Annotated in this window: 29 protein-coding genes; 24 read left to right on the top strand and 5 right to left on the bottom strand. The window is 41.4% G+C overall.

Annotated elements, in window-relative coordinates; translation table 11 throughout:
* Positions 1–675: 675 nt before the first annotated feature.
* Positions 676–1,716 carry a hypothetical protein gene (locus tag QNM18_RS01920; RefSeq protein WP_211013078.1) on the top strand — a complete coding sequence of 347 codons (1,041 nt, stop codon included), beginning with the start codon at positions 676–678 and terminating at the stop codon, positions 1,714–1,716.
* Positions 1,717–1,830: 114 nt separating this feature from the next.
* Positions 1,831–3,639, top strand: a complete 1,809-nt coding sequence (locus QNM18_RS01915) for a tetratricopeptide repeat-containing diguanylate cyclase (protein WP_211013079.1) — start codon at positions 1,831–1,833, stop codon at positions 3,637–3,639.
* 28 nt (positions 3,640–3,667) lie between these two features.
* On the opposite strand, the gene QNM18_RS01910 is transcribed toward QNM18_RS01915, so the two are convergent.
* Entirely contained in the window at positions 3,668–4,738 is a 1,071-nt protein-coding gene (locus QNM18_RS01910) for a DUF3083 family protein (protein ID WP_211013080.1), read from the bottom strand.
* Between the two features lie 215 nt (positions 4,739–4,953).
* Between QNM18_RS01910 and QNM18_RS01905 the strand changes: the two genes are divergently transcribed.
* The 12 genes from QNM18_RS01905 to QNM18_RS01850 all read left to right on the top strand — a co-directional run bounded on the left by QNM18_RS01905 (position 4,954) and on the right by QNM18_RS01850 (position 18,870).
* Complete coding sequence (locus QNM18_RS01905) at positions 4,954–6,195, top strand: hypothetical protein (RefSeq protein ID WP_284136152.1); 1,242 nt, start codon at positions 4,954–4,956, stop codon at positions 6,193–6,195.
* A 287-nt stretch (positions 6,196–6,482) separates the two neighbouring features.
* Positions 6,483–7,064 (top strand): RNA polymerase sigma factor, encoded by a 582-nt coding sequence (locus QNM18_RS01900; protein WP_284136151.1) that lies wholly within the window; start codon positions 6,483–6,485, stop codon positions 7,062–7,064.
* 367 nt (positions 7,065–7,431) lie between these two features.
* A complete protein-coding gene (locus QNM18_RS01895; RefSeq protein WP_211013082.1) occupies positions 7,432–7,947 on the top strand; it encodes a UpxY family transcription antiterminator in 516 nt (171 codons plus the stop codon).
* A complete protein-coding gene (locus QNM18_RS01890; protein ID WP_211013083.1) occupies positions 7,944–8,375 on the top strand; it encodes a glycoside hydrolase family protein in 432 nt (143 codons plus the stop codon). The genes QNM18_RS01895 and QNM18_RS01890 overlap by 4 nt, the downstream gene beginning before the upstream one ends.
* A gap of 5 nt (positions 8,376–8,380) precedes the next feature.
* A complete protein-coding gene (locus tag QNM18_RS01885) occupies positions 8,381–10,312 on the top strand; it encodes an ATP-binding protein (protein WP_284136150.1) in 1,932 nt (643 codons plus the stop codon).
* A 1-nt stretch (position 10,313) separates the two neighbouring features.
* Positions 10,314–10,949 carry a Pvc16 family protein gene (locus tag QNM18_RS01880; protein WP_211013085.1) on the top strand — a complete coding sequence of 212 codons (636 nt, stop codon included), beginning with the start codon at positions 10,314–10,316 and terminating at the stop codon, positions 10,947–10,949.
* 97 nt (positions 10,950–11,046) lie between these two features.
* On the top strand, positions 11,047–13,110 hold the full coding sequence (locus QNM18_RS01875) for a tail fiber domain-containing protein (RefSeq protein WP_284136149.1): 2,064 nt from the start codon (positions 11,047–11,049) through the stop codon (positions 13,108–13,110).
* A gap of 15 nt (positions 13,111–13,125) precedes the next feature.
* Positions 13,126–15,171 (top strand): Ig-like domain-containing protein, encoded by a 2,046-nt coding sequence (locus QNM18_RS01870; RefSeq protein WP_284136148.1) that lies wholly within the window; start codon positions 13,126–13,128, stop codon positions 15,169–15,171.
* A gap of 109 nt (positions 15,172–15,280) precedes the next feature.
* On the top strand, positions 15,281–15,706 hold the full coding sequence (locus QNM18_RS01865) for a hypothetical protein (RefSeq protein WP_284136147.1): 426 nt from the start codon (positions 15,281–15,283) through the stop codon (positions 15,704–15,706).
* Between the two features lie 54 nt (positions 15,707–15,760).
* Entirely contained in the window at positions 15,761–16,150 is a 390-nt protein-coding gene (locus QNM18_RS01860) for a hypothetical protein (RefSeq protein WP_211013089.1), read from the top strand.
* Positions 16,151–16,187: 37 nt separating this feature from the next.
* Entirely contained in the window at positions 16,188–16,583 is a 396-nt protein-coding gene (locus QNM18_RS01855) for a hypothetical protein (protein ID WP_284136146.1), read from the top strand.
* Between the two features lie 28 nt (positions 16,584–16,611).
* A complete protein-coding gene (locus QNM18_RS01850) occupies positions 16,612–18,870 on the top strand; it encodes a GNAT family N-acetyltransferase (RefSeq protein WP_284136145.1) in 2,259 nt (752 codons plus the stop codon).
* Positions 18,871–19,026: 156 nt separating this feature from the next.
* Here the strand turns inward: QNM18_RS01850 and QNM18_RS01845 are convergent, their stop codons facing one another.
* Positions 19,027–21,390 (bottom strand): TonB-dependent receptor plug domain-containing protein, encoded by a 2,364-nt coding sequence (locus QNM18_RS01845; RefSeq protein WP_284136144.1) that lies wholly within the window; start codon positions 21,388–21,390, stop codon positions 19,027–19,029.
* Positions 21,391–21,570: 180 nt separating this feature from the next.
* The gene (locus QNM18_RS01840; RefSeq protein WP_284136143.1) at positions 21,571–22,278 is read right to left on the bottom strand and encodes a substrate-binding periplasmic protein; all 708 of its coding nucleotides are present in this window, start codon (positions 22,276–22,278) and stop codon (positions 21,571–21,573) included.
* A gap of 616 nt (positions 22,279–22,894) precedes the next feature.
* On the opposite strand from QNM18_RS01840, the gene QNM18_RS01835 reads away from it, so the two are divergent.
* The 4 genes from QNM18_RS01835 to QNM18_RS01820 all read left to right on the top strand — a co-directional run bounded on the left by QNM18_RS01835 (position 22,895) and on the right by QNM18_RS01820 (position 32,640).
* Positions 22,895–25,705, top strand: a complete 2,811-nt coding sequence (locus QNM18_RS01835) for a hypothetical protein (protein ID WP_284136142.1) — start codon at positions 22,895–22,897, stop codon at positions 25,703–25,705.
* A 406-nt stretch (positions 25,706–26,111) separates the two neighbouring features.
* On the top strand, positions 26,112–28,703 hold the full coding sequence (locus QNM18_RS01830) for a hypothetical protein (protein ID WP_284136141.1): 2,592 nt from the start codon (positions 26,112–26,114) through the stop codon (positions 28,701–28,703).
* A gap of 12 nt (positions 28,704–28,715) precedes the next feature.
* Complete coding sequence (locus tag QNM18_RS01825) at positions 28,716–32,423, top strand: DUF637 domain-containing protein (protein ID WP_284136140.1); 3,708 nt, start codon at positions 28,716–28,718, stop codon at positions 32,421–32,423.
* 19 nt (positions 32,424–32,442) lie between these two features.
* Positions 32,443–32,640 carry a hypothetical protein gene (locus QNM18_RS01820; protein ID WP_239426583.1) on the top strand — a complete coding sequence of 66 codons (198 nt, stop codon included), beginning with the start codon at positions 32,443–32,445 and terminating at the stop codon, positions 32,638–32,640.
* Between the two features lie 632 nt (positions 32,641–33,272).
* On the opposite strand, the gene QNM18_RS01815 is transcribed toward QNM18_RS01820, so the two are convergent.
* Positions 33,273–34,253 carry a hypothetical protein gene (locus QNM18_RS01815; protein ID WP_284136139.1) on the bottom strand — a complete coding sequence of 327 codons (981 nt, stop codon included), beginning with the start codon at positions 34,251–34,253 and terminating at the stop codon, positions 33,273–33,275.
* 1,243 nt (positions 34,254–35,496) lie between these two features.
* Here QNM18_RS01815 and QNM18_RS01810 point away from each other — a divergent pair.
* The 6 genes from QNM18_RS01810 to QNM18_RS01785 all read left to right on the top strand — a co-directional run bounded on the left by QNM18_RS01810 (position 35,497) and on the right by QNM18_RS01785 (position 47,132).
* On the top strand, positions 35,497–38,088 hold the full coding sequence (locus tag QNM18_RS01810) for a hypothetical protein (RefSeq protein ID WP_284136138.1): 2,592 nt from the start codon (positions 35,497–35,499) through the stop codon (positions 38,086–38,088).
* A gap of 12 nt (positions 38,089–38,100) precedes the next feature.
* Positions 38,101–41,724: a DUF637 domain-containing protein gene (locus QNM18_RS01805; RefSeq protein ID WP_284136137.1), complete on the top strand. Its 3,624-nt coding sequence runs from the start codon at positions 38,101–38,103 to the stop codon at positions 41,722–41,724.
* Between the two features lie 2 nt (positions 41,725–41,726).
* On the top strand, positions 41,727–42,656 hold the full coding sequence (locus QNM18_RS01800) for a hypothetical protein (protein WP_284136136.1): 930 nt from the start codon (positions 41,727–41,729) through the stop codon (positions 42,654–42,656).
* A gap of 238 nt (positions 42,657–42,894) precedes the next feature.
* Complete coding sequence (locus tag QNM18_RS01795) at positions 42,895–43,956, top strand: hypothetical protein (protein WP_284136135.1); 1,062 nt, start codon at positions 42,895–42,897, stop codon at positions 43,954–43,956.
* A 269-nt stretch (positions 43,957–44,225) separates the two neighbouring features.
* Positions 44,226–45,293, top strand: a complete 1,068-nt coding sequence (locus QNM18_RS01790) for a hypothetical protein (RefSeq protein ID WP_284136134.1) — start codon at positions 44,226–44,228, stop codon at positions 45,291–45,293.
* Between the two features lie 531 nt (positions 45,294–45,824).
* Positions 45,825–47,132, top strand: a complete 1,308-nt coding sequence (locus QNM18_RS01785) for a hypothetical protein (protein ID WP_284136133.1) — start codon at positions 45,825–45,827, stop codon at positions 47,130–47,132.
* Between the two features lie 57 nt (positions 47,133–47,189).
* Here the strand turns inward: QNM18_RS01785 and QNM18_RS01780 are convergent, their stop codons facing one another.
* On the bottom strand, positions 47,190–47,978 hold the full coding sequence (locus QNM18_RS01780; protein ID WP_247687559.1) for a hypothetical protein: 789 nt from the start codon (positions 47,976–47,978) through the stop codon (positions 47,190–47,192).
* Positions 47,979–48,298 lie beyond the last annotated feature (320 nt).

The following is a 48,298-nucleotide window of genomic DNA, read 5'->3' as shown; positions in this document are numbered from 1 at the left end:
CAGGATCTATGTTTTTAAAGTGAACTTAGCAATGAAGGTGATGACCTCATCAACTGTCAAAACTACCCATTTCAACTTGCGCAAAGCAAATGAACTCACGTCGCACGCTGTCATCCTGAACTTGATTCATGATCTATGTTTTTAAAGTGAACTTGGCAATGAAGGTGATGACCTCATCAACTGTCAAAATTACCCATTTCACCTTGCGTAAAGAAAATGAACTCGCTTCGCTCGCCGTCATCCTGAACTTGATTCAGGATCTATGTTTTTAAAATGAACTTAGCATTGGAGGTGATGACCGCATCAACTCTCAAAACTACTCATTTCAACTTGCGCAAAGATAATGTTAGCGCCGCGAACTTTGCCATTTGATTTTTTCGCCCTGTTTGTTGGCATTATAGTAATACTCATGTGTTTGTATTTTCTCATGCTAAGAATGAAATACTATTTCTTTAATGACAATAATAGTTCGGCGTACACGTAGTTCATAGATAGACTGAAATTCTGCTCTCATTGCCAATTTTAGCGAACCTACTTCATCTCTTATTATTAGTTTTTGACTTTAATCTAACTACTTATTTATTTTTAATATTTATCTGTAATTGATTGTACTTGAAGTAATACCACAAACCCTGTTATAAACTTCTTTTCGGCATAATAGCAATAGGTAACACTATGTCCAAAAAGGACTTTGTTAGTCATTTACTTACAGAATGTGATGTCATGATCCGCTACGCATCAGGCGAGGGGAAAACCATGCCAAGCTATATTCCAAATACTGTTTATCAACTGCAAAATAAACAAGTTGTAAATGATGGAGATGGTCATAACTTGCTTTTAGAGCATGAGTTGTCAGCGCTGACTAAATGCCACAAAGAATTATCTTTACTTGTTTATCCAGCTAAACCGCTCACATTATCTATTATGGATAAAGAGTCGAGTTCAGTGAGCTGGCTGAGGTTTTTAGGCCCAGTAAAACTTGTTCGGCATATGTCCTTACTTGCACTATTTTTCTTAGTTTCAATCATTGGATTGTCAATTTCACCTGAAGTAAACCAAAAGACAGTTAACGAGGGGCTATTTAATTCTGAGGGCAAAGTATTATTGCTTAACCAACTATTTCTATTATGTTGTGCAGGACTTGGAGCTACATTCGCGTGCTTACATAAATCTCGCAGTTTTATTCGTATGTGCAACTACGATCCTAAGTTCGACTCGACATATTGGTCTATGGTGATAATGGGCTTTATGGCTGGCTTGATGATTGCCGAGTTAATCCCCACTCAGGAAATTACGCAAAATCACTCTTCAATAGGGGACTTTCATAAACCTTTAGCAGCATTGCTTGGAGGCTTTTCTGCAGATGTTATTTATAGCGTTCTTAGTCGTTTGGTGGAAGTAGTGAACCAATTGATGGGAAGTGCTGAGCAAAAAACTAAAGAGAAGGTTAAAAATACGCTGACGCAAGCAGAGTTGGCTGAACAACTACAACAACAAAATAAAGACATTCAAGACTCTATTTCTCAGAACCAAAAAATAAACCAACATCTGCTGTCGACGATTGCAGATGAGCTGACAGTCTCCCAAAAAAGCAAAGAGCAATTAGATTTGCCGTTGGAGTCAATGAAAAAATCTACTTCATTGAAGTCTGCGTCATCTACACAAGCAACTCGAAAGGTCACATTGAATAAAGCGGAGGCTGCAGTAGCTGAATAATACTCATAGCAATGTGCCCCGAGAGTGTAGACAAAACTAGAGCCTGTAATTTATTGTACATTCTAAAATAAAGGATTACATTTAAAACGAGTGTTACACAACAGGCTTGTCTATTTGCAATTATTTATCGTTTTCGCAGTTACCTTGCTTTGCTCGTTATCTGTATCCGCTTTTACAAAAAAGCAGTTGTTGGAGCATGAGTTGCAGGTGGTTCCATCACCTTCTCTTGTGCTGTCCGTGCAAAATCCACCTGCTGACATAGATAATGTATTCTGGTTAACCCTAAAGGCTCGGGCCGCTTTTTTTCGAGGGGATATCCAAGCTGCATCTTCGTATTTTGATGTTGTGAAATATAGTGTACAAGATGCGCCGTTACAGTTGTCTTCTGGTTATTGGTTTCTGTATCGGGCTTTTTTTTCTATAGAACAAGGTGATTTAGATAAAGCAAAGCAATATATTAACCAAGCTCGCTTGAGCTTCACTCACAATAAAGCGACCGATTTTCTTATACGCACCTATGCTATGGAAGCTGTAATTTCCGTCTGGCGCGAAGAGTACAGTTTCGCTCTAAAGTCGTTACAATCCGCACAAAGTTTTATGTCGAGGAGTAACTCAGAACTCGATAGTATTACAAAGCTGATGGTTTATGATGGTCTGACAGCCTATTATTCAACACTTAAGTTTTATGTTAAAGCGCTGGGATATGCGCATCAAGCGCAAGAGTTGGCGAGTAAACACAATAATATTTTGGACGGCTTACCGGTAAAGTACAACCTTTGCTTGACCTTACTTAGGGCACAGCTTATCGACAAAGCTGAGTTATGTTATCAGCAAATGCATGAATTATCAGAGCAACATAATTTACCAAGATATCAGTTTTGGTCTTTATCAGGGCTTGGCAAAATAGCCTTGTCAAAAAAAGATTTTGGCAAAGCCATTGCTAGCCTAAAAGCAGCTCAAGAATCCCAGCAAAATGCGATTATTAACCCTGCACATATTATCGTATTACATAACAATTTGGCTTATGCTTACTCTCAGGTTAAACAGTTTGATAGTGCACTCGCGCAAATCGTTCAATCTAAATCTGTACTGAAGTCATATCACAGCCCACTGAATAACCGTTATGCCCGTCAGACACTGAAAATTGAAGCTGATGTGTATCAATCGAAGCAAGACCTACCACAAACCATTTCCACATTACGGACCTATATTAAGCTACTTGAAGATAACACTGCGCAATCGCAAGAGAGGTTGGAGCTTAACGCAATAGTAGGGACCTCTGTTTTCGATAGAAAAGATCTGCAAATGCGAGCTTCACAGCAAAGTAGTGACTATAACTCGAGCTCATACCAGCGCAAGGATCAAGAGCTGACAAAGGCCTATATTATAATTGGCTTATTGATTACCATTTTATTAGTAGTAGTTGTGTACTATAGACATTCTAGAAGCAACTTAACCAAAGTGCTGCATTACAAAGATCTCAATACTGGCTTATACAATCGCCGCTATTTTATAGAGCAGTTTGAGCGTATTACCAATAATGGTCTCGATTACGCAATGGCACTTATTGAGTTCGATACAGACAATACCGGTGACTATGACAGGTCAATATGTAGCGAAAAAGAAGTGAAGTTTGCAGCGGAGCAGTTATCTATGCAATTTAGAGATGACGGTGACTTGGTTTGTAGAGTGAGTGAGCGCGAGTTTGTCATCTTGTGTCAGGGCATGAAAAAGCCAGTTTTACAAAAACGCTTATCTGTATTACAGCACTTTTTTACAGCACAAAAGCAGTTACATCCCATCAATTTTTCTGGTGCACTAATATGCTCAGAAGAAGGCGACTTTGGTAATATTTTTGCCGAATTGGAAAGTCGCCTTATTCATGTAAAACGCACAGCACATGGACAAGTCGTTGCCTTCTGAATACCTGCCCAATACTTTTTTTGTATTTTTAGTAGCTGTAGCTAATGTGTTGAAAAAAGCGCATAGTTACGTCTTGTTTTTCAGGGTTTATAGGTAACTGGGTAACAAAACGCCTTACCATGGTTTCAACATTATTCATAAATTTACCGTAACCAGCATCTTTATTATCACTATCGCTGGCAACGAGAACAAAATGCATTACGTCGCATAAGTGAGTGGCATCCCATATTGTGTGGGTTTGTCCATCGACTAAAGAAGTATCAAAACTGAGCTTTTGAAGCTCTCTGTTATGAGCTGATTTGTCAATTTGGCTATTACGTATAATCGGCATTCTTCCATCGGCGACAAAGCCGACATGCGACAATTGAAGTTGGCTGCATGTCGTTAACAGCATGTCTTCAATATGTCTGTAAAATGCGCCGTAATCGCCAGGACGTAACAAGTGCTGGTATTCGGTTTTAATGGCGCGAGTGATCGGGACAGAAAAGGTTACATAGGTGATTTCACTGTGTGTTTCGGGCAATGAACAATTGCGAGCTTGGTATCTTGGGTACAAGCTCCTCAATTTGTAACCATATGTCTCTCTGTGGCCCTTAATTTTGGAGAAAATGTCATAAGTTAGATGTTGGTGATCCCTGACTTTGAAGCTTATATTTTCTTCTTCATACTGGGTTTGAAGTGCGTCCAGTGCACGTTTAACTTTACTATGAAATGCTGCCGCATTTGCTCTTAGTTCATCACCGGTTGCTAAAAACAACAGTCGGATCTTTCTCGCTTGATGACCTTCATCACTATAAATCTTGTGCGCTTCATGATACTTAGGGTTGTAGAAAAATAGAATTTGTTTGTCTGTTTGCAAGCTATATGCTTCTTCATGGTAACGCACAACGGGTAGCTTATCGTTGACGATAAGCTGTACGTTGTATAGTTCATATTCATCACAAAGCGCAAACAGCTTTCTAGCGAGGCGCTGATATGCACTTTCAACGTCGTCGAAACGATCATAGAAAGCGCTTTCAGGCTTAAATTCCGCCAAGATATAGTGGTTATTTCGAGCATTAGTTGGAATATAGACGCGATGTAAATTCAATGATGCCATTTTTAGTCCTTAACGATACACCTAGTTTTAGCTCATATTATTGAATTTAAATGACGATTTTATTGCGCTGGAACAAAAGTTGTCACATTGTTACTAAGTCAAGTGTAACAAATATTAACGAACTGCATATATTTGTACCGTAAATTAGAATAGCTCATTGGACAAGTAAATAATTCTCGTTTAAAGTTTGTGTAGTCAATATAGGAACTTTTTGAATGAATTTAATGCCTTTAAGTGATCGGTCTCTCAATTTCATAGCATTAGCTGCTGCTAATAAAAATAATGCAAATTCATGCGATCTCGCCATTGTGGTAGGGCATTTTGACATTGATTTGCTGACAGAATGCGTCAATAAGATCGCAAGTACACATCCAATCATGCAAAGTCGTGTGGTTAAAAAGGGGTTTAGATACTACTGGCAATTTGATAACCGACTTTACCCTGAAAAGCAGTGTTTTGACTGGAGCGAGCAATATAGTGATGTTGAACAATGGCATGCGGCCCTCCGCCAGTTTGTCATTGATAACCCCATAGACCCTTTTGAAGGCTCTCCAGTCTCGTTTGTATGCGTTAAATTTAAAACATATAGTGCGCTGATGTTTCTATCGTCACATGCAGCGTCAGATGCACGAAGTGGCTATATTTTGTTTGAACAGCTGAATGCATTGCTGGCTAAACAGCCAATTCCAAATCAGGACAATAGCTTTTGTGAAGATCATTTACTGTTCAGTAGAGTGACATACAAAGCGATGTTTAAAGCCGGCGCCCGTCTGACATGCGAGTTATTCAAGGCGAAAAAAGAAATTCCTATCAAGGCCTCAGGACAGTGGCAGATTGACTATCATGATCTTGGCATTGAAGCTACCGAGTCTGTACTGGCATGGGCAAGAAAACATCGACTATCAGCAAACGTTGTATTGAACTATGTATTCAACCGCGTATTAAACAATGGAAAAAAATACACCATGATAGAAACTATGTCGTTACGCGCATTGTCCAGTCGAAACTTGTCGTCATCATATAACAATTTAATTCTGTCATTTGGCTCGGATATAGGCGGCGATAGCAATTGGATTCAAACATATCAGTCACGCTTAGAAGCGCTGAAATCTGGTGACCATGTGGTTCATCAAGCTGAGCAGCGTTTGCAGTCTTTTTCAATAAACTTGATGCCTAGGCGAGGGCTTAAGTTACTCGTAGATAGCTATAAAAGATTATTTCTTAATGGTAATGTGATCTTGTCAAATTTAGGGAAATTAGAGTTTGATTTAACAAGTATCGGAAAATGTAAAATTATTGATATTTATAACTTTAGTGTTCCATTACCTCCAGCTGGACTGGCAATTGTTGTCAGTACATATCAAGGAAGATTACGAATTTCGTATGCTCATGAGGGTGGAGATATTACGTCTATCAAACGTGCTGTTGAGTGTGAAATCGCCTCGCTTAATGAGTAAATAGTCGTGTTGAAAGCATGCAAAATTGCGGCAAGTTTTTAGTGAATGTTGACGCCCCAATGATTAAGCAAGCATGCTTTTTGTCTTACTCATCATAACACTTTTCGTAATTGCGGTTACGGGAAATTATGTTCACAACACCACCTATTCTCGATTGAATTATTTTGTTCAACACAGAATTTGGTTATACATCAATTAAGTAATGGTTTATATATTGTATTAATTTTGTTTTCACATAATTCTTAAATGTACGTCTTTCCTCCGATATAAATTTTTTTATTGGAGAAATGATGTTACATACAGGGGAGTTAGTTGCAGCGAAACAAAGGCAACTAAAAGGACATAGTGAGTTTTGGACAATTTGGTTAGAAAACAAAGAAAAATTATTAAGTTGTTGCCATCGGTGGCTAAGAAATGATGGGGATAAGGTAGAAGATGTTTTAGCTCTGACATGTGAAAAAGCATTTAGAGCATATAGCCAGTCAAACTATAAGATTGAAAACGAATTTGCCTGGTTATGTCGTATTGCTCATAACCTATGTATGGATGAGCACAGAGCAAAAGCAAAACACCAAGATATTGTGAATCATGTATCCGAATTACCCGACCATTTTTTTTTCGCAGATAACCAATCAACATCATTAGAAAGTGACCACTGGAATACCAGTTTATATAATAAGCTAGTCAAAGAAATCTCTATACTACCCACAGATCTGCGGTTGGTCATGCAATATAAATTTTTATACGAAATGGAGTACGCTGAAATTGCAGCCAGACTTCAATTATCACTTGAAAATGTGAGGAAAAGAGTGCAACTAGCAAGGCGTCAATTGATCAGTCTAAAGGAAGAATATAGGAAGTACAGCTAAGCCGTTATAATACTTAAATTTTAGTATGAAAATAATAATATAAAAACTCTGTGCAGTCTGAGTAATTATCAATAAATTAATTCACAAATATCGATAGCTAGCGTTTATAAGTCGCTAGGTTTTTGAACATTAGCCCAACCTTTAAAGTGGTCTCTGTAAAAGAGGCCACTTTCTATTTAAACCGCAATTTACATACTTCCGTTTAGTTATCACCGAAAACTTTTCACAAAAAATATGTTGCTTCGTCAGTAGGGTATTACATTCACAATAACCAGCCTTAAGCTGTTTATTGTTAAATCAAACAATAAGGCTTTTCCAACTTGTCCCATCGTGTGGGAGATGTGGCGGAGCGTTTCTAGGATTTGAGATGACAACAATAAGAAATTGGTACGTTGTTTATACTAAGCCGAATACAGAAAAAAAATTCACGGAGCAAGTGTCGTGTATAAAAAGTGGTTGTGATGTCTTTTTACCTTTGCAAGTTGAGAAAAAGCAATGGAGTGACCGGGTAAAATCGGTAAACACTCCTTTGTTTAAATCATATGTATTTGTTTATGTAGATGACTTTGAGTATCACCATATAAAGCGACTTAATGGCTTTGTTGACTACATTAAGTTCAATGGCAAGCCCAGTATTGTAAGCCCTACAGAGGTCGCCAAAATTAAAGCAGTTATTGCATCTGGCTATCGATGTGAGCCTGTCCCAAACCAACTAACTGTTGGCTGTTTAGCTGAGATAAAAGTGGGGGCTTTAAAGGGTTATCAAGGAAAACTACTTGAATACAAGAACGATTCCGTATTTGCAATAGAGATTCAGGGCTTAGATCAAAGCCTATTGATGTCTGTGCCTCAGGATATGTTGCAGATTGTGGAGGCGTCATGAAGCAGTCTGTTTCACAAGAAGCAATAGAGTCTTTAAAAGTGCAATTGATCTGCCATGAAGGCTTGCTATGCAAGCCAACACGAAATGCGCAGGGAGAGCTGATCATAGGTGTTGGCAGAAAACTAGAACATGTAGGGGTGAGTGAACAAGAAGCAGAGCGCATGTTGGAAAACGACATCACTGGATTAATTCAAACACTGGCCCAAGAGCTACCAATTTTTAACCAGCAGAGTGAGTTGCGAAAACTCGTGCTGTTAAATATGGCATTCAGCATCGGTGTCGAGGGGGTAAAGAGGCTAAAAAAGCTATTAGCTGCGCTGTGCGTTGAAGACTATACATTAGCCGCTGATGAAATTTGGCATGGTGGATGGATCAGCGAACATAGCGATAGAGCCATGGAGCTGGCGATTATGATGAAACAGGGGTGATAGCAATGAATTCAGCTGCTGAGCAGGTCCAATCCCAGATTAAAATTGAAAAACAACTCGCACAGCAATTTTTCAAAGTAGGTGCTGCACTGGCAAACAATGATCAGGACTTGCAACAAAATTTGACTGCACTGCAAAAAGCCTTAGACAATCTTGTGCACACACCTAGGTTTGAACTTGTAACCAATGCTTTTTCACTCGACGAGTTTGAGATCAGACTGATCGCATTAATCTATATCCAAACACTTGAGCCCGACATATTAACGCCTTATCTAGGTCTAAGTTGGTATGAACAAGGGCCGCTACTGAGTTTGGACAAACTACTATTTCTTTGTCAATTCGGCGGTAAACGACATCTGATTGCGCAAGGGATCTTTTGCTGCTCTGCTTTTAAATGGGGCCTATTGCAGGCAGGCTCTGTGCCTAAGCTGCACGAAGGTGTTGGCTTGCACTCATGTCTTTTGCAATTTTTGCAAACTGGAAAAGTTGTTTTGACCGCAGAGCATCCGATTAAGATGTATGAGGGGATAGAAACTGATCCGGTGTTTCTCGCTTGCTGCGAGAAATCATGGAATACCGAACAGGCCAATTGCTTTTATATTGATACAAAAGAGTCAGAAACCGCTAGTTGGTATGCCCAGCAGCTTGCTGTTAAATCAGATGCTTTATTTGGTGTATTAAATAACGAGCAGTTCAGTCAGCTTGAGAGCACTGATATGCTACAAATGCTTGCGGGAGTCATACTGGCGGCAAATGGTCAACGCATATTTCTCTACTTATCTGACTTTGAAAGCCTTTTACCAATTGAAAGTAAGCTACTATCAAACGAGTGCCTAGCTGCGGCTAAACTCCATTTATTTTCATTAAATGTAGGCTTTGTTGATAAAACAGCGTTTAAACCACACATGGTTGAGTATAACGCTCCGAGTATTGGCTCCTTAGCAAGAGTTTGGAATACGCTATCACCAATTCATGATGATAAGCAGGCACAGTCAATTGCTGCTCGATACCCAGTGCCCCTCAATAGAATGAACGAATTGGCCCAACAAGCGAAAGCCCAGTCTAATTCACAGTTTTGGTCTGTTTTGCAGGGGCTATGTTTACGGGAACTAAATCAAGGACCTGAGGAGTTGGCGAAGTTATCTGAGCCACGTTTTATGCTATCAGATATGGTTTTGTCGTCGACTGTTGCCGATCAGCTGACAGAATTAGTTGGGCGAATTGAAATGCAGTCCCACCTCCAATCGAAGTTATCGAGGTTCACGCCGGGGTGCAAAGCACTTTTTTGGGGAAAACCAGGTACGGGTAAATCTATGGCAGCTGAAGCCATTGCTGGAGAATTGCGATTGCCACTATACATCGTGAATTTGGCAAATATCGCCAGTAAATGGATTGGTGAAACAGAAAAACACCTTGCAAAGTTGTTTGACGAAGCTCAAAAGCACAATGCGGTATTGATGTTTGATGAAGCTGATGCGGTTTTTGCAAAACGCAGTGTGGTTGAGTCTAGCCAGGATAAAAATGCCAATATGGGGGTGAGCTACTTACTTCAACGCATGGAGCACTACAGCGGCCTGCTGTTACTAAGCACCAATTTAAAATCGAACCTAGACGATGCATTTCTTCGTCGATTCCATAACGTTATTGAATTTACACTGCCAGCAGCATCACAAAGGCTTCAAATATGGCGCCAAGTACTTGCAAATAATGCAAACGAAGCACTGACGCAATCCATCGATGGCTTGGCGCAGCGATTTGAACTTAGCGCCGCGCAAATTATTAATATAACTGAATCTGCATTATTACAACGTTTGATGGTGCAGGAAACGCACATTGATCCGAGCTCATTGGCTAATGCACTTAAAAGAGAGCTTGCTAAACAGCATGAAGGGTTTATGGCGCAGCATGAAATTAAAGCTTGGTTGCAAGGAAACTAATATGGACCCAAAGATTGTTTATAACACACAGCAGGCACTGGAAACCTTTTTAACAGAGCGCATCTTATCAATGAGCAAAGGTGTAGATACGGAGTTAGAAGGTGATATCGCGCTGAGCTTTGTCGCACCAGACAAGGCGTTTTACGACAATAAAGTGAGTGACGAACCAACAGTAAACTGTTATTTGATAGGCGTTGCAGAAGATGTAACTCGTCGACAAAGCGAACCCCCTAGGAGCTATTTGAATACGGCGCAGACCCACCGTGTATATCATAAAGAGCCTAGGTTTGTGTCCCTCACCTATATGTTAACAGTGTGGAGTAAAGCGGATGCTGGAAGTGCAGAGTTGGAGCATATGGTACTCAGTTATTTACTGTGTGGGTTAGGCGCTTATGACTTCTTGCCAGAGGATATTCTGGAAAAGCATGGGGTAGACGACAAACCCTATGGCGTTCGCACTCAGTTATTTGGCAATGAACACAGTGAAAAGGTCAGTGGACAGGTTTGGCAGGCTTTAGGGTCAACGCCTAAACCAACGTTGTTGCTGTCGTTATCATTGCCTGTGCCGGTATTTACTCCGGATATCTTACCCATTGTCCAAGATATTGAAACGCAAATGGATAACAAATCAACTTAATACCTTCATCAATATTCTTGCTCTATTTTACTTGCTACTCCCACTTCCGCTGAGTAGCAATGCTTCTTAATTTACGACTAATCACCAAAGGTTAACTATGAAACATTCAGAACTAAATACTGAACTCCGTGGCTATTTTGAAAATGGAGACATCCCAACCGAACAGGAATTTGAAAAACTGATCGATGCTGCGACAGACAACACAACGACGTTTAGCTTACTGGCACACTTATTTGGCACAACAGTCGATTGCGCAATTAGTGAAGTCATTGCCGACTTAAATGATGCAGAATCTTTGGCAACCGAACTAACACCTTACGCGTTGGTCCCCGGAGAGCATGTCATTTTATACCTTCAAGAGAATATTTCAGAGAATGGGGTATATATCTATAATTTGGTTGAAGCCGAACAGAGTGCTACGCCAACCCTGACAAAACAGTCTATCAATGAATTTGAAGGAATGTTGATAAAGGCCAACCGATCTTTGGACGATAGAGCGAGCTACTATCACTACGTAATGCAAAACGACTCCCAAAATTTAGATTGGTCCAAAATTGAGAATTTTGATGTACCAGAATACTACTCTGAACACCTTCAAAATGCTCGTTTCCCAGCAGCTGTAGACTTGACTCAAAAAGGTGATATCACAAATAGCCGACTCACGGCGAATTACTTAGTTGGTAATGGTGAAGCGATTACAGATCTGAATAACACTAGCTTACCTGCGCAAATTGATTTGACTCAAGTTGCAAATGATTCGAGCATCACAGCTAAGCACATTGTGGGTGACGGTCAATATTTGACTAACTTAGACGCAAGAGAACTAAAGAATGGTCAGGTTTCGCCAGATAGACTGGACTTTGCGCATATAGACGACTTGAAAGTAGGCAGTGACGAAAAGATACTGAATGCAACTCAGGGCCATTGGTTGAATCAAAAAATCCAATCTCTCGGTGCTTACTCATTCAATGAAACCGTTGTCACTTGTGTAGAGACCCAAGTAAGTATTGATCCGGCTTTGCCTCTAAACACACTGGATGGTGTTGGACTTCAATATGGTGACCTCGTGTTGTTAAATGCGCAACATGACCCCCGGGAAAATCGAATATGGCAAGTTCAAATAGATAAAACGTTGGCAATCCCGACGTCTGATATCTCATTGTACCCGGGGGTTGCTGTGGCAATTGCGGCAGGCACTCAACATCAACACAAGGTGTTTGTATTAACCTCTCAATTTACAGATGCGCAAGGCAGCAATGAAAATCATTGGCAAGCGACTGCTCAAGTAACGCTTGCAGGGGCTGGGATCAAGGCCATCAATAACCAGCTTGGAGTTGATATCGCTACACCAGCAGACATAGAGGCAGGCGTATCGGATAAGCTACTTGATGCAGCGCAGTTTAAAGCGCAGCAGTCGTCGGGTTCTGACGCGTTAAAAGCAGATTACAACGCCAAAATCACGGTTCAAAAAGAGCGCATTGATAGTATCTTAGAGGCCAGTGACGCGGATGCTGATTCATTCAAAGAAATAGTTGATCTAATCAATTCTGTTGATACCGAGTCAGACGAAGCATTTGCCAACTATGTATTGACTAACGATGCTCGCAGTTCGCAACTAGAAAGTGACTTAACGAATGAAACAAATACTCGCTCCCAGCAGGTCTCTTCATTGCAAACGAGTTTACAGCAAGAAATTAATAATAGGGTAGCTGATTCGGCAAATCGCTATACCAAATCAGAATCTGATCAACGCTTCCTAAAAGCTGTTAATACCAAGTTAGTAGGCCAAGTGGATATATCGCAGGCGACGTTTGCGGGCGATATGTCTGTCACTGGTGCAATTACTGCGACTGGCGATGTAACAGCATTTTCAGATGCTCGGTTAAAATCAAATATCAAAACAATTGAAAATGCACTAGATGTTGTCAATCAATTAGAAGGGGTGACGTTTGAGCGTGTTGATACACATTCTGATAGACGCTACACAGGTCTGATAGCTCAAAACGTAGACAAAGTTTTTCCAGAGGCCGTTTATAAACAAGATGAACACTTGTCGGTGGCGTATGGCAACCTCGTTGGTTTATTGGTTGAAAGCATTAAGGAGCTCAACAATAAAGTTACTAGTCTGCAGAGCCAGTTAGTGGAACATGAGTCCAAATAACGGGGATAAAGCAAGATGACGTTACAAACAAGTGGTCCAATTTCACTCAAAGATATTGGTGATGAATACCGAGATGAGCAGCCTCATGAACTAGGTTTTTTTAGTGAGCATGTTAGTAAGCTACCTGGCGATACCATAGCTATTAGCGAGTTTTACGGAAAGTCGGCAAAGACGATTCGATTGCAAGACAAGACATTTGAAGTTTATACACAGCGTTCTGCAATTATTCCCATTGCTAATGTGCTAGAAGGCAGTTTTGATGAATACAGTGATGGGCAAGATCCCGTTAGTTTAATCACAGTACTAAACCCACAATTTGGCACCGTACGGATAGATGGTGCAAATATTGAATTTACATCGACAAGTAGTGTGGGGAGCGCAGCACGCTTTGATTATGTTGTTGAAAACAGTATTGGGATCAGAAAAACCCATTTTGTAACCATGTCAGTAGTGGCTGTTCCGCCGATCGTCTGCAACCCTGATACATTCTCTTTGCAACAAGGCGAATCAATTTATATTAGCAAGCAGCAATTAATTGCAAACGATGAAGACGGCTCAGGTACCGGCTTGTCTTTGATCGGGGTGACGAATGCGCAAGGAGGCACAGTATCACAAAGTGGGGACACCATTACTTTTGTCTCAACAGGCCTAGCAGAGCAGCCTGCACAGTTTAACTATCGGGTAAGAAACGGTCATGGTGTAGAACAAACGGGTACTGTGTATATCAATATTACACCATTGCCAGAAATCGAGTCATTTATCTATCGCACAGAGGAACAGTCCGACCAAGCAAGGCACAGCTATAGCCCTCCAACGATGCAAGATATCTTCAATAATTGGGCGAGATTCAACGGTAATGAGTATTTTTTAAATAAGCAAGATGCAGAGGCACGTAACAGTACCAACGCCAAAGCTTGGTATTACAATGCGCCGACAGACAGCGTCGTGATGCCTCTGAATGTCTCTCCACCTAACGGATTTGTGTCAGCCGAAAAAGTAGATAATTATACGTTAGAAGCAACATTGAGCTCGGATAACACTGACAACGATACCATTGGCGTAGTTGCAGCATTTGTCAGAGAAGGCAGTATAAACTATGTACTGACGATTGTGCTCAATACCGGCGGAACGCAGCCTAGTGCTACCGGCTGTGGGGTGTATTTTGGCTACGCGGGAGTTGGAGCAGGGGAGAAATTACTCGGGGAATACAACATTGGTACTGGTGGTGGTTGGAGTAATAAACGGGTAAGGGTAAAAGTTCAGCGTCAGGGAGACATATTTAAGTTTTATGTCACGCCTTGGAATCAAACAGACAACTTCCAATCGGCCAGTGAAATAGTTGTGGACTTGAACAGTGATACAGATCTACATCGCTTTAAAGGCAAACAATCTTACGGCTACATTACATATTCGCAACCGAATTCGACTTATTTAGACACCGATTTACGAGGCGGTTTAGATGTATCAAAAATCTACGATGCGCAAAACAACTACGTCTGGGAGTATATCAACGGCAGTTGGCAGAGGATTTCTGGAAGCATTCAAAGCCACTTAGGCTACATTCGAAAAGTGTTTAATCCACAAAGTAAAGAGCGCTTTTTAATCTCCCAAAATGCGGTTTCCTACATCGGTAATTTGGTTGATAAGAGTCAGTGGAATGATACCTACTTATTGAATGAGACACAGAATGTCTTGGCCGAACAGGCGCTATCGCAACATGGCGCGCCTGCTGGCAGACGCATTTTGGCACTCTACACAGCAGGAAAAGAAGAGAAAAACTACCTTAAAGATAAACCCAGTGTCTCGACAACATCTGCACACACTCACCATAGCAGCAACCCAGGTTTTAATAACTTAGGTACAAAGAATTGGTTTGCGGACAACCTGATAGATTTGACCACGACTGACTTTATAGGCGGCACGGTTGTCATTGAGGGCGGCATAGTCGGACATATCACGCGTATTGGCAATGACAACGGCACTAGCGCGTTTGTGCACTATCAAGTTATGGATTATCGCTTATTTGAGCATATCCCTGATGTCTCTTCCCAGTCTCTCTAATTTATTCGCCGCAAAATAGAACAGTTACGGCGCAGTTACTCAATTCGATTCATTTTCTAACCTGTAGCGCACCAATTCAGGTGCACTACACCTATTCAAGGAGGCCACAATGGCTCAAAAAACTCTCTCTGGTATTCTCGCTGCTATCGACGCAGAGCAAATCGCGGTAAATATGACAGCAACTAAATCCCTATATCGCTATACAGGTATTATAGACCGCGTAAATGCTGTCAAAAAAGATACCAATGTTGATTTATCAACAGCAAACAATGATAACTTTTTAACCAATACATTGAACCTAGCGGATGGAGATAAAATTTTGCTTACCAAGCAATCTACGCCAGCTCAAAATGGGGTTTACCAAAGAATTGCTGACACTCTGAATAAAATTACTTATCCAAACGTTGAACTTGGCAACTTAGTGGAGTTGCTTGGTACTCCGCCTACGTCTTCTACCGTGTTTTATAAACTGATGGAGGGCGATCAATGGAGTGAAGTTTCACTCAGTGATGGTACCGTTGCAGCGGCCGTATAACTTGGTGGCCAAGTGAATTCACTTGGTCCTTTTACATTGAGGTGAGTACCATCAATGACTAATAAATATATAAATATTAATGCATTACTCAATCGCATAATCGGCCATCAACAACATGTAGAGCGCTTTGTGGGTTTTATCGGCGTTGTTGACCGAGCAATTCAGGTGCCTATGAACATCGCGCAGCCGCTGCCGCCAAGTGATTGGCAGTCCACAGTGTTGTTAACTGCACAGCAAAACCCGAGTGAAAATGGGATGTATCAAATTGACGAACGCGGGCTCTGGCAACCGCTCTTTGCAGAGTTAGAGTCTGGCAATATCGTGGCACTTGGTAGTCAAAATGGAGAGTCGAATCAATATTTTAAATTGATTGAAATTAGTTTGCAGAAACAGATTTGGCAGCCTTTTGAGTTGAATGGACTAGACCCGTTACAGACTCAATAGGTGTAAATTGGGTGGGTACAATTGAGCGGGAAACAGTATGGCTAATCTGTTGAGGAAAACCCTAAAATCATTTTTCAAACGTGGAAAAAAACCAACGGAATCACAATTTGCACAGTGGTTAGATGCATGCTTACTGCAAGGCGAAGATGGTATAGAAAAGAGCGAAAGGGGTCTTGAAGTTACGCAAAATTTGAGAATCAAAGGAGATCTTACTGTCGAGGGAACATTTTGGCTCGCTAAGCACTGGCAATCATCGCCGTCTGATGTCGCAACTAAATCGCCAGACTCGCCCCCAGAGGGCGCAATATTCTTATGGTATGGCTCCACACTACCTGCGGGTTATGGTCTTTGTAATGGCAAAGAAGGAAAACCATTATTGCATGCACCGCTCAATAACCCCCATCAACTTCAGTACATTATTAAGTTGCCATAACCCTTACACAATAAAAAAAGGCATTACCATGACAGATGAGAGACTCTCAAAAAAGCCGGAGGAGGTGTTTAATGGCGTCGAGTATGCGACCTTAACACCTGCTCCTATGTCGACCCTATTAAGCGACAAACAAAAACAACAATGCACTTTTCAGAAAACCCTAAATGCTGATATTTGGCCTACAAAACAAGTACCATCAATTTCGGAAAGCTGGCACAGCCAAGCTTGGGTTGAGGTATATTTGGACTCATTGCTCGCGTGGTTACACGATTTAAAAGACAGTAAGGTGCTGAACAAATCTGAACCTGTGTATTTATTGTTACTTGGGTGTGAACGCTACGCATTTGGCTTGGCGTTATTGCAAAAACTATGGCAGGGGTGCCAACAGCAAGGGCTTGGCGATATAAACATCTGTTTGCTGTTGTGCATTGATGATCAAGCTATGCAGACACAGCTAGTTCGTCATCCAGACTTTAATGAGTATTATCAAAACGGGCAGGCCCGCATAGTAAATTGGGATATGACTTCATGCCAGCCAATACCAAGTCATGATATTGACGGTGAAACCCTTGCGATAGCAGCAAATCCCGCTGCGTGTTTAGCTCATGGGGTATTTTCTCAGTTGCCACAAGCAGTTTATTACATGCACTATCAAGATATTTATTGTGCCGAAATTGCCTGTCTCCAAATCCCGGGAGAGCTAGAACAAACACATAGCGACAAACACCATCAAGAGCTGCCACTCTTGTGGGATTTGAAGACAGCTCAAAGCGTGGCAAAGAAAGACGATAAGCAGCGTACAGTCTATCAGTGGAGCAAGACTAATGTAGATAGAGAAGTCGAGCAGGTTGAAAGAGAATTAGCGCCACAATTGGGTACGGTGTTTAGAAAACTTATCGGCAGAGGAGTAAGCCAAGCCGTTGCTATCCCACTCACAGCGACCCAGCTTTTATTTCAGCTCGAGCAGAATTTTTCAAAAGGTTTGTATCAATTAATTAGCGATAACATGGTCGCAGACAGTGGTATTAATCTGCCAAAAGTTTTACCGAATACAGGGCTAGATTTACCAGTAGACATGAATATGCTGAGTTTGATGAACCCTTGCTCTTATAGCTCTGAATTTGAAAAGTTACATGGCAGTGATGTGGCTATCTATATGAGCATGAGCCATGAAAAATCAGATGAATTTAACTACACACGGCATGTTTTCGAGAAGGCTTGCACTTATCGCTCACCAATCTGCCAAGCTGAAATTAGTCAAAGTATTAAAAGCAGAGCGAGGGAGCTAACTGAAACGCAAATCTTAGCTTATATCAGACAAAGCAAGTTCGACCCAAAAGTGTTGGCATTTTTTATACCCAGATTGCTTAAAGAAGGCGTATTGGTCGAAAACCGTATGCAGTGGTGCCATGTTCTGTCGCAAGTATGGCAAAACCATATTATTGACTGCGCACATGAATCCTTTGCCTTTGAGCTCGGTTTACTGGCCATTGATTTTAGTCATTGGGTTTTAGCAAAAAACTGTATGTTGGCCTGTATGGAGATCAATGGTCCAAACACTGCGTATTTACATAATTTAGCGCTGGTGGCATGGGCTACAGGCGAGCTTGAAATTGCAGCTCAAAGCGCGGAGTTGGCGCTCGATTTTAGCCCTCAAGATGTGCAAGTTAAAAAGCTTAATAGGGACATTGCAAATTATCTAGATTACTGTCAACACATAGCTTGGTTCGACATGAAGCAAGAGAGTACTCAGTGTGAGGCATCCGGGTTGAGACTTTTACCCCTTGGAGAGCACCAGCTAGGGGAGTTTTATAGTCAATACCGACGAGGTGAAATTGCTGAGCGTTTGCGTGGTGTAAAGCTCAATCAATTCAGTCAGCTAACAGGGATATGGCCAACTTGGCTTGAAGAGGGTTGCAGCGGCAAGAAGGCCCACTATGCACTTGTTCATGATTCGTTTGGCTTTGTGGGCGCAATCATCGTAGACTTTTATCCGACACCAGATGTCAGCGATAAGCAAAGTTCGCAATGCAATGCGCATCTATCTTTCTGGGTTGGATGTGACTACCAAAATCGCGGCTTTGGAAAAATAGGCGTTAATTTAGCTGTTTTAGCGATTCAGAGCCTCGCAAAAAGCCTGAATATATCTCATATTAAGACCTCTGCGTGGGCACACAATACTGCTTCTCGGCGTATTTTAAAGCGCGTTGGATTTACAGCGTTAAAGGAGACACAAGGCACTGGGGTTGAGCAGGAAGTGTTTTATCAATTGGCTTTGGCTAAGTAGAAATCCAAGCGAACACTAAATATCAACAGTTCCGAGTTAACTTAAAATCGGGTCTGCCTAAAATCACGCATTGATACAGCGTGGCTGTATTACAATTTGGTTCAAACGACACAAAATCTTGCTTTAAGGGTGAACAGTTTAACAACACAAACTCAACTAAAACTGCATGCTTACTGTCACCATAAAGCTGCGTTTGGGCTGTGGGATCAGAGAGTTTGCCCAGCCTTGAGAACGCTGCTCAAAGTCGTCGCCACTGGCTGCGGCTTCTGCGCCGGAATGGTAGTAGATTTCATCAAAGAGGTTCTTCACCTTAAATGCTACTTTGAACGATTCGAATTGATAAGAGATATTCGCATCAACGGTTAAGTAAGCGTCATTTTCTCTGTGTTTTGCGCGCAGCGCGTTTCTTAAATACAGAGGCTTACTGGCTATCCAGTTGGCTCTTAAATTTACATTGAATTGGTCACTGACAGGCACATTAATACCCACATTAATTTTATGCGGAGAAATATCGCCAAGCTCTGTATCGAGGTTACTACATGGATCATATGACAAAGTATGTTCCTGAGCTATTTCATGGCAGTTTTCGATCCCGTCACCAACCCATGTTCCGAGCTCATGGTCGTAGCTGACACTGCTTTTTGACTTCGTGTAGGTGTAGTACAGATAACCGGTGATATTGGCAGCGTCTGTCATGAAGTTACTGAACTCAAACTTGCCGCGATACTCTAGTCCATAAGTGCTGCGTTTTCCTGCGTTTTCAGCCTCTTCTTTAATGACATCGTCGTATCTGGCAGTAAACAGTGACAGGTCGTGCAGCCAGTTATCTTGTTGGTACATGTAGATGACTTCAAAGTTCTCCGCTTTTTCGGGCTTCAAGTTAGGGTTTGCGGCTCGGCCGCTCCAGCCTCCCCACAATTGTATTGGAGCGGGTTCCTGAAAAGCCGTACCGTAAAGTAACTTGACAGTTGATTGATTAGAGAGAAAATAAATAGCTGACGCTCTGGGGTTGGTGGTGCTGCCGTACAGACTGTTTTTGTCATGTCTTAGCCCTGCATTAATGCGCCAGTTATTGATGTTCCAGATGGCCTGAATGTAGGCCCCTCTGTCAGTTAAACTGGCTAAGTTTTCGTCGGGCATCTGGCTTAATGTATCAGGTTGGATATTAATAGTACTGTCTGTGTTGAGTGCAACTCCATCACCCGCGGTTTCGGGCGTATCTGATGAGCAGAATGTCTCTGCAAAATAACCACAGGCATCATATGCTTTAGTCAGTTCCTTATCCTCAAACTTAATACCGCCACTTATTTTTAATTGTTCGCTGTAATCGAACTCGTAATCTTGTTTGAAAAGCCAGCTTTTATTAGAGGTTCGCCAGTGCGAAATAGTCAGTGTTGAGACAACCTCTGGACCAGTCAGTGCAGTTGACCCTGGAAAGGCCTCAACCCAGTAGCCACCATTATTACTTTTTCTGCTGAGCAGCATAGTGTCTACCTGCACTTTGTCTTGTAACGAACCGGCATGGCGCAGGTAAAACTGTTCAGAAGTGCGATACCACTGGGCCGCTGGCTGGGCTCTGTCATGAGGGTATTGTGGGCCCCAGCCATGACGCATGTCCCATTCAATAATTCCCAAAGTCAGGTTTTTAAATGTCACATCGGCCAGAACTCCCCATTCCCTTTGTGGGTCGTGGTAGCTGCCAAAGTCGTTGTATTTAGAGCTGTGAGGACAGCCATCTGCATCGCAATTAGCTGACAGAGCAGTGTCGTAAATCACAGGTCCCCAGATATCTCGGTTACTCAATAGTTCGTTACTTACAAACCCCCAGGGAGCTAGATCATCAATATCTGCTTCATCACTGGAGTAGTATTTTGCAGACAGGTTATAGGTCAGTTTTTTGTGGTTGCCACCTGCGGTTAGGTCAACGCTCTGGGTATCATAGCTACCTGACTGAACGTTCACTGTAAAAAAGTCATCATTCTTATACCTATCTTTAGCATTTGAGGTAACCAAGTTTATGATCCCTAAAAATGCATTGGGTCCGTAAACTGCACCAACCGGGCCATAGAGTACTTCTATACGCTCGATGTTGGATAGTGGATAGTTTTTTGACAGGGTAGCTTCGTGATACCACAAATGGTTATCTACTATACCATTGACTAGCATCAGGGTGCGCTGGGTGAGTGGTGTTCGATAACCGCGCTGATAGGTGATCACGCCGCCATTACCATTGGTTACTGTGCTGTCAAATCCAGGTAAATCTAGAATGACCTCATCAATACTGGTGTAACCACGCTGTTTAATATCTTTAGCAGTGATGATTACCATAGCGGCTGGGGCATCGCGCAGTGTTTCTTCAATACCGGAAGCAGATGACACGGTTAGGTCGAGCAAGTCTTCAAGACTGAGCTCCATTAATGTGCCGGACTGCTCATTATGTGCATACGTTATTGAACTGGTGAGCAGGGCGGCGGAGCATATTAGGGCTACTAGGTTTTTGTTGTGATGTATTTGAGTCATGCTTTCGCCTTAACCCTACGAACTGCAGCGGATCAATGACTGTGTCGCACAATCAAAACGGTGATCTTTTTTCGTCAGCGAGGGTCTTACCTATATCTTTGGAGGGTAGGCTATACCGCTTGTTTGTCAAGATTTGATGGTAAGAGGACTGTGGATAGGGCTGGCGGACGGGATCGCAGTTTAAGGGGAAGTTTTTTCCAACTGCTCAAAGGCTAGTTTAAGCGCCTCAATAAATTGCACGTCAGTAGATAAACTCGCCACGACATAGAGCTCTTGGCTGTCATCTATGGCCTGATGACGTATGTATTGAGGAGCATGCTTGGTCGCAATTTGGGCAGGAATATGAGAGGCAAACATAGTGTGCACCCTGCCTTTACTAAGCATTTGCCATGCTTGCTCCATATTGGCAACGACAACAAGGTTGTCGGCTTCTGTAAAACCTAAACTCAGAAGCTTACTTTCTTCATAACTGCCCCGGATTGCGACTGTTGTATAAGTAAGGGCATCCTCGATACTGGTTACACTGATTTTTCCACTACGCAGAGAATAAAAATCATACTTTAAGGTGGTGATTTTATAGAGCCAGTGAAACAGGGGAGTACGTTGGTGCGTTTTTGCCATGGAAAAGAGCAACACATTGGGTTGGTTCAAAGCCATATTATAAGCGCGTGCCCAAGGAGCAACCTCGATATTGGTTTCAATACCTGCCAGGGTAAGTGCTTGATTGACCTTAGACACGGCACTACCAGAAAGCCTGTTACCCTCACCTACTATGGTATAGGGGGCAAAGTGTTCGGTATATACAGAAAGTGCATTATCCTGAGCGTTTATTACGGTGCAAAAAAACAGAACGCCAGAGATAAAGGAGCAACCAAAGATTCGTGACATACATGCTCAGACAAGCCAAATTCATCATAAGTTTAGTTACGACCAACCTATTTTGCACAGTCTGAATTGATGTGTTAATTACCAATGGCCCCCACACCTTATAAAAATGAAGTGACACCCAAAGCAATCTTTGCTTGTGCTGTAAAGGTTCTGAGTACTCCTGTACAGATGTGACCAGTATTAATCACCCGAAGGCTAGCCCTGAGTACCACAATATCAGTCCCCAAGAAAAAACATGCCTCTACGGTAGGCATTGGGACTACGTCGGCATTTGCAAATAAGGCGGTCAATAGTAAGACAACAAGGCTATATATGCGGCGCTGACCAACTAAAAAAGGATTGACTAAGCCGCTTGATTTGTCGCATAGCGACGGCAAACGCACTCGTGATAAAGACTACAAGGATTGAATCGGCAAGCAAAAAAACAGCTAGCTTTGGACATCGGAGCAAACTCGTATCGATGCTTTGAAAGTGGCGTTAAAAGATTAGCTGCTTATTTCACCTCGCCAAGGCATACACTTTTTATTGCCTCACCATGAAAGGTTTACGGCTTGTGAGTTCCCAACAATCCTACCACGACTCATTTCGATACAAGCAACAAAAGGAAATCATCTACATGCATCAACAAGAAGAGTTAGCTACTTACCCAACGCGCACCGCGTCTTCGGTAAGCAATGCACTCAATTCAGACTCAGTGAACGTCGATTTGCTGTCATCAGGTGTCGATGTCGCCAAGCGTTACGCTTCCCAAGTAGTTTGGGACCATTTCAAAGGAGATGCCACAGCTAAACTGATCATCTCAAGTGTATTTAATTATGCGGTTACGTCTTTAAAATCCTTAAACCCTTGGGTAACTGCTATTTCACAAGCCTTGCTAATGCTAGCCAAAGTGCCCCCAGGTGTTGTGTCTGCAGTACTGTGGGCTGTGGGAAAAATTTGGCTGTGGGCGGCCAATAAGTTTTACAACGGTGGCTGGATCGCTACAGCATGGGGTGATATAGATGAGCCCTATATTTATCAATGGCTTAAAAAAGGAAGTGATGCTCATGGAGCATTGCGTGCATTAGTTGCAGACTTGCAAGCTTGGGTGCAGTACATCCAAGATAAACTTGCTAGCCGCGTAGCCCGTTTAATCGGAGTATCTGAAGCTGATGAAGCAGATGACTCAGGACAGCCCGCAGATGAAGAAGAGCAGTCATCTCCCAATATTGTCGATAATAAATTCGTTTCATTGGGTATTAATCAACCGGAGCTGATGGATTGGGAAGATGGAGTCAGTAAGCCAAAGAGAGCGGGGCTTCATGGTACTGGTGTGGCAAAAGTAAACTTGCTCGGCCAGCAATTTGGTGGGGACGTAGATATCAAATTACCCTTTGGTAGTGGTTGGGAAGTGTCTGTTAAGCCCGTATTTGCCAGTCAGCAGGGGGTCGGGTTTAGTGGTTTTATCGCAGCGCATCAGGTTTTAGGTGATGAGTTAGTGATAAATGAAGAAGGCCTATCTCGTTTTAAAGCCAGTATTGTAGGGCTTGATATTGCGAATAAGCGTGTGTATTCAGACTTAATGTCACTGGATTACAACAAGCAGCAAAAAGAAGTGCATTTTGCAGGTGACGCACATGTTCCTTTGTGGGACAAAAAAAAGCTGGATGGGGAATTTGACCTAAAACTTGATACCGCAGGTCGATTCAAATCTGGTAGAACAAAAATTTCTTCGTCAGATACGTTTGAAGTGATCCCTAACTTCTTATCGATTAGCAACCCAAGTGGTGAAGTTGACATTGCAAAAGACACCGCGCCAGAGTTTGAAGTCAGTACAGATGCTTCTTTACATGGTTTACCAGGAGGCGTTAAGGCATCTATAAGCCAAGCTAAGGTGATGTATCACGACGAGCAACTAGGCGGTGAAATTGAGCAAGCAGATGTTGAGATCCCGGTCAGTAAACATACGACCATGACGCTGGCAATGACAAAGGCAAAGTTTACTAAAGACGCCATTGAAGCTGAAAACGCTTATATGGATCTGGAGCACGACAACTCCAAGGTTTTAAACAAAAAGGCCATTGTTGAATCAGACTTTTTCTCCGGTAATTTTGACTTTGGGAAAGTGTTTGAACTCAAACAGTTAAAAGTGCATCAAGGGCTGAATTCACTCAAATTTGAAGGTGGAAAGTTCACTTATGAAAAAGATGAAAATAATGGATTGCAGTTACTTAGAGCACGCATATTAGGGCTGGAAGCATACTACGATAACGAAAAACGCGAAGGTGGAATATCGGGAGAGTGGAAGAAGGGCATTAGTTTTCCTGCATTTTCCTTAGATTTTCCAGTCGGCGCTGGCGTTGCTGGAGTGGGTGTAGATATCACTGGAGGTTTTGATTTCGCAGCCGGAATTGGTGCTCGGATTCAAAACAAGGAAGAAGATAACACAGAAACGCAAATGCTCTTCAATGTATTTGGTGAAGCCTCTGCCAGTGCAAAAGCTAAGGCCAGAATTGAAGCCGGGGCGTTTGTTGGCGTCCCATACTTGGCCAAGGTTCAAGGTGGGTTATTTGGTGAGATACGTGGCGGTATTGAGGGCAAAATCTTGACGTCGGGTCGTTTAAAATACACCCGTGGGCAAGGTGGAGATAGCTTTGGGCAGTTTGGTATCGATAAAGATTGGCCAATGCAAGGTGACTTCAGCTTAACTGGATCGTTAGAAGCTGAAGTTGGGGCATCCATCAAAGCTAAAGTACTGACATTTGAAAAAGAGATTGCATCTGTTTCCATAGGAGATTGGACCCTAGGTGAATATACGCTAGATGGCACAATTAAAAGGAGCCCGAATGGCAAAGGTTACATCGTTGAACGTTCACAAGGTAAGTTTGTCAAAGACAAGCCTGAACCCGTAAAAGTAACTAAAGAAACACTCTCTGTTGACAAATGGGTCAATCAGCTAGAGAAAGACCACAGTCACATTGAGTACACAGAAGATGAAGCGAAGAGAAAGCTGCCAGAAGTTGCGAGGAAAACGGTTTATAGCCATTTGAGCCCACTGCAAAAAGAGGATGTGAGTGAAAGGTATACTAACTTGCTCAAGTTGATGCCACAGCGTCTTAAGTTTGTAAAAACCTATCAAAAAATCAAAGCGGAGAGAGATAAATTACCTACCAGTGGCACTTATATATGGACACCCAAAGTTTGGAATGAAGCGGTTCAGCGCAAAAGTATTTGGATTTTTGAGTTTAGTACTAGCAAGGCACAAGTCGCAGAGCAGTTGGAGAAATACCACAAGACTCACTCAATATTAGAACGCAGAGTGATCCTCGCAAAACTCGAAGAGATTGCAACAGACTATCGTCAGAACAAGTCTAAAAATGAGGACAATAAAGAAGCTGCGAAAGACTTTTTAGAAAGTATAGAAAAAGAGCGACTCATTTTGATGTAGCTTTGCCGCTATCGTTGTTGATTATTCAATGCGTGTAATACCTTGTAATAGCCATTCATTTGTTTGTTTACTATGTTGCTCTCTAGATTTGAGCGGGTGCCATTGCGCAGCGGCTTATATCGATACAACATGCTAAAGGAACAAATAACCATGCCAAAACTTAATTGGCAACACACAACAATGGCCAGATATGGTCCTAAATTGGTCGCATGAAAATATTCATTTCCTCATGGGAGATTCGAAATTTTTATTACCAAAAAACCTAAAAAAGCAGCCTTATGGCTGCTTTTTTACTTATATATCAGATATATCCTTGTATTTTAGCTAAGTTAACTTTAGGTACATAAAAGTTGATGTTGTTTCTAATATGTATACAATGGTTTTTTTTGTGAAATTAAGGATAGATATGGAAACAAAATGTTCTCAGCCTTTTCGGGTTGTGCTCTTATGTATGTTTTTCTCTGCATTAAGTACGGTAGTAAATGCTACTGAGCGTGTATCGGGATATATATATAATCAATCTTCTACTTTTTCGGTACATCATGAACCTAGTGCCTCCACAGACTTTTTGGTTGTAGAAAGTTCAGCAGCAGTGACGACGCTTAACTTTAATAAGTTTGCAACAATTGGTAAGCCTGTACTTATCAAGATCCCCAGTGACAGTAATATTGAAACCTTAGTGGTTAATGCGTCATCAATTGATATTCAAAATTTGGTTTCGGTGATGGGTAAGCCCGTGGATTTAGTGTTTATATCAAATGGAGGCTCTGTAAGTTGTAATAACTGTTCTTTTGATAATGCGGGGAGAGTATCTTTTGTAAATGGCACATTTTCTGGTGGCATTGTCAGAACGCGAGTCGGTGGTAAAGTGACTATCTCAAACCTAAGTGCGCCAGGTTTGCAATCTCTTGAAGTGATGTCCGATAGCATTGTTACATCAGGTGTTATTGACTTGAATTTACGCGCTGAGCGTCATCCTAATAGTGGATTCATTCAATCAAGTAGGGGCACGTATGTGCTGGGATCTGGGGGGGTTAACCTGTATCCCGGTCGCTTTTCTATTCGTTATAGCAATCTCGATATGATCTCTTCGACGACCCTTTCGAGTACTTACCAACCGGTTGGTACTTTTAAAGCAGCAAGTATTGGTATTGTTGCGTCGCAGCCAGTGACTATTCCTACTAGCACTGTACTCAATACCATGTCGGATGCTTTGGCGACTAGCACGCGACAGGGACAGTTTTACGCGCCAGCAGAAGGTGTGTTTATTCAAATAGCTGAACATGAAAGTGCGGCGTTGAATGTCTACGGTAAGATCTATAGCGACCGTATCATCACAACAAAAACCATCGGTGCGACGACTTATCGATCTGGGTCTAGGCTGATTGGCCAAACCGTCAAGAGTTTTTCAGACCGCGGGATGTTAAATCAGGGCTATATTGATGCAGGGAGTATAGAGGTTGCTGCTAGCCGACTGATTAACTCAGGCACCTTAAATGGTTCTAAAGTTAATATCGAAGTCGAAGGTGACGTATACAATACCTTTGGCGGTGTGATCAAAGCGGGCACTTTGAGCGTTGATTTGAATGATGGTATTTTCACCAATGGCTCTCGAACCAACAGACTAAACTGGCCTACAAACAAGTCATTGCTGGCACCGTCTATTAATGTTAATAGCTTAAAGCATGGCCCATATTCAGGCTATAGCACAGCGGGTACAGCACAAAGCCGCCTCAGCGCAAAAATTCATGCGAACACCATAAAAATAGTGGCTAAAGCCATCGAAAATATTAACCCTTACCATATTGAAGAGCCAAGCGGTGTTGACTGGAGTGCTGGTATTCGCGTAAACACAGCTCAGTCGGAGCAGGTCTCTATTGCAGCAGAGTCAAAAATAGAACTTAAAGCAAGTCAGTATATTCGCAACTCTTCTGCCATTTTACGTCTTAACCAGCAGGGGCTATTCCATATTGATACACCGCTGTTATTTAATGAACGTTACCGCCTTGAAACGACCTCTTACATTATTTCTCGATACGCTTATACGTCAGAAAATAAAGGAAGCCGCGATACGGTAGAGCAGGGAGTCGGGACGAAAATTGCGGCTTACTCACCTCCGGGGCGAATAGTCAGTTTTGGCGAGTTTCAAATTGGCAGTAAATCAGTACCTTCGAACAGACGTCGTTTTGTCAATGCATTTTCGTACATTGAGCTTTTTGGTAACGCGCGTTTCCAAAAACTAGATTTGGAATCAATTGGCATCAAATTAAGCAGTACGGTCGCAACAGATAATTTTTACGCCATTAAGCAGTGTATGGCCATCGGAAACTGTAGCGGTACATCGGTTGATACTTCTGTTGAAGGTGAAACCTTACTGGCCATTCATGGCAATGTATATGGTATTAACCCGAATGTAGAGAGTCAAAGCGACCTGACTGTCACTGATTCAAATTCATTGAATGCGACGACCAACGCCAAGATTAGAGAGTACTTCCAACGGTATGTAAAAGTTGTGGATGAAGATACTTATGAAGGCTACTCATCTCCTAAAGTACAAGATCAATGGGTTACTGCGTATTTGTATAAATGTGATGGCTATCGATATGAAGAGCACGGTTTAGTTAAAACTGAGAATTGCAGTTATTCCTCAGTAAGAGTGGCATTAAGTACGATACTTGGCGAATCCTCAGATGCAGATTTTGAAAATACAGGTTACACCTTTAAAGAAGTGACTGATGCTGCGAAATCTTATGCAAGTCGCAGGAGATATGTGAGCCGCGCAGAAGACTACCGCTGTGATAATCAACGTTACAGCTGCACCGCGCAAAACTTTAAATACCAGAATGTTGTAGTCAGTGACGGCGGTAAAAAAGTGACAGTGAGTTACAAGTATGAAATCTCGATTGATGATGAGTTAGACGATTTTGACACACCCTTTATTCGCTATATCTCCAAATCACCCACGATCACAGTGGCGGAATTGATGGCTGGTAAATAAATGGAATTTAAAATGAAAAAAAATAATGAGGCTGATAAGCCCGTACCATTTTACAAGAAGGCCATTGCCTACTTAAATATTTTTATGTTGCTAGGGCAGGTGTGTTTGCCAACCCTGGCTCACGCTTATAATGCTTTTGACAAGACGAATGCTGCACAAGTACTGGCAAGCTCTCCTGCATTTACTAAGGAGTCGAGCAATCGCCAAACATTGTATGTTAAATCTGAGCACATCGCGGAGCAGTCACGCGCTCAAAATGCTCAGACCATAGCTGGTTTTCATAAACTGCTTCTGGACAATAGAAAGTCAGCACTGCCTTCACCACAATATATCCCTATTTCCACAGGCTCGATCACGGTTATTTTTCCGCATTACCCGCTGGCAAAGCTGGTGGGGGACAGGTTTGTTCAATCACGCCTGATCCGCTCGCAAATTTATGCCGAGCTGAACCGCAACATGATCTCAACTGCGTATGCTGATGAAACGGCTCAAATAACGCAGTTATACCAAAATGCATACGAACTGGCTAAAAAGGGGAGTGTTACTTTTGGTGAGAAAGTACCTAAATCAGTTTACGACAGTTTTGGGAAAGATTTTATCTGGCCAGAGTTTAGAGAGATCAATGGAGAAAATGTACTGTCTCCAGTGGTACACCTGAGCGCATCGACAATAGAAACGCGCACCGTAAACGGTCACCTAGTCGAATTTACAGGCTCCGATGTAAACTTTAGAGACATTACTGTTAACAATGGCACCTTGCTAACAGGCCGTGATACTTATTTACGCACAGCGCGAAACCTTACTGTTAATCCCGGAGCACAAGTCGCCTCAGATGGCGATCTGAACCTATTTGTTGGTGGTACTTTAAGAAACTTATCAGGTAGCCTGACAGCAAGAGACAATGTAGACATTATTGCTGGTCAATATGAGCAGAAAACGTTAGTACACCGTTTTTCTAGCCGCTATGAGCGAGGCTCTCGCTTTGGTGAAATTGCCTCGGTCAGTGGCGAGAATATTCGTATTCGAAGCATGGGTGACATTGTTATTCAGGGCGGTACGATAACTGGCAATACTATCGGTTTACGTGCTGATGGCAATATTCGACTAATTTCTCAACAAACTAGCTACGTTAACAATGAACCGGTTGGCGAATATTCGCAATCAACTTCTGAAGTCAAACACTTGACTACAAAACTGTCTGCTAAAGACAGTATCTACCTAATGGCGTCTGGTGCGATTGAACTCAAAGCAGCAGAGTTACATGCCGATGAAGGGGTTATTGAGCTACTGGCAGGCCAGGGGATTTTTGTATCCAATGAGTTTAATCAGTTCCAGAAGCAATCTAGTGCAAAGTGGGGCAAAACTACAGAGCAAGAGCAGGAGTTCCAGACTATTGCCGTGCGTTCAGCATTAGAGGCGGGTAAAGGCATAATGGTAGCGTCGGATTTCGGCGATATTACATTAAAAGCAGCCAAAATAAACTCTGGTGAAGGGACTACGATAGATGCGCGTAACGGCAAAGTAAATCTGTTGCTTGCCAAAGAGCAGGACCACTATTTTTACAATCGGGTTAAAAAAGGCACCTGGAAAATAAAGACCGAAACTAAGCAAGATACGGTCGATACTGCGGTGTATAACGAGATCATCGGCGGTGTTAAGGTCAAAGCGACCCACGGAATTACGCTTGAACTGGGGCAGTATGAAGGAGAAAGCCTACAGGATACGCTAAATACATTTAGCAGTAGCAACAGCTTAAGCTGGATGTCAGATCTGCACAATGATCCTGAGCTTTCAGGCAATATTGATCTCGTTTATCAAAAATTAGAAAGAATCCATAAACACGATAAAACCAGTACATTGAGCCCAGCGGCTATGGCGGTTATTGCGATTGCTGTATCTGTTGCGATGGGTCCTGGTGGCGCGGAATTAATCGGTTCCACAGGATCAATTGGTTCCTTCGGTGTGATCAATGGTGCCGCGATGCAAGCGGGTGCTTTGGCGTTGGCAACACAAGCAGCTGTAGGACTGGCCAGTGGCAAGGGAATCGATGGTACTTTGGAGTCGATGTTACAAGAAGACAGTATCCGCTCTCTTGCGACTTCAATGGTTACCGCGGGTATATTAAACAGCGAAGCATTTAAAAGCCTGAAGTTTTTTAGCAATGCAGACATTGGCTCTACATTTTTTGAAAGCCAAAATGCGATTGATTTAGCAAACCAAGTTTCCATGGCTGTTGCAAATGCTACGGTTAGTGCTGGCGTATCAACGCTAATTAACGGTGGTGATTTTGGTGATTTCAAAGGTCAATTTGTCAATTCATTGAGAGCTTCTGCCATTAACACCGTGGGTGAAAAAATGGCTTCCAAAATCGGTGAACTGGCAGATGATGGAACGATAGATCAAGCTGTTAGATACTTATCTCATGCAGCACTTGGCTGTGCAATAGGAGCCGCTTCAGCGAGTGCAAATAATGCTGAAAAAGGCACTGCATGTGCATCTGGGGCGGGCGGTGCCGTAATTGGAGAGGTAGTCGCTGACAAATACAAATCAAGTCAAGATTATCATACCAAGCAAGCTGAGTTAGAAGGCATCTTAAAAGACCTTGGTTTAGATGAGTCAAAATTTGTTGGGTTAACGCACGAGCAGAAAAAAGCACTTCTTAAATCCAATGCGCCAAATCTAATGAAACAACTTAGCGAAATCAAAGCCAAGGGGGTTGATCTTGCGAAGTTGGGTGCTGGAGTAGGGGCGTTTATCGCTGGAGCTGAGGTTAATATAGCTGCTAATGCTGGCGAAAATGCAGCGGAACATAATGCATTTTGGTTTGTTCTACAGGCCGGTTATATGCTCTACAAAGCATACGACTTGTATCAAACAATTGAAGGTGCGATCGCTATTGGAGAGGAGTTAGCTGCTGCTAAAGACAACCCTCAAAAGCAGATCGAAATTATCAAAAAGCATGCTATTTCGCTTGGTATCGATATTGTTGTTGGAAAAACTGCCGCAGAAACATTAGGTAGTTTGATTAAAATAGCGAAGTCTAAAGGGATTGTTCCTGAGCGTGTCGTTGAAGAGCTTAATTCTATACTGACTAAGCTAGAGTCTGGAAAACCTCAGAACTATAAACCAGGTGAAAGCCAGCAGTCTCATGTCGACTTTGAATTTGGGCCAGTTGCTTGGGGCGCCAAAGTTGAGAATAAACTTGAGTTAGGCAGCTTCATTGAAGACAATAAAATTAGTTTAAAATCAGGCTGGGATGCTAACAGGTTATATGATGAAGTTCTCAAAAAGCCAGAAAATGGAAAGAGGCCTCCAGTTGAAGACTACCTGTCACAGGAATATATAGATTCTCACTTAGATAGATTCAAAGGGGGAGCAGTTCGATTTACTACAAAAGATGCCATCAATCAGTTTGGTAGTATTGGCCCAAGTGAAGCTTTTATTATGCCTAAAAGTGACTTTGATGAAATTGTTCGACGTGCTAATGGCAATGTTTCTGAAATAGAAATTGCGCTGGGTTTAAATTCAGGTGACTTGAGCAATGGAGGTACCGTAGCCGCGCATATTCTACCTTCTGAATTGGGAGGGATACGTCTACCAAGTGGCAATGAGATGGGGGCGAACGATATGTGGGTACCTGGAGGTGTTACTTCTGGAGGGGTACGAGAAGCTATCTTAGATGTAACTCAAGTTCCCTTAAGAATGCTCAAGTTTAAGTAATTGTTTGGAGTATAAGGTTATGAAACCAGATTATGAAGAAATAAGAGGGGTTTGCTGCATGGTTGTCCGAGAGAGGGGCAAGTTTTTTGTCAATTATGACAGTGGTGCACATGGATCAGGCGTAACCGTTAAGGAAATTACGGAACAGGACTTCAATGCAGTAAAAAGTGGCAAGTTAAAAATTGAAAATATAATAGATAAATATCGCTTTCAATAATTCGGCAAGATAATTGGACGGACAAGGCAGCTGCAAATTTATTGCTCAAATCAAGTTATTTTGCTGTTTAAATATTCAGTCATAATGAAACTTGAATTTTAATGGCGAAAGCAATGAAGACTTAATAGATTTGCCTTTGATGTCCTATTATCAATTCAAAGCACGGTGTTTACACCGTGCTTTTTTGCATAAAAATAATATAGAGCAGTACGGCTTTTGTAGATTAAGACCCTGTACGTTTACTTCAATGTAAGCGCGAATCTCAAAAACGTTATCCCGGTGAGGCTAACTAAGGTAATTAACTCCACTACATCTCTAAAATATAGGATATGGTTGGTAACTGAGTGCGCATTTTTCAGTAGTATTAAGCCAATTCAGTACTGATAAAACGAGATGGCTAGGTGTGTATTCAATGGCAACGAGCGTTGGAAACTGTGTTCAAATTTCGTTAATACCTGCTGAGAATAAAACTATCTAACTTAATAAACTCGTATATTTTTCTGGAGGAAATTAGTGACATTGAAGTAAGAGCTGATACAAGTTGACTATGCTTCAAGGGTAAAAACAGTTGACTATGTTAGTCTCAGCAACAAAGTAGCCAACTGTTTTTTGTTAATCAGACTAGCTGAAAATTAGTAGCAGGCTACCCCTTCACGATTTGAGCACCATCCATTAACTTTCAGTTGCGTTTCAAACTTCTTGAAGTCACTGTTGCCATTTTCATCAGTCACGACGACCAATCCAGAGATTGTATATGTATAGTCGTATTTTTCTTTGAAAGACAAAGTTAGAGAACCAGTTTTTGAACCTTTACCGAATGCTCTTACGTATGTTTCCAGTTTCTGGCCGTCAGCTGAGTATTGAGGAACACTGAACGTGATTGAAGACTGGTCTATGCCTACATCTTTAGTTACGACTACTTTCGCTTCAGGACCTGATACGTTGATTTTGCTCGTTGCATAGGCATCAACTGCAATTCTGAAGTTGCTCAAGTTGCCGCCATCTCTTGAGTTGTACAGCTCAACCATATCAAACTCTTCATAAGATGTAGGTTCACGGCTGGTAATAGAACGGAAAGTGGCTTTGGCTACGTTTAACAGCGATGCGTCAATAGGGAGGTCAGCAGCTGTTTCGAAACACTGATTGGCCTTAACTTTTTTGCCGATACCTGTGTAGGTATTATATGCGTCCTGTTGTCTTGGGAAATAGTAGGCGTCATCTGGCACCCCTGCCATAACTTCCCATGCTTTTTTGACTAATGTCCATTCAGGTCCAAGCTTTTCGAGCCATGATTCAGTCGCCTCTTCTTTGAAATCGGCTCTAAGCTGTTGGTCAGAGCTATCCCTCGATTTACCTAGTGTCCAATAGTTTCTATCATGCGTGTTACACTCATCTGTGTACTCTTCAGCAACTTCGTTGACAATATCAAAGAACCAGTTTTCTAGTTTGTCAGGCACGCCACTTATGTCAGATTCAACAATCGTGCAGCCGTCTACTGGTATAGTGAATTTTGGGCAAGAGTAGATGTTTTCAGCCTGATGAGGCTCTAGTGGTGCAGGTCCATTTGCCTGTAGCACAGAGATTAAAATTGGTACAAATAGAGTAGAGTCCATTATCTTATCCTTATTATTAGATTTATATCTTATCAGTATCCCTAATATCTACTCAATCGATTAAAAATTGTCCTGTTATGTAGCGTTAATTGATTGATATTAGATGATATTAATCAGCATTGTACCACTATCTGCTCCTAAACTTCAATTTATTAACGTATCAATTAAAGGATATTCATGAGGTGTGTTTATATTAACATTTTCATATTGCTAATCATCTCTATGAATCTTACAAGTTTATGTTTTAAAAATAGACATATTTCGATTTAGAATGTGTCATGCAGCAATGCTGTATTTATGAAAAAGTAATAAATGAAGAATCTCAAAATTTGTGAGTAAATAGCTGGGCCTATGGAGTGGCTGAATTTAATTGAATTGGCTTTTTAGCATGAGATATTGAGGAAATCACCGTCGATGGTACAGTATTCACAGCTTTTAATGGGGGGAGAAGATAGCAAGTTAAAAAACTCCGATACTTTGCTTCATTTTTACTCGAAACTCCGATATGGCAAACTTTTATAACTTCGCTCACTTCTGCAAGTCCAATATGATTACTTCGACGTTGACAAGAAAAACTCGCATTTATGCTTAATATAATAACGAGAGTAAAAGTATGTGTGATTAAGAACTGGCCTCTTTCGTGATTGCTATACATTAAATTCAACTGAGAACAATATCCTAGAATTAATCCAAAAGGAGTCGTTGTGCAGCTTTTTATATGGAATAAATGTCTTTACAATTTTATATCCGGCTTTTTGATAAGTATTGGATGTGAAAAAACTTAACATTGTTTAGCCTCATACAGGCCTCCCCTTAAATTATTTTTAGACATCAAAATGAACTGGAACGTCTATATAAATTGCATACCTGTGTTTGTACGGAATTTATGCAAAATGTGGTTCGAGTCAATGTGATACCTCTACTGGCCGACTGCTCATAACATACTAATCGACATGACTGATTTATGATGTGTAACTAAACTTGGCTGTATATTGAGCGTTTTGTAATTAATTTCGTTACCATGATATTTAAAGTTTAATTCAACTCATACCAACGTATTACTGACAAAATGCATTTGCTATCAGGGTGATTTTAATTATGGGTATTAATATATTAATTTTCTATTTATATGTATGTCAGTTACAAAAATAAAATCTAAAAATTTTTAAATTTCGGTTTGTAAAAGTTGAGTCCGTTTCTTATTTGTATACAATTGGCGTTTTTTGTAAAAACGAGGATAGAAATGAAAGCAAAACGTTCTCAACCTTTTGGGGGAGTGTTTTTATGTATATTTTTCTTTACGTTAAGCGCTGCTTCAGGTATCGCTGCAAGCGCATCGAATTATATATATAACCAGTCTCCTATTTTTTCAGTACATAAAAAACCAGAAGCCTCCAGTGATTTCCTGGTTGTTGATAGCACAGCTGCAATAACAACGCTTAACTTTAATAAATTCGCAACAATTAGTAAGCCTCTGCTTATCAAAATACCTAATGATAGTAGCACTGAAACCTTAGTAATTAATGCAACAGAAATTGACATTCAAAATACAGTTTCAGTGATGGGAAAGCCTATCGATCTAGTGTTTATTTCACAAGGCGGTACTGTTAGTTGTAGCAACTGTTCTTTTGATAATGCGGGAAGAGTATCGTTTATCAATGGCACACTTTCGGGCGGCATCGTGAGAACGCAACCTAGTGGTAGGGTGACTATCTCAACTCTAACTGCACCAGGTTTGCAATCTCTTGAAGTGATGGCAGATAGCATCGCAACGTCAGGTGTTATTGATTTAAATTTACGTGCAGAGCGTCATCCCAATAGTGGATTCATCCAATCAAGTAGGGGCTCTTATGTACTGGGTTCTGGCGGTATTAACTTGTATCCGGGCCGCTTTTCTATTCGCTATAGTGATCTTGATATGATTTCATCGACGACTCTGTCGAATACTTATCAGCCGTCTGGTACTTTTAAAGCTGCGAGTATTGGTATTGTTGCGTCGCAGCCAGTGACTATCCCTGCTAGCACTGAGCTCAATACCATGTCAGATGCTTTGGCAACGAGTACAAGGCAGGGACAATTTTACGCGCCAGCAGAAGGCGTGTTTATTCAAATTGCGGAGCATGAAAGTGCGACATTGAATGTTTACGGTAAGCTCTTTAGCGACCGTATCATCACAACGAAAGCAATCGGTGCGACGACTTTTCGTTCTGGTTCTAGATTGATTGGTCAAACAATCAAGAGTTTTTCAGACAAAGGGCTGTTAAACCAAGGTTATGTTGATGCAGGGAGTATCGAATTCGCTGCAAGTCGACTGATCAACTCTGGCACTCTAAGTGGCTCAAAAATCAATATCGAAATCGAAGGTGATGTCTACAATACCTTTGGTGGAGTGATCAAAGCAGGTACTTTGAGCGTTGATTTGAACGATGGTATTTTCACTAATGGTTCTCGTACCAACAGGTTAAATTGGCCGGAAAATAAGTCACTGAGTGCGCCATCTATTGACGTTAACAGTGTTAAGCATGGCCCATATTCTAGCTACAGCGCTACCGGATCTGCACAGAGCCGCTTGAGTGCAAAAGTCCATGCGAACACCATAAAAATAGTGGCTAAAGCCATCGAAAATATTAACCCTTACCATATTGAAGAGCCAAGTGGTGTTGACTGGAGTGCAGGTATTCGCGTAAACACTGCTCAGTCTGAGCAGGTCTCAATAGCGGCAGAGTCTAAATTGGAACTAAAAGCAAGTCAGTATATTCGCAACTCTTCAGCCATTTTACGTCTTAACCAACAGGGGATATTCCATATTGATACACCCTTATTATTTAACGAACGTTATCGTTTAGAAACTACCTCTTTCATTATATCTCGTTACGCTTATACGTCGGATAATAAAGGAAGCCAAGATACAGTTGAACATGGAGTTGGGACTCAAATATCTGCTTATTCTCCACCTGGGCGAATAGTCAGTTTTGGCGAGTTCCAAATTGGCAGCAAAGCGGAACCTTCGACTAGGCGTCGTTTTGTCAATGCATTTTCGTATATTGAGCTTTTTGACAATGCGCGTTTCCAAAAGCTGGATTTAGAGTCAATCGGCATCAAATTAAGTAGTACAGTAGAAACAAGTAACTTTCATGCCATTAAACAGTGTGTTGCTTTAGGTAATTGTAGCGGTGCAGCAGTCGATACTTCTGTAGAAGGTGAGACCTTACTAGCCATTCACGGTAATGTGTATGGTATTAACCCCAATATGGAAAGCCAAAGCGACCTGACTGTAACAGAGTCAAACTCACTAGATGCAACGATCAATACCAAGATTAAGGAGTACTTCCAACGGTATGTAAAAGTTGTGGATGAAGATACTTATGAAGGCTATTCATTTCCCAAGGTTGACGACCAATGGGTTACAGCAAGTTTGTTTAAATGTGATGGCTATCGCTATGAAGAGCATGGTTTGACACAAACAGAAGATTGCACCTACTCCTCAGTTAGAGTTGCCTTAAGTACAATACTTGGCGAATCCTCAGATGCAGATTTTGAAAACACAGGTTATACCTTCCAAGAAATAGACGATGCTGCGAAAGCTTATGCTAGAAGTAGGCAGTACGTAAGCGGCTCTGAAGACTACCGTTGTGCCAATACTCGTTACTCCTGTACTGCGCAAAATTTCGAATATCAAAATGTTATTGTCAGCGATGACGGTAAGAAAGTGACGGTGAATTACAGATATAAAATTTTGATAGATGATGAGTTAAATGATCATGACACGCCAACTCTTCGCGACGTATCCAAATCACCCACGGTCACTGTGGCAGTCTTGATGGATGGTAAATAAATGGAATTTAAGATGAAAAAAGATAACTTGGCCGACAAGCCCGTGCCATTTTACAAAAAGGCCATTGCCTACTTAAATATTTTTATGTTGCTGGGGCAGGTGTGTTTACCAACTCTGGCACAGGCCTATAACGCCTTTGATAAGACCAATGCAAATCAACTGCTGGCAAGCTCTCCCGCAATCACTAAGGTGCCTGACAACCGCCAAACAATGTATGTGAAATCAAAGCATGTTGTGGAGCAACCTCGCGCTTTAAATGCTCAGACCATGGCTGGTTTTCATCAGCTCTTGTTGAGGAATAAGAAGCACGCATTACCAGCACCTAAAAAGATTCATCTTGCTGGCAGCTCAATCACAGTCATTTTTCCAAATTACCCGCTATCAAAGCAGGTTGGTGACCGGTTTGTACAATCACGTTTAATCCGCTCGCAAATTTATGCCGAGCTGAACCGAAACATGATCTCAACCGCGTATGCTGATGAAACGGCTCAAATAACGCAGTTGTACCAAAATGCCTATGAATTGGCTGGAAAGGGCGGTGTTACTTTTGGTGAGCAAGTACCTAAATCAGTCTACGACAGTTTTGGTAAAGATTTTATCTGGCCAGAGTTTAGAGACATCAACGGGGAAAAAGTACTGTCTCCAGTGGTACACCTGAGCGCTTCGACAATAGAAACACGTACCGTAAATGGTCACTTGGTCGAATTTACAGGCTCTGATGTAAACTTTAGAGATATTACTGTTAACAATGGCACCTTGCTAACAGGTCGTGATACATATTTACGTACAGCGCGAGACCTTACTGTCAATCCAGGCGCGCAGGTAGCCTCCGATGGCGATCTGAACCTATTTGTTGGTGGTACTTTAAGAAACCATTCCGGCAATTTAAGTGCCAGAGAAAATGTTAAAATCATCGCGGGCCAGTATGAGCAAAAAACACTGGTGCACCGTTTCTCTAATGAATATGAACAGGGGACCCGATTTGGCCAAATTGCTTCTGTTAATGGCGAAAATATTAGCATATACAGCATGGGTGACTTGGTTATTCAAGGCGGTACGGTAAGTGGAAACACAATCAGCCTAAGAGCTGATGGCAATATTCAGTTAATTTCTCAACAAACCACTTACGTTAACAATGAGCCCGTTGGCGAGTATTCTCAATCAAGTTCGGAAATCAAACACCTGACCACAAAACTGTCTGCTAAAGATAGCATCTATTTAATGGCATCGGGCGCGATTGAACTTAAAGCTGCAGAACTGTATGCAGATGAAGGTGTGATCGAACTGCTGGCGGGTCAAGGCGTTTATATTCTTAACGAATTTAATCAAAACCAAAGCCAGAAATCTGGAAAGTGGGGCAAGACTACTGAGCAAGAGCAGCAGTTTCAAACAATGGCTATTCGCTCAGCGTTAGAGGCAGGTAAAGGTGTACGAATCACTTCTCAATTTGGTGATGTCACTTTACAAGCTGCTCAAATTACCTCAGGAGATGGCGCATCCATCGAAGCGCGAAATGGTCAAGTGAAGTTTTTATTGGCCAAAGAGCAAAAAGACTACTTCTACAACAAGGTCAAAAAAGGCACCTGGAAAATTAAGACCGAAACCAAACAAGATACGGTCGACACAGCGGTGTATAACGAGATCATTGGTGGGGTAAAGGTGCATGCGACCCATGGTATCACGCTGGAGTTAGGGCAGTACGAAGGAGAAGATATTTCATCGGTGATCAGTGGCTTCTCGGGAGTCCCTTCACTGAGCTGGATGCAACAATTGCACGATGATCCTGAGGTTAATAGCAACTTAAATATCGTTACGACGGAGCTAACAAAACTCCATATAGATAAAAGTACGAGCACTTTAAGCCCTGCAGCAATGGCTGTGATAGCGATTGCAGTGTCGGTTGCGATGGGGCCTGCTGGTGCAGGACTGGTCGGTAACGGAGGTACGATCTCAGCGGCGTTCCAAAGCGCTTCGATGGGCGCTGCAATGTCGGCTGGCGCGGTTACTTTGACGACTCAGGCTGTATCCAGCTTAGCCGCGGGTAATAGTGTCGGAGATACGCTAAACAGCATGCTGAGCAGTGAGAGTATCAGAGCCTTGGTTATCTCAATGGCCACAGCCGGCATGATGAGCCATTTCAGCGACCTACAGTTTTTTGGGGAAGTTAACCCTGATGCTGCTTTCTTGAGTACAGATACACTTATATCAGTAAGCAACCAAGCAACTCAGGCTGTTGTCAATTCAACAATTAGTGCGGGCATTTCGACTGTAATTAATGGTGGAGATTTTTCTGACTTTGCTGCGGGCTTCACTAACTCACTGAAAAGTGCAGGTATCTCGGCAGTAGGTGAGTATATGTCATCTACAATAGGCTCCGCGTATAGAGGCGGTGACATTACCAATTCTGTTAGATATTTAGCGCATGCTGGTGCAGGTTGTATTTTGGGTATAGCAACCAGCGAAGCAGGCCAAGCCTCTGGTGGAGGAAGCGAGAGCTGTTTGACTGGTGCTGGCGGTGCGGTTGTTGGAGAGCTGATAGCTGATACATACAAAGCTAAAAAATTAGAAGAGTTTTATCAAAGAGAGGCTGACCGGGCTCAATTACTGCGTGATGCTCAGTTTAGTGATGCAGAAATTGCCGCGTTTTATAAGTCTCAAGGTGCTCAAGCATATTTTAATAAGGAAGTGGCTAAGCTTACTGAAATTGGGGTCGACTTAGCGAAATTAGGAGGAGCAACTGCGGCATTAATTGCCAATAGTGATGTTAATTTGGCTGCAATGACTGCAGAAAATGCGGCGCAGCATAATGCATTTTTCTTGATACCCCTAGGCTTATTGGTGTTGAAAGGAATTGATATCGCGCTTACAGCCAACGAACTACATGATATCTATGACACCATGGGTAAGAACCCTACTAAGGGTGAAGAAATGCTCCAAGAATGGCTCGTGGAGCAAGCCGCTGGTGGGCTAATTGGCAAGGCTATTCCCGGTTTTAAGTCTTTTGAAGAGATGCTTGACTGGCTAAAACGCAATGATGTACTGTCGCCAGCCATGCTCAAGGATATTGAGGACAATATTGCTTCGGGCAAACAGGGCAAACCCAGTGGTGAAATTGGCGATATTAAAGTAGCCGATGCAGTTAAAAACCGTCTTGATTTAAGTGAATTTAAAGATGAGCATGAGTTTTTGGTTAAAGTTGATGGTTCACATGTTGCAGACCGCAACGACGGCTTTTATGGTGAGCAAATAGCCAAACAGCTTTTTGAAGACAGCACGGGTATAGACTTTAAAGATATTGTAAAAAATAAATCTAACCATGGCGCTGACTTATTAGGTGTTGACCCAGACGAGTCAAAGAAAACGATTTGGCTGGTGGAAACTAAATCCAGTTATAGAGATAAGTTTCCAAATCCAGATAAATTAAATTTGGAAGAACGTGGTGAAAAGTGGATAGAGCAGGTGGCGACAGGGAAGTTAAATGGACAGGAAGTGACGCCAGAAGCAAAGCGTTTTGCCGAACAATTGCAAGACCTGATTGCGAAAGGGTATACAATTAAGCCCATTTTAGCAAAGGTCTCAGTTCCTGAGCCTGGTAAAACAGGTACGGCAACGGTCAAGATAGTACGAGCGAAATAATTATGATAAACGAGAAACAAGTAGAAAAGTTTATACGCAAACGCAAGCGAGCGATAAAAAACCCAGTTAAATATGCAGGTGTATTTGAAGATAGCAAAAATGATACAAGGTATTATATAGAGCACGGTCGTAACGATAGGCAGCAGAGTTACAATGAGCGATTGCCATTTTTACCTTGGGAGTTCTTAAAGACAGAATTTGTAATACCGACAGATTACTATGAAATGTCTGCACAGAGCATGCTTATTCAAGAGGGAAGTTTGTGTAGTAATACGTTAAGCCATAGCTTATGTTTTGCGCATATAAATTGTATTATTACCTATTTTACACACAAACGTTATGTTATTCGCTTTGACAGGGAGCGAAAAAGAGGTGTTTCACCGGACAGTGTATTTTATTTGGTTATGGCAGTAATTTTGCAACAACCGGAACGGGCAGAGCATATATTTAAATTGCTACAAGTGGGTTATCCAAAGTTTTGGATAAACCGCTCAAAAAGTCATATTGGTGATTTTATTATACTCTTGTTTGATGCAGTTAAAGGCGGTAAACAGTTGCAGCCCATTGTTGATGATTTCGCTTATGTGGATATTGTTGCCCGATGGGATACCTGTGATTTACAAGAACTAACGGGTTATCTAACTCAATTATGTGACGACCAAGTTGCACAAGTTGCGTCGCCGCCGAGTAAAATGTATTTTGAATTCGATAACATGAATTGGCAGTTTACGCCTTATGCCGCTTTGTTGTTGTTAGCCCTTCGCGCGGAGCGTGGTTTACCTAACCCTGATTTTAGCCATCCTGGGTTTGGCAACATCACACAATTGCTACCCGATGAGCCTGTTGCACCAGTAGAAGATGAGCTACTAAGCCAGCTCCTAGCTTGTATGCGTGCTCAAGGCTTCGATGAAGAAGCATTGATGAATGTGTAATCAGCACTAAGCAACTATAACGAGGCAGTATTGACTGTCTCGTTAATCGCTTTTAATAATTACTGAAAGCAAAAGTAAATACTTTTACACCTAATTTAAACGCTCTTCCTGCTATTTACCCTTTACAACCATTATTTTAAGCTGATTAAAATAACCCAACTTTCGAAAAAGGTGGCTGTAATTCGATTAGCCTTTTAAAATGTGCCTGCCCAACTCTAGGGTCTTAAGGTAAAAATAAATGAATGAGTCTCAAATTTTAATGAGCAAACTGCTGGGTCCTAGGGACCCGGCTGAGCTCAATTGTGTTGGGTTTTCAGCGCGAGATATTGATGAAATTTTAAAATATGCGCCACCATCTTTGGCGCATTATTCACAGTTTTTGACGTTTCTTTCAGTGATGGGATTAGAAGATGGCGGGTTATTGGATTCTGAAAAAATACTGCATTTTCACTCTGAAGTTAGCTTTTTAAATCTAGTTTCTGAATATGAGAACTTTTATGAAAAATTGCGTGAAGCTGGTTATTTTCCATCGGCCGGCGTTTATCTACTGGAAATTTATGCTGATGAAATCTATTACTTCGATTTTGACAAGGAGAATCAGCATGTATATGTTTACAATGATCGAAATAAGAAAATAAAAGATACTGGTTGGGACTTCTTTACATATCTAGACAACCGCTGTGCTATTGACAAGTCGCAATTCCATCGCAATAAACGCTGTACTCGATATAGAGAGGTGCTTCCCGAGCAGCTACCAGCTGTAAAACCTGCACCGTCAGAGAAGGAGGGCTCAGATTTTGTGAGTCTGATGGATCACAAAAATACGTTTCCGCACCTTGCCAATCTGAAAGGGTACAATATGCAAGAAATTGCCCTGTTGGAGGCTGTTTATAATATAGGTGTTACCGGAGAGCTTCTTTTGTTTCTTTTTACTATGGGAAGAAACCATGGTGGTATTCTAAGTTCATTATCTGCTATGCATAACAATATGCTTTCGTATTTAGATGTAACGAATGAGTTACGTGAATTGCTGGAAGAATACGGTAGATCAGATTTAGCCGAAGAAGTATTTATATTAGAGATGGATGATGAGGATTTCTGCCTGCTCTTTTATGCAAAAAGTGATGGTGGTGTTTATTACATTGACAATGATAGTGAAAGGCTATTTATGGCATACAATTCAATTTCAGATTTGCTAACTAAAAGATCTGAAAAAATAGAAAGGAATGGTGTAATAAACGAAGTTATAGCTGAAAACTGCACACTCCTCTTTGATTTTGAGGTAGGCCCACTTTACTAGTTTCTATTTACGAAATTTAGTTTAAAATCACATTCAAAAATTCTATAAAAGCAGCCCAAGGGCTGCTTTTTTCGAAGAACCAGCTTGATGATAAGTTGGTCTTCATATGTATAAATGCTGTTTGGAATTATTATGCTAAATATTGCTTGTTGGTTGATTTTTACATATCCAAATATAGTCAAAGTAAACAGTTAAGTGGATAGTGGCTTTAATTCGATTAGCCTTTTAAAATGTGCCTGCCCAACTCTAGGGTCTTAAGGTAAAAATAAATGAATGAGTCTCAAATTTTAATGAGCAAACTGCTGGGTCCTAGGGACCCGGCTGAGCTTAATTGTGTTGGGTTTTCAGCGCGAGATATTGATGAAATTTTAAAATATGCGCCACCGTTGATGGCGCGGTATTCACAGTTTTTGACGTTTCTTTCAGTGATGGGGTTAGAAGATGGCGGGTTATTGGACTCTGGTACTTTTTTTCATTTTAGCCCTAAGCAGAGCTTTTTAAATTTAAGATTAGAATGTGAAAATTTGTATGAAATATTTCTAGAATTACGCTCACTCCCTAAGGAAGGGTGCTACTTGTTAGAAATAAACGGTGATGAATATTATTACTTTGACTTTGACTTTGACAAGAAAAATCAGCATGTATATGTCTACAATGACAAGACGAAAAGTATTCGTGATTCAGGCTGGGATTTCTTTGCTTATCTGGACAATCGCTGTGCGGTTGACAAGTCGCAGTTTCATCACAATAAACGCTGTACTCGATATAGGGAGGTGCTCCCTGAGCAGCTACCTGCCGTGAAACCAGCACCGACAAAAGAGCAGGTCACTGACTTTTTGAGTTTGTTAAATCATGAGCATGCTTATCCACGTATTGACGAGCTGAAAGGCTACAATATGCACGAGATTGCCCGACTGGAAGCTGTTTATAATATAGAAGTATCCGAAGAGCTGCTGTTGTATCTGTATACGATGGGTAGAAATCAAGCAGGTTTAATTGCGCCAATACCAAAAGGCCACTGCGACTGGATTTCATACTTCTATGCAATGACAGAGCTTCGGGAGTTATTGGAAGAGTACTATATAAAAGAGTTAGCGGAAGAGCTATATATTTTTGAGATGGATGAAGAGTTAGACAACTTCCTGTTTTACTCTAAAAGTGACGGTGGTGTTTATTACCTTAACAATAATACGGAAAGATTAGAGATAGTATATAAATCTATTTCAGAGATGTTGTTTAAAACCTCAAAAAGTATAGAAAAGCATGGGGTGGAAGATACATCAAAAACTGATGACAGTGTACTCCTCTTTGATTTAGAGGCAGGCCCCCTTTACTAGTTTCTATTTACGAAATTTATTTTAAAATCACATTCAGAAACTCATTAAAAGCAGCCCAAGGGCTGCTTTTTTTCGAAGCAACAACTTGATGATAAGTTGGTCTTCATATGTATAAATGCCGTTTGGAATTATTATGCTAAATATTGCTTGTTGGTTAATTTTTACATATCCAAATATAGTCGAAGTAAACAGTGAACTTGAGAACAGTTCAGGTGAAAAGAAGCATTTTTTATAGGGTCCCAGTACTTGAAGTAGAACAAGTGATAGAAAACCTCTTGTAAAATGATGCATTGGGAACTCAATATTGGGGAAGTAGACGGAGGCAGTGTTGCTTTTCTGTTGAGGCTAATGCGTAGCTTTATAGAGGTTAAATGGATGTTTCTTTTGTAAGGTTTGCGTGAGTATAACGTTTATTTCAAAGTTCTTTATAAACAGGTGGTTGGTTATTATTCGTATTTCTTAAATTTAGCCGCACTCAAGCTATATTACGTGTACAATGCGCCGAAGATTTAAGCAAAGAATATAAAGTAAATGAAAAAATTCGTAGTTTCTCCAGTTGTAGCTTCGTTGTTTGCGCTTGGAGGATGTGGTAGTTCTACAGATAATTCCCCAGAAAAAGAAGTAATTTCACCAAAAGCTGAAATTCAAACAACAACGCTTACATTTAATGTAAAAAGGCGCACAAAATGTGGCTTAGTTGATTACCCTAATGCCAGTGTCATTTTTCATGGCGAAGACGGAAAGCCCATTGCAACGTATTCAAGCGACAAGGGGGGATTTTTTAGTCAGGAGGTACCAGAAGGAGCTAAACATGTGTCTATCATTGGAATGGAAAGCTATGGTAGAAACGACACGACTCGAAAGATATACAGTAAATTGGATATAGCCAATGGCGCTGAATTAGAAACGATCGAATTTGAAGATTTCTCAGTTTATTGTGAGTGTAAGGACGTGACGGTAGATCTAAGCGCACTCGCTGTAACCCATAGCATGTATAGCATTTCAAGGTTAGGAGGCGGCTCAATAAGTAATTATCAAGACGCGCCCGAAGTATGTGGTAGTGATGCGAAATTGTATTACTCGATAAATAACCCTGGCTATGAATTGAACACTTTGGCTGTTGTTGATGTGCCTCAGGACGTAAACTCAATCGTGGTCACTGGCAGTGATTTTGTTCATCAAAGTGTGAATGTACCTACATCGCAATTTGAAGCAAAAACGAGGGTGGATGTTTATGGTTTAGACGATGACGGAAATAAAATTTTAGAAAATTTTGAATATTCAGCAGAACAAGTAAAACTAAAAATCTATCCATCAATATCTTCTAACAATAAACTAGATAACTATAAGAGTATCTCCTTCGCTCACGAGGGGCATCATGTAATTATGTCGAGTGGAGTGAGAGCGCAACTAGATGAAATGGGTCAAGTGACAGGTTTCAAGTTGCCTGAAGCATCAACAGAGCTAGCAGGGCAATTGTCATCCGCAGTAACCGCGTTAGAACAAGAACAAACGATGGCGTATGATTTTACTGATCTTGATGCACGTATTCAAACAGCTTCATGGCAGTTTTATATTGAAGGTACTGAGTCTATAAAATGGAATATTGCTGGCTCAGTGAAATCTGTGCTGCCCAAGCTAACATTTGGGGATGTGGTTTCGCTGCCAACGCAAAAAGTGTCATATAGATCTCATTTGTTGTTGTCAGGGTATGATGGGGCACCTAGTGATATTGAAGGATATCGAGGTTATGTATATAAAAACCTTGATAAGAGTAACCAAAGTGATTATGCCTTTATCTTCCTGTCTTCGCGAACAACTGGCGAGCCTATTCTTTAACTAAAAAAACGGCAGCTCTTAGACGCTGCCGTTTTTTTGAATCTTTTTTATCAACAATTACTTGATGATAAGTTGGTCTTCGTAAGTATAGATGCCGTTTGGATCTGTTAGGTTGAATACCTTAACAGCCATTGTTTTACCAGCAGCGTTTTCACACTGTACGATTTGGTATAAAACTGGCTGAGCAGTGTCGTTAGTGTACACTTTGTCTTGCGTGAAAACGTCAGAGTGGAACGTATTTGAAGTATCACGTCCGTGGAATAAACCTAGAGATAGGCCACGGTTTGCAACAGTATGACAGTAAGATTGGCTCTTGTTTTGGTTGTTTACGTTAAGCGTGCTCTTTACGCGGAACGCCGTGTGGTAACCAAAAGAATAAGGTTGGTTAACGAACTCACCAGCTGGCTCAACTGTGATGTCCCAGTTTACAATTGGTGCGCCAGGTACGTTTACAAGTACATTGTACCAAGTGTTGTCTGCATCGTAACAGCTTAAGTGAAGCGTTTTATTGTGAGTCAGTTTGTCTTCTGCAATTGCATTTGTTACACCAACACTTGCTGCGTTAGCGTTAGCTGCATCTGCTTGAATACCTACATTTACAACATGGCTGCTGTCAACGTTTGAATATAGGTTACCATTATCGCAACGTGCGCCATCACGAAGTTCAATATCAGCTGAGAAGTTGTGTGCGAACTCACTTGTGATAACTACACGGCTAACCGGGCCGTACGAGTATACAGTGTGGCGATCATAACCATTTGTATCAGCGATATTAATAGGCGCAGCAACTGCACTTACAGTAGTTAACATAGCAGCAGCGAGAGTACCTAATTTAAACATTTTCATCTTCTTTCCTTTGGTCGTTCATTAGTTCGGTTGTTTATCACTTGTTAGTTTTGTCAATCATCACTTGGGCCCAAAGTGTTGACGAGATGCAAAGTAGCAAACGAAATGGGTACGAGGCAAATTAACCAAGAAAAGTCGCTATCAAACAGGATGGTGATTTAATATTCATAATAATATCAATAATATATTGGCTTTTTGGGGTGAGCTTTGTAAATATATAAGTATATCTACTATTTTATTCATAAGGTTCAATCATCATTGCAGATAAGTTCATTGTTTATAGATAATTAATAATTTGAATTTTATGTAAATAAAAGTGT

The organism is Pseudoalteromonas obscura (assembly GCF_030135505.1).
Taxonomy (GTDB): domain Bacteria; phylum Pseudomonadota; class Gammaproteobacteria; order Enterobacterales; family Alteromonadaceae; genus Pseudoalteromonas; species Pseudoalteromonas obscura.
Note: the sequence above shows the minus strand (reverse complement) of the source record. Positions and strands in the feature narration are given on the sequence as shown.

Coding starts and splice junctions, on each gene's coding strand:
- QNM18_RS01920 (WP_211013078.1), top strand. CDS start 676: ATGTCCAAAAAGGACTTTGTTAGTCATTTACTTACAGAATGTGATGTC.
- QNM18_RS01910 (WP_211013080.1), bottom strand. CDS start 4,738: ATGGCATCATTGAATTTACATCGCGTCTATATTCCAACTAATGCTCGA.
- QNM18_RS01905 (WP_284136152.1), top strand. CDS start 4,954: ATGAATTTAATGCCTTTAAGTGATCGGTCTCTCAATTTCATAGCATTA.
- QNM18_RS01900 (WP_284136151.1), top strand. CDS start 6,483: ATGATGTTACATACAGGGGAGTTAGTTGCAGCGAAACAAAGGCAACTA.
- QNM18_RS01895 (WP_211013082.1), top strand. CDS start 7,432: ATGACAACAATAAGAAATTGGTACGTTGTTTATACTAAGCCGAATACA.
- QNM18_RS01890 (WP_211013083.1), top strand. CDS start 7,944: ATGAAGCAGTCTGTTTCACAAGAAGCAATAGAGTCTTTAAAAGTGCAA.
- QNM18_RS01885 (WP_284136150.1), top strand. CDS start 8,381: ATGAATTCAGCTGCTGAGCAGGTCCAATCCCAGATTAAAATTGAAAAA.
- QNM18_RS01880 (WP_211013085.1), top strand. CDS start 10,314: ATGGACCCAAAGATTGTTTATAACACACAGCAGGCACTGGAAACCTTT.
- QNM18_RS01875 (WP_284136149.1), top strand. CDS start 11,047: ATGAAACATTCAGAACTAAATACTGAACTCCGTGGCTATTTTGAAAAT.
- QNM18_RS01870 (WP_284136148.1), top strand. CDS start 13,126: ATGACGTTACAAACAAGTGGTCCAATTTCACTCAAAGATATTGGTGAT.
- QNM18_RS01865 (WP_284136147.1), top strand. CDS start 15,281: ATGGCTCAAAAAACTCTCTCTGGTATTCTCGCTGCTATCGACGCAGAG.
- QNM18_RS01860 (WP_211013089.1), top strand. CDS start 15,761: ATGACTAATAAATATATAAATATTAATGCATTACTCAATCGCATAATC.
- QNM18_RS01855 (WP_284136146.1), top strand. CDS start 16,188: ATGGCTAATCTGTTGAGGAAAACCCTAAAATCATTTTTCAAACGTGGA.
- QNM18_RS01850 (WP_284136145.1), top strand. CDS start 16,612: ATGACAGATGAGAGACTCTCAAAAAAGCCGGAGGAGGTGTTTAATGGC.
- QNM18_RS01845 (WP_284136144.1), bottom strand. CDS start 21,390: ATGACTCAAATACATCACAACAAAAACCTAGTAGCCCTAATATGCTCC.
- QNM18_RS01840 (WP_284136143.1), bottom strand. CDS start 22,278: ATGTCACGAATCTTTGGTTGCTCCTTTATCTCTGGCGTTCTGTTTTTT.
- QNM18_RS01835 (WP_284136142.1), top strand. CDS start 22,895: ATGCATCAACAAGAAGAGTTAGCTACTTACCCAACGCGCACCGCGTCT.
- QNM18_RS01830 (WP_284136141.1), top strand. CDS start 26,112: ATGGAAACAAAATGTTCTCAGCCTTTTCGGGTTGTGCTCTTATGTATG.
- QNM18_RS01825 (WP_284136140.1), top strand. CDS start 28,716: ATGAAAAAAAATAATGAGGCTGATAAGCCCGTACCATTTTACAAGAAG.
- QNM18_RS01820 (WP_239426583.1), top strand. CDS start 32,443: ATGAAACCAGATTATGAAGAAATAAGAGGGGTTTGCTGCATGGTTGTC.
- QNM18_RS01815 (WP_284136139.1), bottom strand. CDS start 34,253: ATGGACTCTACTCTATTTGTACCAATTTTAATCTCTGTGCTACAGGCA.
- QNM18_RS01810 (WP_284136138.1), top strand. CDS start 35,497: ATGAAAGCAAAACGTTCTCAACCTTTTGGGGGAGTGTTTTTATGTATA.
- QNM18_RS01805 (WP_284136137.1), top strand. CDS start 38,101: ATGAAAAAAGATAACTTGGCCGACAAGCCCGTGCCATTTTACAAAAAG.
- QNM18_RS01800 (WP_284136136.1), top strand. CDS start 41,727: ATGATAAACGAGAAACAAGTAGAAAAGTTTATACGCAAACGCAAGCGA.
- QNM18_RS01795 (WP_284136135.1), top strand. CDS start 42,895: ATGAATGAGTCTCAAATTTTAATGAGCAAACTGCTGGGTCCTAGGGAC.
- QNM18_RS01790 (WP_284136134.1), top strand. CDS start 44,226: ATGAATGAGTCTCAAATTTTAATGAGCAAACTGCTGGGTCCTAGGGAC.
- QNM18_RS01785 (WP_284136133.1), top strand. CDS start 45,825: ATGAAAAAATTCGTAGTTTCTCCAGTTGTAGCTTCGTTGTTTGCGCTT.
- QNM18_RS01780 (WP_247687559.1), bottom strand. CDS start 47,978: ATGAAAATGTTTAAATTAGGTACTCTCGCTGCTGCTATGTTAACTACT.